This is a genomic window from Mycobacterium sp. SM1 (genome assembly GCF_018361265.1).
Classification (GTDB): Bacteria; Actinomycetota; Actinomycetes; order Mycobacteriales; family Mycobacteriaceae; genus Mycobacterium.
The window spans coordinates 918,448-975,928 of sequence record NZ_JAFLNH010000001.1 but is presented as its reverse complement, the minus strand read 5'-3'; the positions used below and the strand labels follow the sequence as shown (position 1 = coordinate 975,928).

Sequence of the window (57,481 nt, the reverse complement as noted above, 5' to 3'; positions counted from 1 at the left end):
CACATACCGCAGCAGCCGATCTCGCCTCTTAACAGCGGCGTGTCGCCCAATACCGCACTCACCAACTTGTGGTCACCTTGAGTGTTTTCCGGTCAGGAACGCAACAGGATCCGGAGCCGGGCGACGTCGGCGATGGTGCGGGTGCGGCCGCGGAGCGGCCGAGGCGGTCGATGGCGGTGACGACGACGGTGTCGCCGGCACGGGCGTAGTCGAGCATCGCGGCGGGGCGCTCAGTGTTAGCCAATCCAGAAAGTTTGTTGCTGAACACTCGGCCGGTGTCGACGCCGGCGGCGGTCAGCGCCGCAAGCTGCGCATCGAGGTCTTGGCCGGTGGTGGCGATTTGGATCGCCAGGTGGCCCGGTTGACGGCGTGGGTGACCGAGCGGTATCTGGCGGTGGGGCAGGTCGTTACCGAGGTCGGGTCGGGGCTGAACGGCAAACGCCCGAAGCTGCGCCGGATCTTGTCGGACCCGGATGCGAAGGTCATTGTTGTGGAGCATCGCGACCGGTTGGCCCGCTTGGGGGTGGAGAATCTTAAGGCGGCGTTGGCTGCGCAGGGCCGGCGGATCGTGGTGGCCGATCCCGGGGAGACCACCGATGATCTGGTGCGCGACATGATCGAGGTCCTCACGTCGATGTGCGCCCGGCTGTATGGGCGGCGCGGGGCACGGAACCGGGCGATGCGCGCGCTGACGGCCGCTAAACAGGGACCGGGCCAGGCGGCATGATCGTCGGGATGCGCACCCGGGCGCAGGCCGCCAAGGTGGCCGCGGCCACCGGCGGGGCGCGTCTGGCGGGCAAGCCGAAACCCGATGGGACGCCGACGTGGTCCCGGTATGTCGATATCGGCGCCGATTTTCAGGCGCACCGGGCGGCGGTGGAGTCGGTGTCGGTGTTGTTCGAGCTGTATGACGGCGACGCCGAGGGCTGCGCCCAGACGGGTTCGCCCGGTGCGCTGTTGCCCACCGGGTGGACGGTGACAGCGGCCAAGTTTGAGGTCGAATGGCCCATAGAGCCGGATCGGGCGCGGTTGGTGCGCTCGCATTTCGGCGCGCGGCGCAAGGCGTTCAACTGGGGCCTGGCCCAAGTGAAAGCCGACCTGGACGCCAAAGCTGCCGATCCAGGCCACGAGCCGGTGGGCTGGGACCTGGGTTCGTTGCGGCGGGTCGTGGAACCGCGCCAAAGACATGGTCGCGCCGTGGTGGGCCGAGAATTCCAAAGAGGCCTACTCCTCAGGGCTGGCCGATCTGGCGCGGGCGCTGCAGAACTGGTCGGCCAGCCGCAACGGCACACGGCGAGGTCGCCGTGTGGGCTTTCCGCGTTTCAAATCCGCGCGCCGCGATCCCGGTCGGGTGCGTTTCACCACCGAAACCATGCGAGTCGAGGACGATCGGCGCACCATCACCGTGCCGGTGATCGGGCCGCTGCGATCCAAGGAGAACACCCGCCGGGTGCAACGGCATGTCGCTTCCGGGCGGGCCCGCATTCTGAGCGTGACGCTGTCGCAGCGGTGGGGCCGGTTGTTCGTCTCGATCGGCTACGCGCTGCGCACACCGGCCACCGCGCCCACGGTGGCCTCGCCGACCGTGGTCGCCGGCATCGACCTCGGGGTGCGCGCTTTGGCCACCGTCGCCACCCTCGACACCGCCACCGGCGAGCAGACCATTACCGAGTATCCGAATCCGGTCCCGCTGAAAGCCACCCTGGCGGCGCGGCGGCGGCGTGAACTTTCCCGCCGCATCCCCGGATCGCGCGGCCACCGGGCAGCGAAAGCCAAGCTGACCCGGCTGGATCGCCGGTGCGTGCACCTGCGGCGGCAAGCCGCCCATCGGCTCACCACCGAGCTGGCCGGCGGCTATGGCCACATCGTGATCGAAGACCTCGACGTGGCCGCCATGAAACGCAGCATGGGCCGACGCGCCTACCGGCGCGCCGTCTGCGATGCGGCGATGGGTTCGATCAGGCCGATGCTGGCCTACAAAACCGCCCGCCACGGCGCGGTGCTCACGGTGGCGGATCGCTGGTTCCCATCCAGCCAGATCCATCACGGCTGCGCCCAACCCGACGGCACCGCGTGCCGGCTGATCGGCAAAGGGCGCATCGACAAGCTGCTGGTGTGTCCGCGCACCGGCGACGTCGTCGACCGCGATCGCAACGCCGCGCTTAATCTCCGTGACTGGCCGGATCACGCCAGTTGTGGTCCAGTCGGGACCACGGCCCCACCGGTACCCGGGCCAACCGCATCGGTTGGCACAGGCCATGGCGCGGACACCGGAACATCCGGTGCCGGCGGAGCATCCGTAAGACCCCCGCGCGGGGCCGGGCGCGGAGAGGCCAAAACCCAAACCCCGCAAGGGGACGCCGCATGAGCGTGCAACTCAAACACACTCAACGGCAACGGATTCAAGACACGCGGTGGAGTCCCGCCGGGAGTGGCCCGGTGGCAGGACGTGCAGCCACGCGTGAGACCGAACCGTTACAAACGTAGTTGGTCGTTGTTGGCCAACTGTGCCGGGGTAACGGTTGCCCGGCCCGGATCACCGCGTACGTTCCGGCAAGGTGGGCGAGATTCGGTTCCTCGCGTCCTTGGTCGGTGGCGGCTACCGGTGGTCACCTGTCGGCTGTCGGGCCCTGCCTGGTTGGTAGCTCTCACCACATGATCCTCTGGTCGCTGTGGTGTCACACCTTCCCGCCGCCGGGCTGAAAAGCCTTGGGCGCGACGCCCGATCACGGTGGCTGCTGCCTGGTGTCGGGTGACGTTGGGGTAGGGGCGCTGCCAGTGTTGGGCGCCCCAAATGCTGCTGTAAGCCGGGTTGACTGCCAGCAGTTGGATGCCGGCGGCCGCGGCCATACCGGTCAGCCGGGTACGGAAGACCGCGGTCGGGATGCGTGATATCACGGTGCGGCGGAACCGTTTCCCGGCCGCGCCGCGGCCCATAGTTTCCCGCCCGCTCATCCTGGCGTCGGCGAAGTCGAGGTCCTCCACCGCGATCGTCGCAACACCGTGGCGGCGCGTGTACTTGATCAGCGCGGTGATGGCGTGGCGGACCTGGGCGTCACGCCGCGACGCCGACCCGGTGAGGTCGATGTCGATCCGCCTGGGCGCACCCACGGGGTTGCCGTGGGCGTCCAGCCGGCGCACCGCCAGGTGCCCATCGTTGAGATCCACTCCCACCACCGACCCGATGGCGTAGACGCCGTCGCCGACTGCGCAATTGTCGCGGCCTACCCAGTACGGCACAGACGGGATCGCCCACGCCGCGGTTAGATACACCCCAGCCCTGCCGGGTTTGCGGCTGATCGCGTAGGACACCGAGTTAGCGCCGATGATCCGCTGGACCCATTCACCGCCGCGGTGCGCGAACACCGCACCGCCGGAGAGGACGTAACGGCCTCGTGGGGCGTTCGCGAAGTGTTCCAACGGTTTCGGCAACCGAATACTGACCTGCCCGGCCGGGGTCACTGTGATCGTGAGATTCCCGAACGGTTCATCGGGCGAGCCGTTCGCCCTGATTCGCCACCGGGATGCCTGCCAACGCCGGCGCCACTGCGCTTCGGTCAGACCGGCCTTGTCGAGGTGATGGCGCGTAGCAGCCAGGCGTTTACCGCCCTCCACCACATGCGCCACACCGGCGGCCTGATCCCGTTGCACCCGGGCCAGCTCGCCCCGTAGATGCCGCAGCCGACGTTGCTTCTGGAAACGTTCAGCTTGGTTGGCATACCCTCTGGCGGCCTTGGCTTTTCGGCGGGCCTTACGCTCAGCGACGGACAGCATGTCCGCGGTCGGCGCCGCTAGACCTTAAATAAGCGAGTCGCTGCCAGCGGATTGCAGGATTGTGCGGGAGTTCGATTTGGTTTGGCGGTCGGGCGGTGTCTGGGGCGTCGATGACTGTTTTCGGATGGGTGAGCGGTCGTCGATTGGCTGGATTATTGCTTCTGCGTGGGTTGTTCGGGTGTGAGGGCATGCGGGGACGCCGCCAGGTGCGCTGGTTTGGGCAACGGAGACAGGGCTGGCGTGCTGTGGGGTGCGGCAGGGCCGTAGGCGAGTGGCGGGTGTGGGTGTCAGCCGAAGCGAGTGCGCTCAATGGTGTTGTAGGCGCTGAAGAATCGGTCCAGGCTGGGGTGGTAGCCGATGATCCGGACGGTAATGGCACGGGCGCGGCGGATGATCATGGCGGGGATGAGGATCACCTGGGTGCAAAAGCGGCGGAACTCCATGTTGATCCAGTCGCGCCGGTCGGCCTTGTGGTGCAGCATCATCGCAAACCAGGACTTGATGTTCCAGGCCAGGGCGGCGATGACCATGTGGGCCCAGTTGGAGACCAGGTCATAAAGGGGCACCCGCAGCGCGTTGACACCGTTTTTCAGCTGCTCGATGACGTTTTCCTGGTCGCAGCGGTCGTTGGCGCAGGCCACGACCTGCGCGGGGGTCAGATCGGTGCGGGTGGTGATGTAGAAGAAGTAGCGGACCTCGTCGATGAGCGCCTGCTCACCGCGGGTCTTGCTGATGTTCTTGCGCAGCGCGATCACCCGGTAGGGTCGGCCACACTTGCCGGGCTGGTAGGTGAACTCGGCGACATCCTCGCCGTTGAGTTCAAGGTTGACATAGCCGCGTTCGGCGACGATGCGCCGCTTGTGGTTGGGCTCGCGCCGGCGCTGCTGCCCGCTGCGCGGCGGCGCGGCTGCGGGCCGCTGCAGCGGTGTCCAGCAGGCCTCGGCCAGCGCCTCGGCGCGCGAGCGCAGCGCGGCACTGGCGTCCATGGCGAACACGAAGTCGACCTGCTTGGCCCATCGGTCGAAGTGCGCGGTCAACGAGAAGTCGGTGTCCCCGCGCAAACACACCCGTGCGGCGTGCGGGGTGACCAGCTCGATGGCCTTGTCGATCCACTGCGCCGCCCCGGCGTGGCTGGGCGCGTTGCCGGGCCGGTTGACCAGGTAGAGCACTTCCTTGGTGTTGGCCAGCGACACGATCAGCGGCGCGTAGCCCCAGATGCCCTTGTAGGACATGTCCATCCCGGCCTTGTGTTGGCCGTAGGTGGGTGCGATGGTGCCGTCCACGTCAAGGTAGGCGATCGGGCCCAGCAGCTCAGCGCCCCGGCCCGCCCACAGCTGCGGGCGCACCGCGTTGATGGCCTCCATCAACGTGGCCACGTCGGCCTCGCTGAACCGGCGGCAGAAATCGCCGGCCGTGGTCGGATCCGGGATCAGCTGCGCGCCCAAAGCGTTCATGTAGGCGCTGTCGTGGCGCAGCCGCTCGATGTCTTCAAGGCGGGTGCCGCCACAGGCCACGTTGTAGGCCAAGTTCAACACATGGTCGGATTCGTGATAGGGCAGGTGCACCTTCAACAACTGCAGATCCTCGTCGATCCGCTCGACCAGCCCCAGCTTGGTCACCAGCCGGTGCACCGCGGCGATCCCCCCGAAGGCGGTGGCGTCGATGTTGGCGCCAACCTCGTAGCGCACCGGACCCGAGTTCAGCATCGGCTTGGGCCGCGCGCCCCAACGCCCCGCCCGCGCGTGCCGCGCCGCCACCCGACGCCGCCGCCGCGCAATGTTTCGCCGACTCTGCTCATGCGGTATCTTCTTCACCACAAAGGCCTTTCTTGCTGGGCTGCGTTGATGTCGCAAACCCAGTCAGGGTAAGGCCTTTGCCCTATCCACCCCAGCCGACACGCTTACTGAGGGGCTAGACGCGCCTCGATGGTGGCGATCGGCGCCCGTAACCCCGCCACATGGCGGTACTGGGCATCGCGGGCCCGGCGGACCCGATCATCATTAGCGGCGATGATCGCATTAGCCCACCGCGCCGACGACGCCGCAGTCAACCCTTTCTTGCGGGCATTCATCCACTCCAGCAGAACAGTTCGTGCTGCGGTAACCAACCCACGAATATCAGACTTGACACCCGCGTCGACAACCTCGACACGCTCGCCAACCCGGGTCGGATCGGTCAACGGAAGCGGACACCGCGACGACGGTTGTGGTGTCCGCTTCCCCCTGCCTATTGACAAAACGGATTACATATCAAAGCGTGTCGTCTGGGCGTGGACGGTCGTGGTCGATGAGGCGTTGCGGGCGCACGGTCCGCGGTGGTGAGCGCCGTGCGGGCCGGCGCGGTAGCAACGGGATGCGCTCGGCGATGTTGCTCAGGGGGTTGACCACCATGGTCAGCGAGATGACGGCCTCTTGCAGGGTGGCGATCGCCGGCTCCAGCGCTTCCATCCCGGGCGCCAGCCGGCTCAAGGTGTCGGCGACGTCGGCGAGCTGTTCGAGCGGCCCGTTTTTCGCCGTCAGCTTGTCGATCAAGCCGCCGTCGGCGAGCAACCGTTCGGCGAGCCCGTTCTCGCCGACAAGCCGCTCGATCAGCCCCTCCTCGGCCAGCAGCTGATCCGCCAGTCCGCCGGGCTGGAGAGCGCGCTGTAGCGCACCGCCCTCCTCGGTCAGACGGTCGAGCAGACCGCCCGGTGCGGTCAACAGGTCGATCACACCTCCGGGGCGCAGCAACCGGTCCACCGGCCCATCGGGCGCGAGGGCGCGTCCCAGTGGAGCGTCATGGTCCAGCAGCCGCGCCACCTGATGTGCGCGCGCGATCGCGTCGTCGATCCCCAGCATGTGAGCCATCGCGTTCGGGCCATCCGGTGTGCCGGTCGGGCCTAACGCGCGTCGTGCCAGGCCAACCGCCGAAGCCGCAGCGGTCAAGCCTGCGTCCGCGGCGGCGAGACCTATCCGCGCCGGGGTGCTCGCGACCGCCAGCAGGCTTTTGCCCAGGGTCATCACCCGAGTGTATGCGCGGCCGCCCCCATCGGCGCCGGCCGGTGGGAACGCGCCGGGCAAGCGGCAACGTCCGGGTTTACCACGTCCGGGTTTAAGGGTCGGGCTGCGGATCCGGGGTCGCGCCGGACAGCTGCGCGGCGGTGAGCTCGGCGAGCGCCGCCTTGATCTTCGCCTGGGCCTCGTCGAGTGATTGTGGTGACGGGTTGCGGTCGACGTTGGCGAAGCCGAAGTCGGTTAGGTTGCGGGCCGGGAATACGTGGATGTGCAGATGGGGCACCTCCAGCCCGGCGATGATCACCCCGGCCCGAGCGGTGTGAAATGCCCGGCACACCGCCTTCCCGATCAGCTGCGCCACCGCCATGACGCGGCCGAGCGTCGCGCTGTCGACGTCTTGCCAGTGGTCGATCTCGGCGCGCGGCACCACCAGGGTGTGGCCCTGCGTCATCGGCTCGATCGTCAGGAATGCCACGACCTCGTCATCTTCGTAGACGAATCGGGCGGGCAGCTCGCGGTTGATGATCCTGGTGAAGACGGTGGCCATGCGCCTGAGCATGATGGCCCGCCGCGGCGCGCGTCAAGCTCACCGGCCGGGGCGGTGTCCCGACCGGCGATAAGGTGACGGGTGTGCGCGTCCTGGTGATCGGCTCAGGTGCCCGTGAGCATGCGCTGCTGCTGGCTTTGCGCAAGGATCCTCAAGTCGAGGCGCTGGCCGTCGCCCCGGGCAACGCCGGTACTGCTTTGATCGCCGAGCAGCACAACGTCGACATCGCCTCCGGTGAAGCCGTTGCCGCCCTTGCTCGTCGGGTCGCCGCCGACCTGGTGGTCATCGGTCCGGAGATGCCGCTGGTGCTCGGGGTCGCCGACGCCGTACGCGATGCCGGCATCGCCTGCTTCGGGCCGTCGCGGGACGCGGCGCGCATCGAAGGCTCCAAGGCGTTCGCCAAGGAGGTGATGGCCGCGGCCGGGGTGCGCACCGCCGCCAGTGAGATCGTCGACAACCCTGCGCATTTGGACGCGGCGCTGGACCGGTTCGGGGTGGCCGCCGGTGATCCGGCGTGGGTGGTCAAAGACGACCGGCTGGCCTCCGGCAAGGGCGTGGTGGTGACGCCCGAACGCGATGTCGCGCGCGGCCATGCCGTCGCGCTGCTGGAGGCCGGCCACCCCGTGCTGTTGGAGGCCTACCTCGACGGGCCCGAGGTTTCGCTGTTCTGCGTCGTGGACGGCACTACCGTGGTTCCGCTGCTGGCCGCGCAGGACTTCAAGCGGGTCGGCGACGGCGACACCGGACCCAACACCGGCGGAATGGGCGCTTACGCCCCGGTGCCGTGGCTACCGGCCGAACTCCGCCACGAGATTGTCAGCGAGATCGTCGAACCGGTCACCGCTGAGCTTGCTCGGCGCGGCAGCCCGTTCTGCGGTCTGCTGTACGCCGGGCTCGCGATCACCAAAAACGGGCCCGCGGTGCTCGAATTCAACTGCCGCTTCGGCGATCCGGAGACTCAGTCGGTGCTGGCCCTGCTGGACTCACCGCTCGGCCAGCTGCTGTATGCGGCGGCCACCGGCACGCTGGCGGGCTTGGGCGAACTGCGCTGGCGTGATGGCGCCGCCGTGACGGTGGTGCTGGCGGCGGAAAACTATCCCGGACGGCCACGGGTCGGTGATGTGATCGTCGGCTGGGAGACCGCTGGGGTGCTGCACGCCGGCACCGCCCGCCGCGACGATGGCGCGATCGTGTCGTCGGGTGGGCGGGTGTTGTCGGTGGTGGGTACCGGCCCCGACCTGGCCGCTGCCCGCGCTGACGCCTACCAGAAGCTGAGTTCAATCCGGTTGCCGGGCAGCCATTTTCGTAGAGACATCGCTCTAGCCGCCGCGGAAGGCAAGATCCACGTGTAGCCGGCTCTAGCCGGCGGCGGGCTCGCCCTGGCGCTTGGCGGTCGCTGTGCTTGTTGTGGCCGCCATAATGAGTCAACCTGTGGCCGTTGCCGTTGAGTGTGTTTGAGTTGCACGCTCATGCGGCGTCCCCTTGCGGGGTTTGGGTTTTGGCCTCTCCGCATCCGGCCCCGCGTGGGCGGGGTCTTACGGATGCTCCGCCGGCACCGGATGTTCCGGTGTCCGCGCCATGGCCTGTGCCAACCGATGCGGTTGGCCCGGGTACCGGTGGGGCCGTGGTCCCGACTGGACCACAACTGGCGTGATCCGGCCAGTCACGGAGATTAAGCGCGGCGTTGCGATCACGGTCGACGACGTCGCCGGTGCGCGGACACACCAGCAGCTTGTCGATGCGCCCTTTGCCGATCAGCCGGCACGCGGCGCTGTGGGGTTGGGCGCAGCCGTGATGGATCTGGCTGGATGGGAACCAGCGATCCGCCACCGTGAGCACCGCGCCGTGGCGGGCGGTTTTGTAGGCCAGCATTGGCCTGATCGAACCCATCGCCGCATCGCAGACGGCGCGCCGGTAGGCGCGTCGTCCCATGCTGCGTTTCATGGCGGCCACGTCGAGGTCTTCGATCACGATGTGGCCATAGCCGCCGGCCAGCTCGGTGGTGAGCCGATGGGCGGCTTGCCGCCGCAGGTGCACGCACCGGCGATCCAGCCGGGTCAGCTTGGCTTTCGCTGCCCGGTGGCCGCGCGATCCGGCAATGCGGCGGGAAAGTTCACGCCCGGCCCGCCGCCGCGCCGCCAGGGTGGCTTTCAGCGGGACCGGATTTGGGTATTCGATGATCGACTCCTCACCGGTGGCGGTGTCGAGGGTGGCGACGGTGGCCAAAGCGCGCACCCCGAGGTCGATGCCGGCGACCACGGTCGGCGAGGCCACCGTGGTCGCGGTGGCCGGTGTGCGCAGCGCGTAGCCGATCGAGACGAACAACCGGCCCCAACGCTGCGACAGCGTCACGTTCAGAATGCGGGCCCGCCCGGAAGCGACATGCCGTTGCACCCGGCGGGTGTTCTCCTTGGATCGCAGCGGCCCGATCACCGGCACGGTGATGGTGCGCCGATCGTCCTCGACTCGCATGGTTCCGGTGGTGAAACGTACTCTGCCGGCGTCGCGGCGCGCGGATTTGAGACGCGGAAAGCCCACACGGCGACCTCGCCGTGTGCCGTTGCGGCTGGCCGACCAGTTCTGCAGCGCCCGCGCCAGATCGGCCAGCCCTGAGGAGTAGGCCTCTTTGGAATTCTCAGCCCACCACGGCGCGACCATGTCTTTGGCGCGGTTCCACGCCCACCGCAGCGAACCCAGGTCCCAGCCCACCGGCTCATGGCCTGGATCGGCAGCTTTGGCGTCCAGGTCGGCTTTCACTTGGGCCAGGCCCCAGTTGAACGCCTTGCGCCGCGCGCCGAAATGCGAGCGCACCAACCCGCCCGATCCGGCTCGGCGGGCCATTCGACCTCGAACTTGGCCGCTGTCACCGTCCACCCGGTGGGCAACGGCGCACCGGGCGAACCCGTCTGGGCGCAGCCCTCGGCGTCGCCGTCATACAGGTCGAACAACACCGACACCGACTCCACCGCCGCCCGGTGCGCCTGAAAGTCTGCGCCGATATCGACATACCGGGACCACGTCGGCGTCCCATCGGGTTTCGGCTTGCCCGCCAGATGCGCCCCGCCGGTGGCCGCGGCCACCTTCGCGGCCTGCGCCCGGGTGCGCATCCCGACGATCATGCCGCCCGGCCCGGTCCCTGTTTAGCGGCCGTCAGCGCGCGCATCGCCCGGTTCCGTGCCCCGCGCCGCCCATACAGCCGGGCGCACATCGACGTGAGGACCTCGATCATGTCGCGCACCAGATCATCGGTCGTCTCCCCGGGATCGGCCACCACGATCCGCCGCCCCTGCGCAGCCAACGCCGCCTCCAGATGCTCCACCCCGAAGCGGGCCAACCGGTCGCGATGCTCCACAACAATGACCTTCGCATCCGGGTCCGACAAGATCCGGTGCAGCTTCGGGCGTTTGCCGTTCAGCCCCGACCCGACCTCGGTAACGACCTGCCCCACCGTCAGATCCCGCTCGGTCGCCCACGCCGTCAACCGGGCCACCTGGCGATCCAAATCGGCGCGCTGATCATGGCTGGACACCCGGGCATAGATCACCACACTGTCCGCCGCGCCCCCGCCGGCCGGCGTCGCGCGCACCAGAATCAGCCGGCCCACCCGCTCCGCGGGCACCGGCAGCGTTCCCTCCCGAAACCAGCGATAAGCCGTATGCCGGTTCACCCCAACCGATTCGGCCCAATCCGCCAGATTCACAACACCAATTCAAACACACTTACGCACACTTAACTACACTCAACACGCAACAGTTCGCAACCCTTGACCCGGCCCGCCGGCCCGCCGGGTGGGGCACCACCCCGTCACGCCCCGGGGGAGCGCCACACCCCGGGAGAGATCACGAGGATCAGAAGGCCGCGGCCTGCCCGTCGCGGCGGGGGTCGCTCACGGCGAGATAGCCGTCATCGAGCCGCCAGATCGCCTGGCAGCTGCCGAACTGGTAGCCGTCCGCGGTGATCAGCTCGTGCCCGCGCCGACGCAGCTCTTCGCGCGTTGGCTCCGAAAACCCGGGCTCCGAGCTGACCTGCATGCCCTGGGCCCACCGGAACCGGGGGCCATCGCAGGCGGCCTGGGGGTTTTGGCCATGGTCGACGATGCGCACCATCACCTGCACGTGTCCCTGCGGCTGCATCGTTCCGCCCATCACCCCGAAACTCATCACCGGTGTGCCGTCCTTGGTGACAAAACCCGGCATGATCGTGTGGTACGGACGCTTTGCGGGTCCGACTTGGTTCGGATGTCCCGGTGTGGCAAGGAAATTCGCTCCACGGTTGTGCAGCGCGATACCGGTGCCGGGCACCACCACACCGGAGCCGAAGCCCAGGTAGTTGGACTGGATCATCGACACCATCACCCCTGAGGCGTCGGCGGCGGCCAGATACACGGTGCCGCCGCCCGGGGCTTCGGCCGGCCCCGGCCGTGCCCGCGTCGGGTCGATCAGCGCCGCGCGGCCCGTCAGGTACTCCGTGTCGAGGAGGCGCGCCGGGCGTAGCGGCATGTGATCGATGTCGGCGAGGCGGGGCCGCGCTGCGGCGAACGCCAGCTTCACCGCCTCGATCTGCAGGTGCACGCTGTCGGCGGAATCCACCGGCAGCGACACCAGGTCGAAGTGCTCGAGGATGCCCAGGGCGATCAGGGCGACGATCCCCTGGCCATTGGGCGGGATCTCGTGGATGGTGTAGCCGCGGTAGCCGATGCTGATGGTGTCGACCCAGTCGGGGCGATGGGCGGCCAGGTCGCTGGCCCGCATCGCGCCACCGTGGGCACGCGCATGCGCCTCCAATCGGGCCGCCAGTTCCCCGCGGTAGAACGCTTCGCCGTTGGTCGCGGCGATCTTCTCCAGCGTGGCCGCGTGGTCGGCGAGGGTGACGAGCTGGCCGGGTTTCGGCGCGCGGCCGCCGGGCAGGAACGTCTCGGCGAACCCCGGCTGGCACCGCAACAGCGGCGCCTGGGCCGCCCACTGCGCCGCGACCGTCGGTGAAACCGGAAAGCCGTTCCGGGCGTAGGCGATTGCGGGCTCGAAAAGCCGTGGGAACGGGAGCTTGCCGAACTTGGCGTGCAGTTCGGCCCAGGCCGACACCGCGCCGGGCACGGTGACCGAATTCCAGCCCAGCGTGGGAACACCGTTGCCGCGGAAGTACTCGGGGGTCCACGCCGCCGGCGAGCGGCCGGAAGCGTTGAGCCCGTGCAGCCGCGTGCCATCCCAGACGATGGCGAAGGCGTCCGAGCCGATACCGTTGGACACCGGTTCCACCACCGTGAGGGTGATCGCCGCGGCGATGGCCGCGTCGACCGCGCTGCCGCCGTCGGCCAGCATGGCCAAGCCCGCTTGGGCGGCGAGCGGTTGCGACGTGCACACCACGTTTCGACCCAGCACCGGTTTCCGCGGCCAGGCGTAGGGAAAGTCCCAGGCAAAAGGCGCGGTCACCGCCGGAATCCCTCGGCCACCGCGCGCCGGTCGACGGAACCCTTCGCCGTATGCGGCAGCTCGTTGGTCAGCCGAATGGTCGCGGGCACCTCGAAGGCCGCCAGCCGCTCCCGGCAGAACGCGGCCAGCGCGGCGGGGCTCGGCGAGGCGGACGGAGTCGGCACGATCAGCGCCGCGACGATTTCCCCGTAGACCGGATCCGGGACGCCGAACACCGCCGCCTCGGCGACGTCCGGGTGGCCGGCCAGCACGGCCTCGACGCGCTCCGGTGATATTTTCTCGCCGCCGCGGTTGATCAGCTCCTTGATGCGCCCGCGCAGCGTCAGCTCACCGCCCGCCGACAGCGATCCCAGGTCCCCGGTGCGCAGCCATCCGTCGGTGAACGTGCGCGCCGTCGCGGCGGCGTCGCCGAGGTAGCCGCGCACCACCGTAGGGCCGCGCAACCAGACCTCGCCGACGGTGTCGGGCGGGCACGGTGTGCCGTCGTCCCCGACGATCCGGATTTCGGGTCCGGTCGAGCGGCCGACAAGGCCGGCCGCCGGGATCTCCCGGGCGTCTTTCGTGCTTGACACCTGGTGGGTGGCCTCGGTCATGCCGTAGGCGCTGAGCACCGGGGCCCCGAACACGGCGCGCAACGCTCGCGCGGTCTCCGGATTCAGCGCTGCGCTGCAACTGCGGATAAACCGCAGCCGGGTGGCGCGCGGCGCCGGCGCGGCGTGCAGCAAAATGTGGTGGATCGTCGGTACCGCGGTGAACCAGGTGGCGCGCACGGCCTGGAGGTCATCGGCGAACGTGTGCGCGGAAAACCGCCCGTGGGCGGGAAGCAGCACCGTGCCGGCCGAGGCCAGGGTCGCCAGCAGCGCGGCGATCAAGCCGTGGCCGTGAAACAGCGGCATCACCGCGACGGTGGCGTCCCGCGGACCGAGTCGGTAGGTGGCGATAACACTGCGCACCGCGCGGGCGATGTTGTCGTGCGTCCAAGGCACCATCTTCGGCACCCCGGTTGTCCCCCCGGTGAACATGATCAGGGCGTCATCGGGCAGCAGTCCCTCGGGCGCCGCGGTCGAGGGGCGCGGGGCGGCCGCGGCGTTTAGCCGGACACGGGTGGCGCTCGCGGCGGCGGTCACCGAGATCGGCCAGCACGGGAACGGCGGCTGGGCGGTTTCGCCGGCCTGGTCGGCCTCGATCAAGACCACCCGCGCTCCGGCCGCCGTGATCCTGGCGTTTTGATCGGCTACGGGCAGCGCCGGATCCAGCGGGACTACCACCAACCCCGCGCGGGACGCGGCAAGTAATCCGGCGACAAACTCGGGGCCGCCGCGCGTCCGCAACCCCACCCGGTCACCGGGCAGCAAGCCGTCACGGGTGAGCCGAGCGGCCAAGTCGTCGCTCAGCCGCAGCAGGTCGCGGTAGCTGATGGGAACACGCTGGTCGCTGACCACGAGCGCAGGCGCCTGCGGCTGCCGGTGTGCCGCTGCGGCGACCAGCTCGGCGATGGGGGGGCTCGAATCCTCGGCGGTGAATGTCATCGTTGCCAGGCTAGACGGAAAAGCCGGGGGCGCCGGTATGAGACTGGAGGGCATGAGCAGCCTATCGGCGACCCCATCCGGGCCCGGGGAGCTGACCGACGGTTTCCACCTGCTGGTCGACGCCCTCAAGCTCAACGGGGTCAACACCATCTACGGGTTGGTCGGCATCCCGATCACCGACCTGGCCCGGCTGGCGCAGGCGTCGGGAATCCGCTTCATCGGTTTTCGGCATGAGACCTCCGCGGGCAATGCCGCCGCCGCCGCGGGGTTTTTGACCCGGCGGCCCGGCGTGTGCCTGACGGTGTCCGCGCCCGGCTTCCTCAACGGTCTGGTGGCGCTGGCGAACGCCACCGCGAACTGCTTCCCGATGATTCAGATCTCGGGATCCGGCGATCGGGCGCTGGTCGACCTGCAACGCGGCGACTACGAGGAACTCGACCAGCTGGGCGCTGCCCGGCCGTTCGCGAAAGCGGCGTACCGAATCACCCGGGCGGCGGACATCGGGCGTGGTGTCGCGCGCGCCATCCGCACCGCGGTGTCCGGGCGGCCGGGCGGCGTCTACCTCGACGTCCCCGGTGCCGTGCTCGCCGAAGCGATCGACGCCGCCACCGCCGCCGGGACGCTATGGCGGGTGGTCGATCCCGCTCCGCGCCAACTGCCGGCGCCCGAGGCGGTCGAGAGCGCCCTGAAGCTGCTGGCGCAGGCCCGCCGGCCACTGGTCGTGCTCGGTAAGGGCGCGGCATATGCTCAGGCCGACGACGTGATTCGCCAGTTTGTGGAGACCGCCGGGGTTCCCTACCTGCCGATGTCGATGGCCAAGGGGCTACTGCCGGATTCCCATCCGCAGTCCGTCGCGGCCGCGCGCTCGCTGGCCCTAGCCCGCGCGGACGTGGTCATGCTGGTCGGTGCCCGGCTGAATTGGCTGCTGGGCCATGGCGACCCGCCGCGATGGTCCGCCGGCGTCAAATTCATCCAGGTCGACATCGAGGCGTCCGAGTTCGACAGCAATCAACCGATCGCGGCCCCGCTGGCCGGCGATGTCGGCTCGGTGATGGTGGCGCTGCTCGACGGCCTGCGGGACCATCCGATCGTGGTGCCGCAGGCCTGGACTCGCGAGCTCGCCGAGCGGCGGGCCCGCAACGACGCGGCGATGCGCGAGCGGCTGGACGAGGATGCCCACCCGATGCGCTTCTACGGCGCGCTGCGCGCGGTTCGCGACGTGCTGGAGCGGCACCCTCGGGTCTACGTGGTCAATGAGGGCGCCAACGCGTTGGATGTCGCCCGCAACGTCCTCGACATGCAGATGGCGCGGCACCGGCTCGACGCCGGGACCTGGGGCGTGATGGGTATCGGCATGGGCTACGCGATCGCCGCCGCCGTCGAGACCGGCGCTCCGGTGGTGGCGATCGTGGGGGATAGCGCATTCGGCTTTAGCGCCATGGACTTCGAGACCATCTGCCGCTACCGGCTGCCGGTCGCCGTCGTCATCCTCAACAACGGCGGCATTTACCGCGGCGATGAGCCCACCATCTCGGGCACGGACCCGGCACCCACCGTCCTGAGCGCCCACGCGCGACACGAGCTAATCGCAGAAGCCTTCGGCGGCAAGGGTTATCACGTTACCACCCCGGCTGGGCTGCGCTCCGCGCTCACCGACGCGCTGGCCTGCGGCGACCCGGCGATCGTCGACTGCGAACTGGACCCCGCCGCCGGCCAGGAAAGCGGCCACCTGACCACCCTCAACCCGAGGAGCGCGGCCACACCCGCGCCGAAGAATCCAGACCCCGGTTCTGGGTGAGGTCCGGGCGGGTGCTAAGCGGTCAGCAGCGGTGCCATCCACGTCAGCTCGGCCGGCAGTTGTGCGCTCCAATACGCGGGGTTATGCCCGCCGGCGGAAAAACCGCCCGCCGGCGGGTGCGGCAACTGGGTGACGAACTGGCGGGTCGCGGCATAGAAAGGGTCGCTGGTGCCGCAGTCCACCCGGATCGGGATCGACGCCAGGGCGGGCAGCCCGAACACCGAATTCGCCGCCCAGTCGTCGGCACCGTCGAACGCCCCGGGCGCGGCCGCGGCGGGGGAGAGCCACAGCGCCGGACTGACCGCGCAGATCGCCGCGGTCCGGTCCGCTCCCAGCCGACCGCCGAGCAGCAACGCGCCGTAGCCGCCCATCGACCAGCCCAAAAACGCTACCCGGGAGGTGTCCAGGCCCTGCGTGCCCAGCAGCGGGATGAGCTCCTCGAGCACCATGGCGCCGGAGTCCTCGCCGGAAGCCCTTTTGTGCCAGTAACTTCCGCCGCCGTCCACGGCGACCACCGCGAACGGCGGCAGGCCGGCGTCAACGGCTTGTGCCAGGCCGTGCTCGACGCCGCCCGCCATCACCGACGCCGCGTCGGAGCCCTTGCCGTGCAGGGCGATCACCGGCCGCAGGGCCCTCGTTTGACCCGGCGGGCGGGCGATCGCCCAATTCGTCACGACTCCCCCGCGTGCCGCCGACACGAACGAGCCGGTCGCCATCGTCGGCGCAGCCGCCGGCGCCAGCGGCGTGGCCGGTGCCAGGGGAACCTGGGCGGCCGTCATCGACCCCGGCGCGGCCAGCGAGCGCCGGGGGGTCAGCAGCAGGCCGAGCGTCTGGGCGCCGAGCGCACCCGCGGCCATGCCGGCGCCAAGCCGCAGCAGCGCACGGCGGGTCAACTCGGGCATGCCGGTCATCATGCCAGAGGCGTTTAACCCGGAGGGGTTTAACTGAAAGCGCAATGCGGCACCGGGCGGACTGGCAGCATGGGGAGGCGTGACGGCAGCGGTTACTCCCAAGGGAGAACGCCGACGGTACGCGCTGGTGAGTGCCGCCGCCGAGCTGCTGCGCGAGGGCGGGTTGGATGCGGTGCGGCACCGGGCGGTCGCCCGCAGGGCCGGCTTGCCGCTGGCTTCAACCACGTACTATTTCTCGTCGCTGGACGACCTCATCACCAGGGCGGTCGAGCATATCGGGATGTTGGAGGTTGCGCAGCTGCGGGCCCGGGTCGCGGGCCTGTCCCGGCGCCGCCGCAGCGCCGAGAGGACCGTCGATGTCCTAGTTGACCTGCTCGTCGGTGACGGGCCGGCCTCGCAGCTCACCGAGCAGCTGATCTGCCGTTACGAGCGTTACATCGCGTGCGTGCGCCTCCCCGCCTTACGCGACATTCAGCAGCGGACCCTGCGCCAGCGTGCCGATGCCGTCGCCGAGGCTCTTGAGCGATCAGGGCGTTCCGCGCAACTGGGCCTGGTCGCGGCACTGATCTCCGCTGCCGACGGCGCGGTGGTCTCCGCGCTGGTCGACGACCGGCGAGACCCGCGCGCCGCGGTGCGGGCGACGCTGCTGGGCATCGTCGATGTGCTCGCGCCCCCGGCCGGAGACCTGTGAGTCGTTGACTGCCGCGGGTGATCTTGCCCGGGTGCTGTTGGCCGGCGGCCGGGCGCGCGCCCGCTGCGGCGCACCACGGCGAGGTGGCGGTGGAAGCGAGGGGGTGACGACGTAGCCCGTGGTGAGATCGCCGTAGATGGTCACATCCTTCGGGCGGTGCTGGCGGTAGCGCGCGAGGTATGCGCACAGCACGGCGTCGACGGGATCTTCGGCCGCATCCAGCTGCGCCGGGCGGGTCGCCGCGGCGACCTTGTTGCGCAGCTCGACCCAGGCGGTGTTGTGGTGTACGCACAGTCGGGGAGTCGCCTCACCAAGCCCCTCGATCAGCCTCATCAAGCGCAGCATCTCGCGTCGGCGAGTGCGAAAGGCGCCGCGCTTGTATTTCAGCGTGCGATCCAGGCCGAAAAGCACCACGGTCGCCGGATGCGGATACACCTCGATGGCTCGTCGCATCGCCCGGGAATCGGGATCCAGGTCGAGGCCGAGCGCGCCGGCCAGCCTGGCCGCCCGCGGCGTCCCGGCGAACTCGGGCCGCCCGGTGTAGACCGGGCGCGCGGCCGCTTCGAACCGGCGGAAGTCACGGTTGAGCGCCTGGTCGCAGGGCCGGTGCCCGGTGGCGTTGGTCACCACCAACGGCGCATCGAAGGCGGCCAGGCATTCCCCGCCCAGGTATGCCGACAGCGCTTCCTCGATGCTCGCGTCGTCGCGCGCCGCGCCGGCGTGCAGCAGTCGGCCGTCCTCGTCGACCACCGCGACACCGCTCTGATTGATTTCTCCCCACGCGAGGTCGACCCCCAGGAAGTACATTGCCCTAGCTTGCCGCACCGCGACCGTAAGCTGACTCGGTGTGAGCATCCCCGATGTGCTGGCCGAGCGCTACGCCAGCGCCGAGATGACGGCGATCTGGTCGCCACGGGCCAAGGTCGTCGCGGAGCGGCGGCTGTGGCTGGCGGTGCTGCGGGCGCAGGCGGAACTTGGTGTCGACGTCGCGCCGGGCGCGATCGCCGACTACGAGCGGGTGCTCGAAGACGTTGATTTGGCTGCCATCGCGGCGCGTGAACGGGTGCTGCGCCACGACGTCAAGGCCCGCATCGAGGAGTTCAACGCGCTGGCCGGCCACCAGGACATTCACCGGGGGATGACCAGCCGTGATGTGACCGAAAATGTCGAGCAACTGCAGATCCGCCGATCGTTGGAGCTGGTGTTCTCCCACGGCGTCGCGGTGGCGGCCCGGCTGGCCGAGCGGGCGGTCGCCTACCGCGACCTGGTGATGGTCGGGCGCAGTCACAACGTCGCTGCGCAGGCCACCACGTTGGGTAAAAGGTTCGCCTCCGCCGCGCAGGAGACGCTGATCGCGTTGAAGCGGCTGCGGGAGCTGATCGACCACTACCCGCTGCGCGGCATCAAGGGCCCGATGGGCACCGCGCAGGACATGCTGGACCTACTCGGCGGCGACCCGGCAAAGCTGGCGGCCCTCGAGCGACGTGTTGCCGACTTTCTCGGATTCCCAACGGTATTGAGCAGTGTCGGGCAGGTCTACCCGCGTTCGCTGGACCACGAGGTGGTCTCCGCGCTGGTGCAGATGGGCGCGGGGCCATCCTCGCTGGCGCACACCATCCGCTTGATGGCCGGACACGAGCTGGTCACCGAGGGCTTCGCGTCGGGGCAGGTCGGGTCCTCGGCGATGCCGCACAAGATGAACACCCGCAGTTGTGAACGGGTCAACGGCCTGCAGGTGGTGCTGCGCGGGTACGCCTCGATGGTGGCCGAGCTCGCCGGGGCCCAGTGGAACGAGGGGGACGTGTTCTGCTCGGTGGTGCGGCGGGTGGCGCTGCCGGACAGCTTCTTTGCCGTCGACGGGCAGATCGAGACCTTTTTGACCGTGCTCGACGAGTTCGGCGCCTACCCGGCGGTGATCGCCCGCGAACTGGACCGCTATCTACCGTTTTTGGCCACCACCAAGGTGCTGATCGCCGCGGTGCGCGCCGGGATGGGCCGGGAAGCGGCGCACCAGGTGATCCAAGAACACGCGGTGGCGGCCGCGTTGGCGATGCGCGAGCACGCCGGCGAGCCCGACCTGATGAGCCGGCTGGCCGCCGATCCGCGGCTGCCGCTGGACCGGGCGGCGCTGAACGCCGCGCTGGCCGACCAGCAGGCGTTCACCGGCGCCGCCGGCGACCAAGTCGACCAAGTGGTCGCCGCGGTGGACGCCCTGGTCGCCCGCTACCCGGATGCGGCGAAGTACGCGCCGCAAACGATCCTCTAGCTCTGGCGTGATGGCCGGGGCTCGATTTCGGGGACTCGCGCCGACACCCGACGTGTTCGCCGCGGTGATGGCCACCGGTGTCTTGTCGATCGCCGCCCGCGTTCACCACTACACGCGAATCAGCGGCGCACTCGATGCTCTGGCCATCCTCGCCCTCGTAGCCCTCGTCGCGTTGGCGGTCGCTACCGCCGTCGCCGAATGTCGTCTTGCCGTCTGGGATCTCACGGATCCGGATGTCACGCTGCGGCTGTTCACCTTCGTCGCCGCATGGCTTCCGGCTGGTTGTCCGGCCCTATGCGCGCGGCCACCGTGGTGACCTGGACTTTGGCCACCGTGTGGATACCGCCGCTGATCTATTTCGGTCTGCACCGCATCAGCCGGCGGTCCGAGGTGCTGAGGTTCGCCGGGGTGTGGTGGGCGCTGGTGTTTCCGCTCGGCATGTACTCGGCGGCGACCCATGCCATGGCGACCGAACTGGGTTTACGGTCGCTGCGAACGGTTTCGCTGGTGTTCTTCTGGAACGCCCTGGCGGCGTGGCTGATCGTGGTCGTCGCCGGGCTGCTGCGGTTACGGCGAGCGCTAAGGCACTGAATGGGCGTTCAGGCCTTGATGGGCCGTTGTTGGGCCTTGTTGGGCCGGCGGTGTGGCTGCGGGGTGGCCACAGAGCCACCCGATACGCTGACCCGGTGCGCCCGGCGTTGTCCGACTACCAGCATCTGGCCAGCGGCAAGGTCCGCGAGCTGTACCGCATCGACGACGAGCACCTGCTGTTCGTGGCGACCGACCGGATCTCGGCGTTCGACTACGTGCTCGACAGCACCATCCCGGACAAGGGCCGCGTTTTAACCGCGATGAGCGTGTTCTTCTTCAACCTCGTTGAAGTCCCCAACCACCTGGCCGGGCCGCCCGACGACCCGCGGATCCCCGATGAGGTGCTCGGGCGCGCGCTGGTGGTGCGACAGCTTCAGATGCTCCCGGTGGAGTGTGTGGCGCGCGGCTATTTGACCGGATCGGGGCTACTGGATTACCAGCGGACCGGTCAAGTCTGCGGTATCCGCTTGCCGCCGGGCCTGGTCGAGGCCAGCAGGCTTCCCTCGCCGCTGTTCACCCCGGCGACCAAAGCGGCGCCGGGACGACACGACGAGAACATTCCGTTCGCGCGGCTGATCGAGATGGTCGGGGCGGTGCGCGCCAACCAATTGCGGGACCGTACCCTGCAGATCTATGCGCGGGCCGCTGACCACGCATTGACGAAAGGAATCATCATCGCCGACACCAAATTCGAATTCGGTCTCGACTCCCATGGCACTCTGGTGCTGGCCGACGAGATCTTCACCCCCGACTCGTCACGATACTGGTCCGCCCGGCGGTATCGGGCCGGCGTCGTTCAGGACAGCTTCGATAAGCAGTTCGTCCGCAACTGGCTCATGAGCGCCGAGTCGGGCTGGGACCGAACCGGCTCAGCGCCTCCACCCCCGCTTCCGGATCATGTCATCGCGGCCACCCGGAAGCGCTACCTCGAGGCCTACGAGCGGATTTCCGGCCGGAGTTTCGACGACTGGATCGGCCCCGGCGCATGATGGGCGCCCCCCCTGTCGCCAAGCGGGTCGAAAGCCGGCGTGAGTTCCACGGCGATGTTCTCATCGACCCCTACGAATGGCTGCGCGACAAATCCGACCCCGACGTCATCAGCTACCTAAAAGCTGAAAACGACTACGCCGAGCAGATGACCGCCCACTTGGAGCCGTTGCGGCAGCGAATCTTCGATGAAATCAAGACACGCACCAAGGAAACCGACTTGTCGGTGCCGACCCGACGGGGCGGATGGTGGTACTACACACGTACTTTCGAGGGAAAGCAGTACGGTGTGCAATGCCGGTGCCCGGTGGCAGGTCCAGACGATTGGCAACCTCCGCAATTCGATGAGGACACCGAGATACCTGGGGAGCAGGTCATGCTCGACGAGAATGACGAAGCCCAGGGGCATGAGTTTTTCACCTTGGGAGCGGCCAGCGTCAGCCCCGACGGCAACATCCTGGCCTACTCGGTCGATGTCGTCGGCGATGAGAGATATACGCTGCGCTTCAAGGACTTACGTACGGGGGAGCGGTACCCAGACGAGATTGTGGGCATCGGGCCCGGTGTCACCTGGGCAACCGACAACCGCACCGTGTACTACGTCACCTTAGACGCGGCGTGGCGTCCCGACACCGTGTGGCGATATCGGCTCGGCTCCGGTGAGCCGGCCGAGGATGTGTATCACGAGCGCGATGAACGGTTTTGGCTCGCGGTGGGCCGGACCCGCAGCGACTCCTACGTGCTGATCGTCTCGGGATCGGCCGTCACCTCCGAGGTGCGTTACGCGGATGCCTCCGACCCGCACGGCACATTCACCGTCGTGCTGCCACGACGGGAGGGCGTCGAATACTCGGTGGAGCACGCGGTCGTTAGTGGTGAGGATCGGTTTTTACTGCTGCACAACGATAATGCGATTAACTTCACCCTGGCGGAGGCTCCGGTGAGCGATCCGGCTAGGCAGCGCACCCTGATTGCTCACCGTGATGATGTACGGCTGGACGGAGTGGATGCTTTCGCCGATCACCTGGTGGTCAGCTACCGGCGTGAGGCGTTGCCCCGTCTGCAAGTGTGGCCTATCGCTCCCGACGGGAGCTACGGACAGCCCGAGGAGATCGCCTTTGACTCTGAGCTGATGTCGGTCGGCCTGGGGCCCAACCCCATCTGGGATTCACCGAAACTGCGCATTGGCGCAACCTCATTTGTGACCCCAATGCAGGTCTATGACATCGATCTTCGCACCGGTGAGCGCACGTTGCTTCGTGAGCAGCCGGTGCTGGGCGGCTTCCGGCGCGAGGACTACACCGAGCGGCGGGAGTGGGCCCGCGCCAAGGACGGCACTCGGATTCCGGTGTCGATCGTGCACCGTACGGGTATCGCCTTCCCCGCTCCAACCCTGCTGTATGGCTACGGTGCTTACGAGATCTGCGAGGACCCGCGGTTCTCCATCGCGCGGCTTTCACTGCTGGATCGCGGGATGGTGTTCGCCGTCGCCCATGTCCGTGGCGGCGGCGAGATGGGTCGGCTGTGGTACGAGCACGGCAAGTTGCTCGAGAAAAAGAACAGTTTCACCGACTTCATCGCCGTGGCGAAGCACCTGGTGAGCACGGGGCTGACCCGGCCGCAAAACCTGGTGGCCATGGGCGGCAGCGCCGGTGGGCTTTTGGTGGGCGCGGTGGCCAACATGGCACCGGAGCTGTTCGCCGGAATCCTGGCGCAGGTGCCATTCGTCGATCCGCTGACCACCATCTTGGACCCCTCGTTGCCGTTGACGGTCACCGAATGGGAGGAATGGGGAAACCCGTTGAGCGACAGCGATGTCTACTTCTACATGAAGTCGTATTCACCGTATGAGAACATCACCTCCCAAGCCTATCCGCCGATCCTGGCAATGACGTCGCTGCACGACACCAGGGTGCACTATGTGGAGCCCGCGAAGTGGGTCGCGGCGCTGCGGCACGCCAAGACCGACGACAACCCGGTGCTGTTGAAAACCCAGATGAGCGCCGGGCATGGCGGGGTCAGTGGCCGCTACGAGCGCTGGAAGGAAACGGCCTTCCAATACGCCTGGCTGCTAGCCGCCGCCGATCGCGACCACTACGGCAGCGGCCAGGAAGACGACCTCTATAGCCGTGCGCAGGGGTAGCCGCGTCGTCATCCCGCGTCGTCATCGACTTCGGCGGGTTGGGCATGCGGGCCGCGTAGACGTTGACGGGGAACATCGCCAGCATCAGCAGCAGTAGGCAGATGGCCGCCACGACCCGGGTGGCGGGCAGCAGCAGACCTCCATCGTGATTCAATGACCCGTCAATGCCCGCGTGAAGGCCGCCGATCCGAAGCGAACTGTCGAGCGGATCGCGGGGATGCTGTTCGAAGGCTGATGCGGGTCACGGCAGCGGCATCGGCCCCTGACCCGCTGCCGCGGGAATGGGCTTCTTCGGCAGAAAGGCCGCCGGGATGTAGGCCGCCACCGCCAGGATCGCGGCGACCACGAACACCGTGGTGTAGGCATGTGACAGGTCGTGCGACACCGTATTTATGAAGTGGGGGCCAAGGGCTCGCCCCGGTATCATCGACGGGTCGGGCGGCACCCCGCGCCGTACCCTTCCGTGCAGACTCTCGAGTCTGTCTAGGGTGGTAATGCTTTCGCTGCGATTGAATTGGCCGGTCAGTATCACCGACATCAACGCGGCGCCCAGCGAGCTGGCAACGTGCTGGTTGACGCTGAGCAATGTCGAGCCGCGCGCGATGTGCGGCGGGGCCAGGGTGCGCACCGCCGCCGCCGATAGTGGCATTATGGTGCACCCCAGGCCCAGGCCAATGATCACCAGCCCCGTCAGCAGTATCGGCAGGTATCCGGCTTGCGTCGCGACACCGTAGCCGAAGGTGCCCATGCCCGCGGCGATCAGCGTGATCCCGGCCAGCACGATTTTGCCCGGGCCATGCCTGTCGACGACCATCCCGGCGATCGGCATGGTCAGCATCGCGCCCAGCCGTTCCGGCATCAGGTGCACCCCTGACTGCGTCGGCGTCTGGTGCAGCAGCTGCTGAAAACAGCTCGGGAGCAGCAGCCCGACGCCGAAAAGCGCCACCACCGTGAACAACAGCGCCGCATTAGCGGCGGTGACTTCGCGATTCTTGAACAGCCGCAAGTCGATCAGCGGGTGATCGGCGCGGTAGAGGGCATGGAAAACAAATCCGCTGATCAACGCCACGCCGACGATCACCGGCATCCACACGTGGCGATCGGCGACCGTCCCGTGGGCCGGGATGGATGACACCCCATAGAGGAACGTCGCCAGGCCAGGCGACAGCAGCAGCATCCCGACGAAGTCGAATGCTTCCGACGGCACCGGGCGATCGCTGCCGAACACGATCCCCGCCAGTATGACGGTGATCACACCGATCGGCAGGTTGATCCGGAAAATCCATGGCCAGCTGTAAGTGTCGATCAGCCAGCCGCCCAGGACCGGGCCGGCGATCGGGCCGACCAGCATCGGGATGCCCAGTACCGCCATCAGGCGGCCGAGGCGCTTCGGACCCGCCTCCCGCGTCAAAATGATGAAGGCCAGCGGCATCAGCATGCCACCACCGAGGCCTTGCACCACCCGGAATGCGATGAGCAGTACGATATTCGGCGCCATCGAGCACAGCAGCGAGCCCACCGTGAACGCGGTGACCGAACCCATGAACAGCCTTTTGGTGCCGAACCGGTCGGCCGCCCAGCCCGCCAGCGGGATCACGGTGACCAACGCGAGGGTGTAGCCCGTCATCGTCCAGGCGACGACGGCATGGGTGGAGCCGAATTCGGCGATGAATGTGCGCTGGGCCACGGCAACGACGGTGGTGTCCACAATCGCCATCATCATGGCCAGCACGCACACACCGGCGATCCGCAGCAGGCGGGCGTCGAGCTTGTCGGGGTAGATCCGGTCTTGCGTCGCGACGTCCCGAGCCGGGACCGCGCCGCTGGGAGCCCCACCGTGCGCGGGGCCGGAGGAGTGTCCGCTGGGTGTGGGTGCTGGCGGTTTCCGGGCCGGGGGATTGACGCCGCGGTGTGCCACGGGTTCGAGGGTAGCGTCGATTAGCTAGCTGACCAAACCTAATGTGCCGTCGGAGTGTGCCATCGGAATGTGCCATCGGAGCAGCCCCGCGGCACGGCTTTCGTCACCCCTTCTGGTCGCAGACCGCGGCCGATGCCCGGACGTTGCCGTCGCCACGGCGAGCGCGCCGACAGCTTAGCTGACCATGGGATTGGGTTGGACACCTGCCGTCTGCGTGTTTGTCACTATTTGTACACCTGCGATCGCCAGACTGCGGGTGTGCCTGGCAAATTGATTGTCTCGGTCTCGGGGATAGGCCAACACACCCTCGCCGACGTCGAGGAGTTCTGCGCGCAGATGGACGCCCGCTCGGTGCCGATGTCGTTGCTAGTGGCGCCGCGGCTCAAGGGCGGGTACGCGCTCGAGCGTGATCCGGGCACCGTCGCGTGGCTGACCGCGCGGCGCGCCCGCGGCGACGCGATCGTGTTGCACGGCTATGACGAGGCGGCCACCAAGAGACTTCGGGGCGAGTTCGCGCTGCTGCCCGCCCACGAGGCAAACTTGCGCCTGATGGCTGCCGACCGGGTGCTCGAGCACCTCGGACTGCGCACCCGGCTGTTTGCGGCACCGGGCTGGGTGGTGTCTCCTGGTACTGTTAAAGCACTGCCGCGCAACGGCTTTCGTCTGTTAGCCGGTTTGCATGGGATCACCGACTTGGTGCGGCACACCACGGTGCGCGCCCGGGTCCTCGGTATCGGAGAAGGCTTCCTCGCGGAGCCCTGGTGGTGCCGGATGCTGGTGCTGTCCGCAGAGCGCGTCGCCCGCCGCGGCGGGATCGTCCGGCTCGCGGTCGCGGCCCGGCACCTGCGCAAGTCCGGGCCATCGCAGGCGATGCTGGATGCGGTGGACCTGGCCTTGATGCACGGTTGCGCAGCCACGGTCTACCGGTGGGAGCCCGACGGGGCGATTCTCGACGCCGCCTGATCCCCGGGTTTACTACCCTGTAGCGCCATGAGCGATTCCGGGGCCGGGTCAGCCGCTGACGTCATCATCGTCGGAGCCGGGCTGGCCGGCTTGGTGGCCGCCTGCGAACTGGTGGACCGCGGCATGCAAGTGCTGATCGTCGACCAGGAGAGCCGCGCCAACCTCGGTGGCCAGGCCTTCTGGTCTTTTGGTGGTCTGTTTTTCGTTGACAGTCCCGAGCAGCGGCGTCTGGGCATCCGCGACACTCACGAACTGGCGCTGCAGGACTGGCTAGGCGCGGCAGGATTCGATCGTCCCGAAGACTACTGGCCCCGCCAATGGGCGCATGCTTACGTCGATTTCGCGGCGGGGGAGAAACGCAGCTGGCTGCGGGCCCGCGGGCTGCAGATTTTCCCGCTGGTGGCCTGGGCCGAGCGTGGCGGCTACGACGCACGCGGGCACGGCAATTCGGTGCCACGCTTCCACATCACCTGGGGCACCGGGCCGGCGCTGGTCGAGATCTTCGCCCGCCGGCTGCGAGGCCGGTCCACGGTGCGCTTCCTGCACCGTCACCAGGTTGACGAGCTCATCGTTGAGAACGGCACGGTGACGGGGGTCCGAGGGACAGTGCTCGAGCCATCGACCGCACCGCGGGGGGTAGAGTCGTCACGAAAAGCAGTGGGGAAATTTGAATTCCGCGCGTCCGCCGTGATCGTTGCCAGCGGCGGGATCGGTGGTAACCACGAGTTGGTGCGGCAGAACTGGCCGCGGCGGATGGGCCGGGTTCCCGAGCAACTGCTGAGCGGGGTACCGGCCCACGTCGACGGCAGGATGATCGGCATCGCCGAGAAGGCCGGTGCCCGGGTGATCAACCGTGACCGGATGTGGCACTACACCGAGGGCATCACCAACTACGACCCGGTTTGGCCGCGCCACGGGATCCGCATTATTCCCGGTCCGTCCTCGCTGTGGCTGGATGCCGAAGGCAGGCGGTTGCCGGCCCCGCTCTACCCCGGTTTCGACACCCTCGGCACGCTGCAGTACATCACCCAATCCGGCTATGACTACACCTGGTTCGTGTTAAACGCCAGGATCGCCGAGAAGGAGTTCGCCCTGTCCGGGCAAGAGCAGAACCCCGATCTGACCGGGCGCAGCGTGCGCGAGTTGCTGCGCTCCCGGGCCGGGCGCGGCGCCCCGGGCCCGGTGCGGGCCTTCCTTGACCGCGGAGCTGACTTCGTTACGGCAAACTCCTTGCGCGAGCTGGTTTCCGCCATGAACAAGCTGCCCGATGTGGCGCCCGTGGACTACGCGACGGTGGAGGCCGAGGTGACCGCGCGCGACCGCGAGGTCGCCAACCGGTTCAGCAAAGACAGTCAGATCATCGCGATCCGGGCCGCTCGCAGCTACCTGGGTGACCGGCTGGGACGGGTGGCGGCGCCCCACCGGTTGACCGACCCGAAGGCGGGGCCGTTGATCGCGGTCAAGCTGCACATTTTGACCCGAAAGACGCTGGGTGGGCTGGAAACCGACCTGGACTCACGGGTGCTCAAGGCCGACGGCACCCCATTGGATGGGCTGTACGCGGCCGGTGAGGTCGCCGGGTTCGGCGGCGGTGGGGTGCACGGCTACCGGTCGCTGGAGGGAACGTTTCTGGGGGGCTGCATTTTTTCCGGCCGCGCCGCGGGGCGCGGCGCCGCCCACGACATCGCCTAAAACGACGGTGCTGCGACCAAACTGGGCGTATCTGGAGTTGGCCTGATGGTTTGTCGGTTCCGGCCGGGGTGGTTCTGGCGATGCGACGATGGTGAGCGAGACGGGGCGTTGAGCAGCTCGCAGGCACCTCGGTTGGGGACGCGCTCACATAACCTCGGTGTAAGCTCGGTGGATGAAATCGTCCCTAGACGCCGACCTGCAGGTTAGCGCCGACAGCCTTCGCGCAGAGGCTGACTATGGCAGATCCCCAGTTCGTCGCCATCGACCTTACCGACGACGAGCGCATGCTGATGGTTCTTGCCCTCAACGAGTACTTCGGGGCCGCGCAACAGGGATGGCCGCTGCTTATCCCACTGCTGGGACTATCTAGCACAGACCTGGATTTTTCATCGAATGTGGAGCTCAGGGGTGTCGCTAACGTGAAAGGTGCACTACCGCAAGGATAATCGGAGTATTCGAGGCACGGTTATCCAGGATGGGAGTGCACCTGTCAGATGCAGGATACTACGGGTTGGTCGAAGAATGTCCGAGTTGAGGTCCGTGGCGACGACGTGGTCGGGCACGCCGGTAACGTGATACCCCGGTTGCTGGCCGACAATCTGGGTTTGACCAGCGGTTTGTCGTCGGTGCTGTCGCGCCCAGAAGTCACCCACGACCGAGGCGCGGTGTTGCGCGATGTGGCGGTATCGATCGCGGGCGGAGCACAGAACCTGGCCGGCACCGCGGTGCTGCGCGATCAGCACCGGTTGTTTGAGGCGGTGGCGTCGGTTCCGACGATGTGGCGGTCCCTGGGCGAGATCGACAAGCAGAGCATCACCGAGGTCACGGCCGTGCGCAACAAGGTCCGCTCTCGGGTGTGGGAGGCGATCGAGGCCCGCCACGGTGCGATCCCGGCTTCGCAGACCTGCTATGGGGACCTCGGGGACACGATCGTGATCCGCATCGACGCCTCGCTGATTCAGTCGCACAGCGATAAGCAGCACGCCGCAGGCAATTTCAAAGGCGGGTTTGGCTTCCACCCGCTGTTGGCGTGGTGTGACAACACCGGCGAACTGCTGGCGGTGATCGCCCGTCCCGGCAACGCCGGCTCGAACACCGCGGCCGATCATATCGCGATCATCGACGCCGCGATCGCGGCGATCCCGGCCACGTGGCGCCGCAAGTTGCTGGTCACCATCGACGGCGCGGGTTCAAGCCACGCCGTCGTCGAACACCTGGAGAAACTCAATGCCCGGCCGGGGATGTCGGTGGGCTACTCGGTCGGATTCGACCTCGATGAGCGGGTCCGGGTCGCGATCGGCCAGATGCCCGATGCGGGATGGCAAGCCGCGCTGGATGCCACCGGGGCGGCCCGCGACGACGCCCAGGTCGCCGAGTTGACCGGGCTGCTGCGCCACAGCACCGGAGGGGATCAGCTGGTCGGCTGGCCGGCCGGCATGCGCGTCCTGGTGCGGCGCGAAGAAATCGAACACGGCACCCAGTTGTCGTTGTTCGAGCAGCTGGCCGGCTACCGCTACCAGGTCCTCGCCACCTCGACTGCCGGTGGACAACCCCAGCGACTAGAAGCCCGCCACCGCGTCCACGCCCGGGTGGAGGGCTTCATCCGCACCGGCAAAGACACCGGCCTGGCCCGCTGGCCCTCACACTCGTTCGCCATCAACACCGCTTGGGTCACCGCCGTCGCGATCGCCATCGACCTGCTGTGCTGGATGCGACTGCTACTGCTGGACGGCCCACTGGCCAAAGCCGAACCCGCCACCCTGCGCTACCGGCTGCTGCACGCCGCGGCCCGGCTGATCAAACGATCCCGCTACCTGATCCTGCGGATCCCCCAAACCTGGCCCTGGGCAAAAGAATTCGCCGACGCCCTCAACAGGGTCCGCGCCATACCCTGACCCACAGGCCCCTGTGCCCGCTCGACCCCAAGAAAGGAGTAACCACCCCCGGGATAAAGGACCCGGCGTCACCGCACGACACGCGGCGCCGCCGCCTACCCCCAACCTCAAAACCTCGACAAAGCTGCCACCTCGCAGACCGCCACAGCAGAACCCGGGCCACCGTGAAATTCTGAGGCAGACGACTTTCGCACGCTTCTCCATCAGCTCATGGACGCGATAGAGGGCCACAAGCCGCTGTCTGAGCTTGACTGGGCGCGTGCATTACTTCTCACCGAGATCTGTTGGGCAAGCCAGGTGCTAGGCGCGGGAATCGATTTCGCGACCAACGTCCGCGACGAGAAGGCGGCACCGCTGCTGCGCTCGATTCAACGCAAGGTCAGCAGTTGCGTGCATGTCCGCCTTCTTCGGGACAATGCACGAGTGACGGTTATCGATTAGCGAGTGCGTCTGCTCGCGCTAAAGGGTGACCGCTTTTTCTTCGGGCAGCACCTGAAAGTCGGTGGTGGTCATCTCGGCAAGCCGGCCATAGTAGATACCCCGGGCCTCGGTCGCGATGATCCCCTGGTGGATGGGCACAGCGTGCGCCGGCGCCACCGTCCGCAGATAGTCGACCGCCTCGGCGATCTTCATCCAGGGGGCCGCGGCCGGAGTGGCCAGCACCTCCACCGGCTCGCCGGGGACGAACAGCGCGTCGCCGGGATGCATCAACCGCGCGGGATGCTCGCCGTCGCCCACCAGATACGAGATATTATCTATCACCGGGATTTCCGGGTGGATGACGGCGTGGCGACCACCGGCCGCGCGGATGGTCAGCTCTCCGACCGCGAGCACGTCGCCGACGTGCACCGCCCGACACGGCTCACCGAGCTGCGCAGCGGTTTGCGGGTCGGCGTACAGCGCGGCGGCGGGGTTGGCCGTCAGCAGCGCGGGCAGTCGGGAGCGGTCGAGGTGGTCGGGGTGTTGGTGAGTGACCAGGATCGCCGACAAGCCGCTGATTCCCTCGAAACCATGTGAAAAGGTCCCGGGGTCAAACAGCACGCGAGTGCGCTCGAATTCGGCAAGCAAACAGGAGTGACCGAAATGCGTCAATTGCATGTCTACGATTGTGCGCCGACCGCGCTCCCCATGGATCGAAAGCCTGTCGTGGCCGGTGGTCACCGGTGCCTACGCCGCGGGCGCGCCGGCGCCGCCGCACCCGGCCGGTATCCGCTGCCGCCTTGGCGCCCGCACGGCGGGGCACCGGTAGAGTCGGCGCTGAGAGCTTAGGAGGACTGCTGTGGCCCGGGTGGTTGTCAACGTGATGCCCAAGGCCGAGATCCTCGACCCCCAGGGCCAGGCGATCATGGGCGCACTCGGAAGGCTCGGGCACACCGGTATCACAAATGTCCGGCAGGGCAAGAGGTTTGAGTTAGAGGTTGATGACACCGTTGACGACTCCACGCTCGCCGAAATCGCGGAGTCGCTGCTGGCTAACACCGTCATCGAGGACTGGACCATCAGCCGGGAGACGCGGTGACGGCCCGGATCGGTGTCATCACCTTTCCGGGGACGCTCGATGACGTGGACGCCGCGCGCGCGGCGCGTTTTGTCGGCGCCGAAGCGGTCGGCCTGTGGCACGCCGACGCCGATCTGAAGGGTGTCGACGCGGTGGTGGTGCCCGGCGGGTTTTCCTACGGCGACTACCTGCGGGCCGGCGCGATCGCCAGATTCGCCCCGGTGATGGGCGAAGTGCTCGATGCCGCCCGTCGCGGCATGCCGGTACTGGGAATTTGCAACGGTTTTCAGGTGCTCTGCGAGGCCGGCTTGCTGCCCGGGGCACTTACCCGAAACGTTGGGCTGCACTTCATCTGCCGAGACGTGTGGCTGAAAGTGGTGTCGACGGCGACGGCGTGGACCTCGCGCCTGCGGGCGGAGACCGATTTGCTGGTGCCGCTGAAGTCGGGCGAGGGCCGGTACGTGGCTCCCGAGAAGGTGCTCGACGAGCTGGAAGGCGAAGGCCGCGTGGTGTTTCGCTACCTCGACAACCCCAACGGCTCGCTGCGCGATATCGCCGGCATCAGCTCGGCCAACGGACGCGTCGTGGGGCTGATGCCCCATCCCGAGCACGCTATCCACACCCTCACCGGTCCGTCCGACGACGGACTCGGCGTGTTTTATTCGGTGCTGGATTCCGTTCTGGCTGCATGAATTGGATCGCACGAGCTGCAACCGGGCGAACTCGATCAGGAAACGATCCCCTCCTAGCCGGGCAAACGGACAGGCGCACTATGGCCGCCCCGGTGCATTCCTGGCGGGCCGTGTAATCGGTGGTGGCCACGATCGCCGCAAGGCCGGCAGCCGCGGCAGCTCGCAATCGCAGCTGCGAATCTCGCTGCACTAGCGCATTTTCCGCCCACACATCACCTCGCCCCCGGTGGTAGCCACCGCGATCCGGATTTCATGGTCGATGACCCGGCTCGCTCGGTGTCGACGAGGGTGCCTGCCACCTCGACGATGACAGCCGACGGCCTTGGGCTCGTGACTCAGGCCGCCCGGCGGTTCAAGGAGCATGACGGCATCGGTGGGTCTGCGGCGTTACGGCGGCTATCGGGCGCCATACAGCAAATGGTGCAGCAGGATCATCTGGGTAATCGCCAACGGCGTGCTGCGCCGGCCCGGGCTGACCATTCCGAGACATTCGGGTGCCGCCCGACGGGGCTCTCCCAGCGCCTCCCAGGCCATTTTCTCCGCGGCCGCGTTTTCCTCCGCCGTGGAGTAGCCGTGAATGTGCAGCGTGTCAACGGGCCGGCCGTCGGTGTCGCGAGCCAGCCGTAGGTGAATGGTCCGGGCAACGTCAGGCTGGAGGACCTCGGTGAGGTCGGGCTGGCGGATCGTCGGGCGCAGCACCAACTCGGCGGATAGGGGAGTGTCGGGTGGGTCGTCGCGTGTGACGATCGGGGCGAACCGGACGACGATGTCGGCATGGGCTCGTTGAGGGCGGATGAACCTCGTGGATTCGGCTTCGGCAGACGCGATTTCCGCCGCTACCTGTTCTCTGGTGTAGCCGCGGGTCAGGGTGTCGCGTTGTATTTTCCAAGCGCGCCTGATGTATTCGGGCGGATCAAGGAACACGGTCACGTCAAAGCAGGCCCGGGTAAGCTTGCTGTACAGCGGCAGCAGGCCGTGGACAATGATGACGTCTTTCGGCTCAACGAGTTCTGGGGGTACGCGCCGGCCGGTGGAGTGATCGTAGACAGGCTTGAGGATCGGTTGACCGGTGGCCAGCAGCTGCAGGTGTTGTTCGAGGATCTCGATGTAGTTGCAGTCCGGGTGCAGCGGCGTGAACGGCTTGTTGCGCCGCTCCGCCCGGTCGAACCGGTGGTAGTCGTCGGCTGATACCGAGACGCAGCGCTCCGGTCCGAGTGCCTCGACCAATCCCGCAGTGGTGGTGGTTTTGCCTGCGGCGCTGTCGCCGGCGACCGCGAGCATCACGGGCCGACGGCCAGTGCCGGCACGGCGAATCCGGAAAGTCTTGTCCGGCAATGGGATAAATCACCCCCAGCTAGCGGGGAGACCGAGCACGGCGCAGGCTGCGTTGGCGATCGCGATCGGTTTTAACCCCAGATGCGCGGCCACCTGCGAACCCACGCCGCTTTCGCCGAACCGGTTCACGCCGATGACCGTGTCGCGATCGCTGCCGATCGCGCGCCATCCGGTCGGCACCCCGGCTTCTGCCCACACCACCGGGGCATCCCCCCACACGTGGCGTTCACGGGAGAACACCTCCTGCAGTTTTTCTCGCCACATGACCGAGACGACCTTGCTGTGCACGCCCCGAGTGGCCAGCAGGTCCGCCGCCTCCAGCGCCAGCGACACCTCCGATCCGCTGGCCGCCAGCACAACGTCTGCCTCCTGCGTGTCTTCGCCCACGACACGAAAACCGTGGTGGCGTATCTGATCGATCCCGGCACCTCCTAGCGCCGGAACATTCTGCCTAGTCAATATCAGCGCGGTCGGACCGGATGTGTTGGTGACGGCGATCTCCCAGGCCAATGCGGTCTCGGCAGCGTCCGCCGGGCGCAACACGGTCAATCCCGGTATGAGACGCAGTGCTTCGATGTGTTCGATCGGCTGGTGCGTGGGGCCGTCCTCCCCGACGTAGACGGAGTCGTGGGTGAAGACGTAAATGACCGGTTGGCGCATCAGCGCCGAGAGCCGCAGCGCCGGGCGCAGATAGTCGGCAAAGACCAGAAAAGTGCCGCCGAACGGGCGCAGGCCGCCGTGCAACGCTATGCCGTTCATGATCGCGGCCATCGCGTGTTCGCGGACGCCGAAATGGATGATGCGCCCGGAATAGTCATCGGCGCTCACATCGCCGCCTGGGATCGCGGTGCTAGTCGACGATGCCAGGTCGGCCGACCCACCGATCAGGGCAGGGTATATCGGTGCCAGTGCCCGCAATGCCGCGCCCGATGCCTGCCGCGTCGCGACCCGACCACCCGCGGGCGCATCGATGAGCGGGGCCAATCCCGTGGTGTGTGGTGGCGCGGGCGCGCGATCAAGCGGGAAGTCGGCGGCAAGCCGGGAATGCGTTGCGCTCCACCGCTCATAGCGCAGCTGCCATCGGTTCCGCGCCGCCGCGCCTTCGGCCGCCAGCGCGGCCGTCGCCGATCGCACCGCCTCGGGCACCTGGAACGGCTCGTGCGGCCAGCCGAAACGGTCGCGCATCGCCGCGATGGTCTCGGTCCCCAGCGGGGCGCCATGCGCCTTCGGCGTACCTTCGACACCGGCGGCGCCGTAGCCGATGGTGGTGCGCAGCCGGATGAATGTGGGAGCCGATTCGACCTCGCGGGCCGCGGCCAGTGCCTCGTCGATGGCCGCGATGTCGTTACCGTCATCGACTGACAGGGTGTGCCACCCGTAGGCGGCGAATCGCCTGATCGCGTCGTCGCGGCAGGAGCGCTCCGCCGGACCGTCGATGGTGACGTTGTTGTCGTCGAAGATGACGGTCAGTCGGCCCAGCCCGAGACGCCCGGCCAGCGAGGCTGCTTCATGGCTGATCCCCTCCATCAGGTCGCCGTCGCTGGCGAGCACCCAGGTGCGGTGATCGATGATCGGGGGGTCTTCGGTGTTCTCGGTGTTGCAGCGCGCCGCCAACATGCGTTCGGCCAGCGCCATCCCGACCGCGTTCGCCAGGCCCTGACCCAGGGGTCCGGTCGTCGTCTCCACGCCCGGTGTGCGGCCGTATTCGGGATGGCCCGGGGTGCGCGAGCCAAGCTGGCGGAATTGACGCAAGTCATCCAGGGAGAGGTCGTAGCCGAACACGTGCAACAGCGCGTAGAGCAGCGCCGAGCCGTGTCCCGCCGACAGCACGAACCGGTCGCGGTCGGGCCAGCGCGGGTCGGCGGGGTCGTGGCGCAGGTGCCGCGACCACAGCACCCACGCGGCGGGCGCGGTGCCCAACGGCAGCCCGGGATGCCCACTGTTGGCCGCCTGGACCATGTCGGCGGCAAGGAACCGCAGCGTGGCGATGGCCAACCGGTCGACCGTGTCGGTCAAGACCCCGACCCCGCGGCGGGTGGCCGTGCCGGCGGGGATGCTCATCGCCGCCCCATCTCCACGGCGGCCGCGTCACGCAACGCCGCCACCCGCTGACTCATTGTGCCCGGGCCGCTAAACAGCGCCGACCCCGCACAGAACACGTCCGCACCGCAGCGTGCGGCGGCGCCAATCGTGGCGCCGGCAATGCCGCCGTCGACTTCGAGTTCGATTTCCAAACCGCGACGGTCGATTTCGGCTCGAGCTGCGGCGATCTTGGGTTCCATTCCGGAAAGATATTGTTGGCCGCCAAAGCCTGGATTGACGGTCATCACCAGCAGCAGGTCGACCAAGTCGAGGACGTGTGCGACGGCTTCCAGGGGTGTGGCCGGGTTCAGCGCGACCCCGGGTCGCGCGCCGAGATCGCGGATGGCGGAAAGCGTGCGATGCAGGTGCCGTGTGGCCTCGGCATGCACGATGACGATTTCACAACCGGATTCGACCCACCGCGGCAGCATGGGATCGGGATCCTCGACCATCAAGTGCGCCTCGAAACCCAGCGTGACGTGTCCGCGATTGGCAGCGATGACGTCGGGCCCGAACGTCAGGTTCGGCACGAAGCGGCCGTCCATCACGTCCCACTGAATCCGGTCCACACCGGACTTCTCCAGCAGCGTGACTTGCTGGCCGAGTTCCGAAAAGTCCGCCGGCAGCACTGAGGCGACCAGCGTCGGCGCGCGGTTATGCACTCAAACCCTCCTCGTGGTTACTGCGATCCTAGGGAGCAGATCCGTGCGTACGTTCCCCCGTTGCGGGGGATTGACCGGGGTAGATGCTGCGCTGACCGCGAAAGGCGGATGACATCGCAGTTTGCCGCCTTTATCGTGTGGCCATGGCGGCGGATATCACGAGACCTATCCGGCTGGTGTTAGTCGATGACCACGAGATGGTCGTCGAGGGCCTCAAGGCGATGCTGGCCGGCTTTCAGGACCGGGTACGCGTCGTCGGGCATGCGGTGGATTTTGACCGTGCTCTCAAGGTCATCGAAAGCCTCGACCCCGACGTGGTGCTGTGCGATGTGCGGATGCGGGACGCCAGCGGCCTGGACCTCTGCTTTGCGCTGCACCAACGTGACCCGCAGCGCAAGGTTGTGATGCTCTCGGTATACGATGACGAGCAGTATTTGTTCCAGGCTTTGCGCGTCGGCGCGTCGGGCTATCTGCTCAAAAGCATCGGCAGCGAGGATCTGGTCCGGCAACTGGAATTGGTCCGCGCCGGGCAGACGGCGATCGACCCTGGGATGGCGGCACGATCGGTTGACACCGCGGCGCGGCTGCGGCGCGGCGAGTTCTGGCCCGGCGCCCGCCAAGGTTTGACGCAGCGGGAAAGCGAGATCCTGTCGTACGTGGTGACCGGCCTATCCAATCGCGGTATCGCCAAAAAGCTGGTCATCGGCGACGAAACGGTCAAAAGCCACCTGCGGTCGATCTACCGCAAGCTTGGGGTGACCGACCGTACCAGCGCGGTGGCCGTTGCACTGCGAGAGGGCATCTATCAATGACCGGGTGCCAATGACCGAGCCGGCACCGGTGACGCCGACTGCCGCCGCGCCGGCGCCTAAGCCACCCAGCTATAGCCGCAATGCGGTGCGTGATCTTGTCGGCACCGAACGTGAGCTGGCGTTGCTGCGCGAGCTGATCCATGCGGCTTCCAGCGGGCCGGGAGTCGAGTCGCTGGCCGCGGCCACGGCGCGGATCATCACCGAAGCCACCGGAGCCGATGTGTGCTTCGTGCATGTGCTCGACGACACCGACCGCTCACTTACGCTGGCCGGCGCCCAGCCACCGATTGCCGGTCAGGTGGGAAAGATCCAGCTACCGTTGGGATGTGGCGTTTCGGGCTGGGTGGCCAGCCGACGCGAGCCGATCGTGATCAACGATGACCCGCGCTCTGACCCACGCTTTTTGCCGATCGAATCCCCGCCGGGACCGGGTTACCTATCGATGATATCGGTGCCGATGGAAACCGACCCGGGCGGATTGGTCGGCGTGCTCAGTGTGTACACGATTCGCCGACGCGAGTTCACGCCGGGAGACGTCGAGTTGCTGCTGGTGATCGGCCGGCTGATCGCCGGGGCATTGCACCAGGCGCGGCTGCATCGTCGGTTGGTGGCCCGCGAACGCGCCCATGAGAACTTCGTCGAGCGGGTGATCGAGGCTCAAGAGTTCGAGCGCCGCCGGCTGGCGGCCGATATTCACGACGGCATCTCGCAACGGCTGGTCACGTTGTCATACCGGCTCGACGCCGCGGCACGAGCCATGCGTGACGATCTGGCCGGGGCATCCGAGCAACTCGACGCGGCACGTGAACTCGTCAACCTGACGTTGCAGGAAGCCCGGGCGGCGATCGGCGGCCTGCGACCGCCGGTTCTCGACGATCTTGGCCTGGCCGGTGGATTGGCCAGCCTGGCACGCTCGATTCCACTGAGCGACCTGCAGGTGGACCTGGTCGATACCCGCCTGCCCGAGCACATCGAGATCGCGCTGTACCGCATCGCCCAGGAATGCCTGCAGAATGTGGTCAAACACGCCAACGCGACGACGGCACGGCTGCGCTTCAGCGTGACCAATGACACCGCGCGACTCGAAGTCACCGACGACGGAATCGGCTTCAACGCCCTAGAGCATCCGTTGGGCAATGACGACAGGGGTGGCTATGGTTTGCTGTCGATGGCTGAGCGCGCTGAGCTCGCTGGGGGCCGCCTTTATATCCGGTCGCGTGTCGGTTCCGGCACGACCGTCACCGCGACCATCCCGCTGATAACACGCTTCCGCTAGCCACCGGCCGCCCAGTGCGCCCGCGAAGCCTCAACCGGTGCGCAGGAGCGCCGCTTGTGTTCCATTTCCGCAAGTGCGCGCCGCAGGGCGCACGCTTCGTCGGTTCCGACACGCTCGACGAAGTGGACGATGGCCGCTGCCCGGTTTTCGGAATCATCGACGGCTTGCAGCGCATCCAGCATCAGCTCGGCGACCAGATCCCCACGGCTACGCGCAGCTGCGTAGCGGTAGGCCCGTGCGCTGCGATACTGCACGACAAGGTGTTTGGCCGTCAAACGCCGCAACACCGTCGTGATGGTGGTGTAGGCCAAAGAGCGGCCCGGCAGCCCTGCTTGCACCTGGCGGACCGTTTGGGGTTCGGAAGCCGACCACAGCCGCTCCATTACCGCGCGCTCCAGGTTCCCCTGCAACGCCCATTTGGCCATGCCTGGCTCACCTCCTGACCCGCTGCCCGGCACGGCTCGCCGATCGCCCATTGCCCCGCGCCGGTGTTGTGTGACGCTATCGTCGGCCTGGGCTTGCGGCTTCACTCAGGTGGGGGAGACCAAGGGTTATTATCAACCGTTTAGTTTAGAAAATCCAGGTAAGTGTTAATAGACATCTTGATAATTACATGGCAGCATTCCTGGTATGAGCACAGGATGCAACGGGGCTTTGATTCCCCCTGCCGAGAGCGGACACCGCATGCCCGATGACCTCTGTGGGGATGCAAAAGACTTGTGCACCTTGACAATGCGCCCGCTCGTGCGCGAGGGGCACCACCGATGACGGCGATGTATTCAACCACCGAGGCGCCCCGCCGGTCATTTCGTCTCGGTGGTGCGTCGGCGTCGGGGCCCCAGTTGGGACCGGAGACGGACGCGCCGGAGATCGCGACCCTGCCGGCGGAGGCCGTGGTGGATCTCGCGGAGGCGCGCAGGGAGTCCGGCGTCGATGAGGTGTTGGCCAAGCTTGACAGTGAGCTCGTCGGACTGGTCCCGGTGAAAACCCGGATCGCCGAGATCGCAGCGCTGCTGCTCGTCGACCGGATGCGTGCCCGCTACGGCATCACCGCGCCGCAGCCCACGCTGCACATGTGCTTTACCGGCAACCCGGGCACCGGCAAGACGACGGTCGGCGTGCGGATGGGCGAACTGCTGCACCGGCTGGGGTATCTGCGACGGGGCCATTTGGTCAGCGTCACCCGCGACGACTTGGTCGGCGAGTACATCGGCCACACTGCGCCTAAGACCAAAGAGGTGATCAAGCGCGCAATGGGTGGGGTGCTGTTCATCGATGAGGCGTATTACCTCTACAAAGTCGAGAACGAACGCGATTACGGGTCGGAAGCGATCGAGATCCTGCTGCAGGTCATGGAGAACAACCGCGACGACCTGGTTGTCATCCTGGCCGGATACGCCGACAAAATGGACAAGTTTTTTTCAGCGAACCCCGGCATGCAAAGCCGCATTGCGCACCACATCACGTTCCCGGATTACACCGTCGATGAGCTCGAGCAGATCGCGAAGCTGATGACCAGCCAAATCGGTTACTCGTTGTCGGCCGATGCGCAGGAAGTGCTGCGTCGCTACCTGCGCCGGCGAATCCAGCAGCCCTGGTTCGCCAACGCGCGCAGCGTGCGCAACGCCATCGAGCGGGCCCGGCTGCGTCACGCGCGGCGGCTGTTGACCGGGCCGAGCACCCGGGTGGACTTGGCGGCGCTGACCACAATCGAAGCGCCGGACTTGCTGGCCAGCAGGGTGTTCGACGACAACCAGGCCACGGTGGCCGCGAGGTGAGCACCAACGCCCGGCTGCGTGCGCTGGTGGAATTGGCCGAGACGGGATCGGTGCGCGGGGCCGCGCAGCGCCTCGTGGTCACGGAGTCGGCGATCTCCTCGGCGGTCGGTGCGCTCAGCGCCGAGGTCGGGGTGCCGCTGGTGGACCGCAACGGCCGCGGTGTGCGGCTCACCCCCGCCGGGCAGCGCTACGTGGAGTACGCGCGTCAAATTCTCGGCCTGCACCACGAGGCGGTTCTGGCGGCCCGGGGCGAAGCCGATCCCGAGCACGGATCCATCCGGTTGGCCGCGGTCACCACCGCCGGAGAGCTGTTGATCCCGGCGTTGCTGGCCTCGTTTGCCACCGAACACCCCGACGTGGCCTACAAACTGGAAGTCGGATCGCGCACCGCGCTGTGGCCGATGCTCGCCCGCCACGAGGTCGACGTCGTCGTGGCCGGGCGCCCCCCGGCCGACCTGCGCCAGATCAAGGTCCAAGCGGTCAGCCCCAACACCCTCGTGGTGGTCGGACCGCGCAAGATGGCCCGGGACTTCACGCCAGCCACGTCGACATGGCTGCTGCGTGAACAAGGCTCCGGAACCCGGGCCACAACCGAGATGTTGCTGCAGGAACTGGAAATCTCGCCGCCGCAAATGGTGCTCGGGTCACACGGGGCGGTGGTGGCCGCGGCGGTAGCAGGGCTGGGTGTGACATTGGTCCACCGGCAAGCGGTACGAAAGGAGTTGGACGCCGGGGTTCTGGTCGAGTTGCCCGTCGCCGGCACCCCGTTGGATCGACCGTGGCACATCGTCACCCAGTCACCATGTACCGGGCCAACCGAATTACTGGTCCAGCACTTGCTTGCGCATCGCGAGCTCGGCTGGCTCCCCGTGCGCTGAGTCACCCCGAAGACCACCCAGGATGGGGATGGCGCCGGATAGCCTCTGCGGCTAGGTCTGCAGATATCTCGGACATCTCGACCGGGGAGGGGCCGTGGGAGACACCCATCACGATCCGATAGATCATTTCCGGACCACCGGCCAGCACGCCGGCGAGTTTTTCGTCGACATCTATTGCTGGCCGGGCCTGATTTCGATTGCACTCGGGGCGTTTTCGCTCGTTGGCTGCCTGGCTGCGGCGGCATATGGCCATCAGGAGTGGATCCCGACCACAGCGGTGGTCGGCGTTCTCGCAATCGGCGGAGGCATCTCCTGGCTCATTCTGGAGCACCGCCGGGTGCTGCGCATCGAAACCCGGTGGCTTACTGCGCAGCAGGCAAGCAAGCCAACCGTGCCGCCCCTGGCGCCGTCGCGGCCCTTCCCACCCGAGGACACCGCTTCGCAACGGCGGCCCGGGGGTCTCGCTTCACGCAATAGGTTTGAGTCTTGGTGAGACGGCCGCGTGCGCCCGTGACCACCTGACAGCCATCCCCTGATATTTCCCCCATGCCGGGGTGCCGCGCTTCGCGGCTGACTCCGCACCGTGGACGTGGCGATGTTGTAGACGAGAGGTCACCCGATGAGCGCCTACACACCCATCTTGGTGTTGGGGGGATTGTCGCTGTGTTCAGGGCGTTTTCGGTGATTGCGGCTACCGGTGTGGGCGCATCCCGGGGTAACCGGTCGAAGCTGCAGGCCTATGGGCGCGGGATCGTGGTTTTGTGTCCGTGGGCCGCAGCATCTCGGGGCGCGGCCACCATCGCCACCGCGCTGACCGCGGGGTTGGCGTTGCGTGAGCTTGTTGATCTGCTGCGCGCGGGCACCCCGCCTAGGCCCACCCGGGGCGCGCCGCTGTGCCCCTTCCGCCAGGCCCAGCGCATCTTGGCCGGTTTTCCCGATGACCGTCCCGATGACGGCCAGGGTGGGCCGGGGCACGCCACGCTGGCGGGCCTGCGGGTCGCGCGGCAATACCGCATGCCGGCGCCGCCACCGGCCGGCGGGTCCCCCGCGCGGGAGGAGCGGTGATGGCCACCCTAGGCGGCGGGGCGACACCGTTGACCCCGGTGTTAAGCCGCTTCTGGGACGATCCGCAGTCCTGGACGCTGCCGGCCTACCGCCGCCACGACGGGTATGTGGCCCTGCAGAAGGCCCTTGAGATGGATCCCGACGCGGTGATCGGGCTCGTCCGGGATTCCGGGTTGCGCGGGCGCGGGGGCGCGGGCTTTTCCACCGGCACCAAATGGTCGTTTATTCCCCAAGACGCGAAAGCCGGCGCCAAACCCCACTACCTGGTGGTCAACGCCGATGAGTCCGAGCCCGGCACGTGCAAGGACATGCCGTTGCTGCTGGCCACCCCGCATGTGCTCCTCGAAGGCATCGTCATCTGCTGCTACGCGATCCGGGCCAACCACGCCTTCATCTATATCCGCGGCGAGGTCATCCCGGTGTTGCGCCGGCTGCACAACGCGGTGGCCGAGGCCTACGCGGCGGGCTATTTGGGGCGCAACATTTGCGGCTCCGGCTTTGACCTAGACGTTGTGGTGCACGCCGGCGCCGGGGCATACATCTGCGGTGAGGAGAGCGCGCTGCTGGACTCGCTGGAAGGCTTCCGCGGCCAGCCGCGGCTGCGGCCCCCGTTCCCGGCCGAGGCAGGTTTATACGGGTGCCCCACGGTGGTCAACAACGTCGAATCGATTGCCAGCGTGCCGCCGATCATTTTGGGCGGGGTGGACTGGTTCCGCTCGATGGGCAGCGAGAAGTCACCGGGGTTTACGCTGTATTCGCTGTCGGGGCACGTCACTCGGCCCGGCCAGTACGAGGCCCCGCTGGGCATCACGTTGCGGGAGCTTCTTGACTACGCCGGCGGGGTGCGCGGCGGGCACCGGTTGAAGTTTTGGACACCGGGGGGCTCATCGACCCCGATCCTGACCGACGAGCACCTTGATGTGCCGCTGGATTACGAAAACGTCGCGGCCGCCGGCTCGATGCTTGGCACTAAAGCCCTGCAGATTTTCGATGAGACCACCTGTGTGGTGCGCGCGGCGCGCCGCTGGTCGCAGTTTTACCGCCACGAGTCCTGCGGCAAGTGCACCCCATGCCGCGAGGGCACCTACTGGCTGGCCCCGATCTATGAGCGGCTGGAAACCGGCAGGGGCACCCGTGAGGACCTTGACACCCTGCTTGACATCGCCGATGTGTTGTTCGGGAAATCGTTTTGCGCGTTAGGTGATGGCGCGGCCATGCCGGTGATGTCCTCGATCAAATATTTCCGCGACGAATACCTCGCGCACATCGAGCAGGGCCGCTGCCCGTTTGATCCGAACGCCAGCATCGTCGCCCCGACAGGAGGCACGCCATGACGCAGCGCTGGCCCGGCCGCGGGCCGCAGAAAAGTGCGGGCACGCTGCCGCCACGGCACCCGGCGAGGAGGGGCCGGACGGCCTCAGCGTTAAGCCGTGCGTTGTCAAATTCGTTGCGGCCTGCAGGCGCACCGCCGGTTTTGGCGCATCTTCTCCACCGCAGCCGGTCGCGTTCCCGACCGTTATGATGATCACCGCCAGGAAGTCGAGACCCCACCGCATCCCAGCGCCGGTCAACGCCAACGGCCAGTGCGGTCGTGGCAGCGGCGGATCACGTTGTCAGCACCGGTGGCCACGATGAATCGATATTGGCGTCAAAGACGAGGAATGATGATTGCAGATGGCGATGGACCACAGGGTGGACTCGGTGGCCGGTTGAGTACGGCGGTCACCCGCCGTTTCGAGACAATGGTCAACGGCGTCGCGTTTACGTTTCTGATCGCGGCAGCCATTCTGGCGGCGATCGGCGCTGCGCAGGCGGTAATCGAGGCCGCGTCATTGCGGACCACCGCAATGCAAGGCGGTACCTTGGTCCTTGACCGGATTTTGCTGGTGCTCATCATTGCCGAACTCGCCTACACGATACGGACCGTGATCGTCAGCCACGAAATCGCGGCCGAACCGTTCCTGTTCGTTGGACTGATCGCCACCGTGCGGCGGATCTTAATCGTGACCGCGAGATTTGAGGAGCCGCAGTCGAATGCGCAGCTGGACCGCCTGCTGCTCGAGCTTGGTGTGTTGGCGCTGTTGGTGGTGGCGATCGCCGCTGCGATTATGATGATTCGGTACTGCGATGCCAGATTTGCCCGCAGCCGGAGGGAACCGATATAGCCCTAAGGCGCAAGCGCGGTCCTCGGTGGGCGACGTTACAGCCGTTGCAAGTGAGTGATCTTTAGCTAGTTAGCTTAGGCGTCCTCGCCGTGAATATTGAGTCAAGTATGGCGAACGAGTCGCGAATGCTCAGGCGGCGTGTAGGGCCTGTCGGGTGAGTTCGTCGATGGCGGCTTGATATGCGCGGGAGGCGTTGTGCAGCTTGGATTTTCGCGGTGGGCTGGGGTCGCTGGCCTGGGCGAGTCCGGCGCGCAGCAGGTGGTCGTGGACGCGGGTGAATAAGAATGCGTGTTGCAGTCCGGTTGCGGTGACGGTGTAGCGGCGGGTGTGGGGGACGCGTTGGATGAGGCCGTGGGCGCGCAGGCGTCGCAGGTCGTAGGTCATCTGGCCGGCGGTGATGTGTTCGGCGGTCTTGCCGAGCAGGGGCGCGATCAGGGTGCGCAGGTCACGGCTGGTGAAGCCGTGGACCAGGAGCCGGTGGACGAGCAAAACCTGCAGCAGGGCGTGTACTTGGATGTCACCGAAACGCAGCCCGGGTATGCGGGTACCGGAGTCGGTGAAGACTGGTGTGGTCAGGTCGGTGAATGTTTTGGCGCCGCGGATCGGGTCGTGGCTGATGGTTTGGACGCCGAGCAGGCGCCGGTTGGCCGAAAAGCCGAGCTGCCGCAGGTCGGGCAGGCTGGTCAGCCGTTTGCAGATACCGAAGTCGCGGGGATTGTTGATGGTGGTTTCGGTGCGCAGCGCTTTCCCTTCTTTCTGGTATTGCTTGACTTTGCTGGTCTTGTAGTCCACGTGCAGTGACGGGACGACACCGTCGGTGATCACCCGGGTGCGAAACTGGCCCGGGGTCTTGCGTTTGCCGCTGCCCACGATGCGGCGGTTGAAGATCAACGAGACATGGTCGGGTCGGCCGATGTCGAGATTGTCGCGGATGACCTGCTCGAAGAAGATCCGGCCCGACACCGGGCGGTCCAGCATTTGGGTCAGCGAGAATTCGGCCTGCAGAATCGACAATTCGTGGCCAAGTCCGGAGTGGTGGTGTATGAGTTCGCTCGATGCGTGACCCTTCGGGTGGGAGTTTAGGCCATCAATGCCGGCGTGGTGGTGCCGGACTGGTCATCGACCGGTTGGTCGGTGGTGGCCAGCACTGCGCGGGATCGGGTGAGCACGTCGAGGCCAAGGTAGCGGCGGCCTTCGATCCATTCGTCGTGCTGTTCAGCTAACACCGCGCCGACGAGGCGGATGATCGCACTGCGATCGGGGAAGATGCCCACCACGTCGGTTCGGCGCCGGATCTCTTTGTTGAGCCGCTCCTGGGGATTATTCGACCAAATCTGGCGCCAGATCTGTTTGGGGAAGGCGGTGAACGCCAGCAGCTCGGCGCGGGCGGCATCAAGGTGCTCAGCCACTTTCGGCAGCTTGCCACTCAGCGCGTCGAGTACTCGATCATACTGAGCTGCAACAGATTCCGCGTCAGGCTGGTCGAAGATCGAGTGCAGCAGGGTGCGCACCCACGGCCAGGACGATTTCGGGGTGACGGTCATCAGGTTGACCGCGTAATGGGTGCGGCAGCGCTGCCAGGCCGCTCCGGGCAAGGTGGCGCCAATGGCCTCGACCAGCCCGGGATGGGCGTCACTGGTGACCAGGGCCACCCCGGACAGCCCGCGAGCCACCAGGTCGCGGAAGAACGCCAACCAGCCCGCTGCATCCTCGGCGGAGGTGACCTGCACGCCCAGGATTTCGCGGTAGCCCTCGGCGTTGACGCCGGTGGCGATCAGGGTGTGCACCCCGACCACCCGCCCGCCCTCGCGCACCTTGAGCACCAGGGCGTCCGCGGCCACAAACGTGTAGGGGCCGGCATCCAGTGGGCGGGTGCGAAACGCCTCCACCGCCTCATCGAGCTCGGCAGCCATGACCGAGACCTGCGATTTAGAAAGGCTTGTCACGCCGAGGGATTCGACGAGGCGCTCCATGCGCCGGGTGGACACACCGAGCAGATAGCAGGTCGCCACCACACTGGTCAGCGCCCGCTCGGCCCGCTTGCGCCGCTCCAGCAGCCAGTCCGGGAAATAGCTCCCCCGGCGCAACTTGGGAATTGCCAGCTTGATCGTGCCGACGCGGGTATCGAAATCCCGAGGCCGATACCCGTTGCGCCGATTGGTGCGACCCGGACTACGTTGCCCATAGCCAGCGCTGCACACCGCGTCGGCCTCCGCGCCCATCAGGGCCTGAATAAACGTCGACGACAGCGCCCGCAGCAAATCCGGGCTCGCCGCGGCGAGTTGCTCCTCCAACAGCTTCTCAACATCGATAGGGTGGTGGTTGGTCATCGCGTTGTTCTCCTTCGGGTGACTTGATCCGTCGTTTCGAAGGATCACGCGATGACCGCCCTCTACTGGGCTGCGACACACCCGCTAATCAGCGGGTCGTACACCACCTCCCTGGACGCAACTCAATTCGTAGCGGTAGCCCGGCGGTGATGTCCTCATCGGTGAATGGGTTGGGCAGGATCCGCAGCCATTTACGTAGCAGCGCCTCGATCTGGTCGGGGCCAAGACTGTCGCAGATCGCCTGCAGCCGGTCGACGTCGGCGACCGAGGCGAACCCGTTGTCGAGGGCTTCGAATGCGATCCCCGCCTTGGCGGCCTGGCGTTTAGCCCATTCGTTTCCGTTGATGCACAACTTGGCGGTGTAGGGGAAGTAGGTGCAGAACTTGATGAAGAACGGGCCGAAGTCCTCATCGACGCAGTAGAAATAGAAGTGGTTGACGAACGCGGTGGATCGCACGAGCCATGCGTAGGAAGAACCGTCGCGGCTGTAGCGGCGCTGAGTACGCCAGACCAGTGCCTTCTCCTGGGCCCGGCCCACGAACAGGACCCCTTCCGGATCGGTGAACCGGGCCAGGAACCGCTGGGCCAAATCGTCTTTGCGTTCCTTGCCGAACGACACCACCTCCAGGCCCCGCGCAGCAACGAAACCGTGGATATCGGCGACGAACGCCTTCGTCATCGGATCCATCAACGCAGTGGAGGCGTAGTGGTGGCCCCGGTGGCCGACGAAGAAGCCCTGAACCCCGCCGCCATAGGACAACCGTGGCATCCACACGTTCAGATACACCCGGTCGATGGACTCGACCTCGAACAGCGTGTGTTCGGACAAGACATCACCGGCACTGCGCGCTACGGTCATGATGGGCTCCGGTTCGGACGGGCGGCCAGCATTGGCCTACCAACCGCGTTATGCGGTTCATACACCCGATCGACACCAATCGACCAGGGTCTTCATCCCGCCCGGGTCGGAGCCCCCAAAGCGCCACCAGACAACATGCCCGCCGGGATGGGGCGAAGCCCGGCTAGTGGTCACGCGACTTGCACCCCGTCTCGGGGTTGTTCGGCGGCCTTGCGGCCGCGTCCCTTCCGCGCTTCACGGCCACCTGCCCGGCCAGGCCGGGTCTTACGGTCGGCTCCACGCTTGACGGCGGCCCCAACTGGGCCGACGACGCTAATGGTTTCCCCGTAGCGCGCGAGGTTGATCGCGGCGTTGTCATCGCGCTGATGGACCGCCAAACACGTGGCACATTGCCACTTTTCGTCCCATCCGATGTCCTGCACATGCCCACAAAGGCGGCAGGTTTTGCTCGACGGGAACCAGCGGTCAGCGACCACCAGCCGTGACCCGTACCAGCCAGCCTTGTAGGACAGATGCCGCCGCAGGGTGCCCAGGGCAGCATCGGAGAGTCCCCGCCGCCGGGCGCGAGCCCCCGGCAGGCCCTTTTGCCGCAGCATCCCGGCGGCGTCTAATGCTTCCACCACGACCCGGCCGTGGGTTTTGGCCAATCGTGTTGTCAGAACGTGCAGGTGATGGGTGCGGACATCGTTGACCCGGCGATACAGCCGAGACATCTGCGTGGCGCGCTCACGATATTGGCGGGAGCCTTTCACACAGCGTGAACGGGCCCGCGACACCCGCCGTAATTCGCGCAGCGCCGCGCCAAGCGGGCGCGGGTTAGCCACCTGTTCGATCACGCCGCCGCCGGCGCTGGCCACGCTCGCCAGCCGGCGCACCCCGACGTCGACACCGACCCGCGACTCGGGCAGCGCCACGCCGGGCTGAATCGGCCGCTGCACCAGCACCCGAACGCTCGCGTCGAGTCGGGCGCCGTCGCGCCGCACGCTGATCGCCAGCACCCGCGCGCGGCCCTTGGCGATGAGTCGCTCGATGCGGCGGGTGCTCTCATGAGTGCGGACAGTGCCGATCACCGGCAAGGCGACATGCCGGCGGTCGGGTTCGACGCGCATCGCCTCGGTGGTGAACCTCACCCGGTCGGCGTCGCGTCTTTTCTTCTTCAACCGGGGGAAGCCCATCGGCTTGCCGTCGCGTTTGCCCGATCGGGAGCTCTGCCAGTTCCAGTAGGCGTCCACCGCGGCGGCGATCCCGTCCGCGTAGGCCTCTTTGGAGCACTCACCCCACCACGGCTGGCCCGTCTCGGCGTTGACACACACCTCGTCTTTGACCTGATTCCAGCGTTTCCGCAACACCCCCAGCGAGGGCCTCGCGGTCTTAACACCGGCGGCGTGCCACGCCCGGATATCGGCTTTCAGCGTGGCGACGCCCCAGTTGTAGGCCTTGCGGCGGGCCCCGAAATGCCGCGCCAGCGCGCGGGCCTGGCCCCCGTTCGGGTCCAGGGTGAAACAGAACGCCTGCACACACCAGCCGTCGGGCACCTCAAAACGCGGCATCTCAGGCCACCCCCACCTCGTCGGACGCCGCGGCCGCCAGCGCGCGCTTGGCCCCGTTCTGCGCAGCGCGTTTGCCATACAACCAAGCGCACATACTGGTGAGGATCTCGCTCATATCCCGCGCCGGGTCGTCATCGACCTCAGCCGAATCGACCACCACCAGCTCACGGCCCTGGGCGGCCAGCGCCGCCTGCACGTACTTCGAGCCGAACCGGCAGAACCGGTCCCGGCGCTCGACCACGATCCGACTCACCGTCGGGTCACCCAGTACGGCGAGAAACTTCCGGCGGTGCCCGTTGAGCGCGAAACCAACCCCGGTCACCACCGTGTCGACCGGGATCTGTTGGGCGGTGGCCCACGCGGTCACCCGCGCCACCTGCCGATCCCAATCAGCCTTCTGATCAGCCCAGGAGCCGCGCGCGTACACGGTCGTGCGTGATCTTCGGCCAGCCGCGCCGATCGGCTCATCCACCACAATCAGCCGACCCACTCGCCGCGCCGGCACCGGCAACAGCCCGGCGTGGAACCAGCGATACGCGGCCACCCGCGCAACACCGTTGCGCTCAGCCCACACCGCCAGATTCACACCCCTGTTCCTACAGCACACCACCGACAACTACCGACCACTCAACCCGCAACAGTTGACAGCCCTCTGGCCACCAGGGCCACCAGATCGACTAGGCGGTGGGAGTAGCCCCACTCGTTGTCGTACCACGACACCACTTTGGCCTGGCCGTCGATCACCCTGGTCAGGCCGGCGTCGAAGATCGAGCTGTGGGGGTCGGTGACGATGTCGCTTGACACGATCGGGGCATCGTAGTACTTCAGGATGCCTTTGAGCGGGCCCTCGGCGGCGGCCTTGAACGCTGCGTTGATCTCCTCCACGCCGGCCGATTTCCCGAGCTGGGCGGTCAAGTCGGTGACCGAGCCGGTCGGGATCGGCACCCGCAGCGCGTAACCGTCCAATTTGCCCTGCAGTTCCGGCAACACCAGTCCGATCGCTTTGGCCGCGCCGGTCGAGGTCGGGACGATGTTCAGCGCGGCAGCGCGGGCCCGGCGCAGATCCTTATGCGGGCCATCCTGCAGGTTCTGGTCTTGGGTGTAGGCGTGGATCGTGGTCATCAGCCCGTTGACGATGGTGAACTCATCGTGCAGCACTTTGGCTAGCGGGGCAAGACAGTTCGTGGTGCACGACGCGTTGGAGATGATGCTTTGGCTGCCGTCGTACTGGCTGTGGTTGACGCCCATGCAGATCGTGATGTCCGGGTCGCTGGCCGGCGCGGAGATGATGACCTTGCTGGCACCAGCCTGCAGGTGGCCCTTGGCCGTGGCGGCGTCATTGAAGCGGCCGGTGGACTCGACCACGATGTCCACACCGAGTTCGCCCCACGGCATAGCCGCTGGGCCCTCGGACACGGCCAGCGCCTTGATTTTGGAGGTGCCGACAACGATGGTGTCCGCGCCTTCGAGGCCGACGTCGTGCGGCAGCCGGCCCAGGATCGAGTCGAACTTGAGCAGATGGGCCAACGTCGCGTTGTCGGTGATGTCATTGACGGCCACCACCTCGACATCGGTGCTGATGCCCTGGTCCTGCTGCGCCCGTAGCGCCCTGAAGAAGCTGCGTCCGATGCGGCCGAAGCCGTTGATGCCTACTCGGATCGTCACCGTGATACCCCTAATCGCTGCCCGCGCGCTCAGGCAACGTGCCGCTCGCGCATCCGCGCCACGGCCGCGTTGGCGGTGACGCGGTCCATGAGGGCGGCCTGACCCGCGGCTACCCGGGCAGGGTCGCCGCGCCACGCCGTCAGCGCCGGCGACACCAGAGCGCGGCCGAACGAAAACGTCAGCGGCCACGGGGTCTTGTGCCGCTGCATCGCCTCGAAGTTGGCGGTAGCTTGCTGCGGGGATTGGCCACCCGACAGGAACGCCACCCCGGCCAGATCATCGGGCCATCCCCGCAGCACATCCACGGTGGCCTCGGCCACCTCCTGCGGCGTGGAGCGCCGGCCGCGGTAATCCTCGCCCTCGAGGACCATGTTCGGCTTGAGCACGACGCCGGCCAAATCGACGTTAAGCAAGGCAAGTTCGGCCCGCACGGCCGCGTGCACTTTCTCGGTGACGTCTCGGCAGACGTCGCGGGTGTGGTCACCGTCCATCAGCACCTCCGGCTCGACGATCGGGACGAGACCCGCCTCCTGGCAGGCGGCCGCATAGCGCGCCAGAGCGTTGGCGTTGGAGCGGATCGCCCCGGCGGACGGCGTGCCGGCGGTGATCGCAAAGACCGCGCGCCATTTGGCGAATGCCGCGCCCATCGCGGCATATTCGGCCAGTCGGCCAGGTAACCCGTCCAAGCCCTCGGTGACGGTCTCGCCGGGCAAACCGGGGCAGGGCTTGGCGCCGGTGTCGACCTTGATGCCGGGCAGGATGCCCAACGCATGCACCGCATGTGCGAAAGGTGTTCCATCGCTCACGGTTTGGCGCAGTGTCTCATCGCAGAAGATGATGCCCGAGATGCCGTCAGAGAGCCCCGGCGCCGTCGCCAGCAGCTCCCGATAGCTGCGGCGGTTTTCGGCTGTCGGCTCGACGCCGGCCTCCTGCAGTCGCTTCGACATGGTGCCGATGCTTTCATCGGCAGCCAGAATCCCTTTGCCGAGCGCCATCATTCGTGCCGCGGTTTGCCGGCAAGTCGTCATTGTCGTCGTCCTCCGATCGGTGGTCCTCAGATCCTTGCACGGACGGTAACCGGCTTAGCGGCGACGGGCCTCACCTAGGAGGTGGATGCGTCGGGTGAATCCGACGCTTAAGTCGACGCTTAAGTAAAAGCTTTAGTATCGATGCAGAATACCCGATAGACATCTACATAATCGGCTGGCAGCATTCCCAATATGACAGATCGATGGAACGCCGGCGTCATTCCGTACGCCGAAATGGGCTACTGGCAACCCGACTACCAACCCAAGGACACCGATGTGCTGTGTGCTTTCCGGGTTACTCCGCAGCCGGGTGTGCCCCCGGAAGAGGCCGGCGCCGCGGTCGCCGGCGAATCCAGCACCGCCACCTGGACGGTGGTGTGGACCGACCGGTTGACCACCTATGAGCACTACCAGGCCAAGTGCTACCGGGTAGAGGCTGTGCCGAACGCTCCCGGACAGTTCATCGCGTGGATCGCCTACGATCTTGACCTGTTCGAGGAGGGCTCGATCGCCAACTTGACCAGCTCGATCATCGGCAATGTGTTCGGGTTCAAGGCGCTCAAGGCGCTGCGCTTGGAGGACATGCGCATTCCCGCGCACTACGTCAAGACATTTCAGGGCCCGCCGCACGGGATCGTGATGGAACGCGAGTACCTCAACAAGTTCGGCCGGCCGCTGCTGGGTGCGACCACCAAACCCAAACTGGGTTTGTCCGCACGTAACTACGGCCGGGTGGTGTACGAGGCGCTGCGCGGCGGTCTGGACTTCACCAAGGACGACGAGAACATCAACTCGCAGCCGTTTATGCGCTGGCGGGACCGCTTTCTGTTCTGCATGGAGGCGGTGAACCGCGCGCAGGCCGCCACCGGCGAGATCAAGGGCCACTACCTCAACGTCACCGCGGCCACCATGGAGGACATGTACGAGCGGGCCAATTTTGCCAAGGAGCTCGGCTCGGTGATCATCATGATCGACCTGACGATCGGTTACACCGCGATCCAGTCGATGGCGAAATGGTCCCGCGCCAACGGTGTGATCTTGCATCTGCACCGCGCCGGGCACAGCACCTACACCCGACAGAAGTCCCACGGTGTGAGCTTCCGGGTGATCGCCAAGTGGATGCGGCTGGCCGGCGTCGACCACATCCACGCCGGCACCGTTGTTGGCAAACTCGAGGGCGACCCCAACACCACCGCGGGCTTCTACGACACCTTGCGGCTCGGCAGCGTCAAGGCAGACCCGGTCAAGGGCCTTTATTTCGACCAGGATTGGGCGTCGATGCCCGGTGTCATGCCGGTCGCCTCGGGGGGTATCCACGCCGGGCAGATGCATCAGCTGCTGCACTATCTCGGTGAGGACGTGGTGCTCCAGTTCGGCGGCGGCACCATCGGTCACCCGATGGGGATCGCGGCCGGGGCCGAGGCCAACCGGGTCGCGGTCGAGGCGATGATCAAGGCCCGCAACGAGGGACGCGACTACTACAAGGAAGGTCTGGACATCCTCAAAAAGGCCGCGTCGCGCAACCGCGCGCTGGACACCGCGTTGGCCACCTGGGGCGACATCAGCTTCAACTACGAATCCACCGATACCCCCGACGTCGTGGCGACCCCGACGGTCGTCTGACAGCACAGGAGAACCAATTATGCGCATCACCCAGGGCACCTTTTCCTATCTACCGGATTTCACCGACGAGGAGATCACCGCACAGATCGGCTATGCCCTGTCCAACGGGTGGCCGTTGTCGGTGGAATTCACCGACGACCCTCATCCACGCAACACCTACTGGGAGATGTGGGGGTTGCCGATGTTCGATCTTAAAGACCCCGCAGGGGTGCTGGCGGAGGTCAACGCCTGCCGCAACGCCTATCCCAACGCCTATGTGCGGCTCAACGCCTACGACGCCAGCCTGGGGCGACAGACCACCGCGTTGTCATTCATCGTGCAACGGCCGGCCGCGGAACCAGGTTTCCGGCTCGACCGCGCCGAAGCCAACGACCGCCACATCCAATACACCACGTTCGCTTACGCGACACGACAACCCGCCGGTGAGCGCTACGCCTCATCATGACCGCTATGACCGCTGCGGTTATGCCGACATCGCCAAGACCGGTGACACACCTCGACACGGTCGACGGCGCCCGGATTCCGGTCAGTTTACAAGGGCCTGAGCATGGCCGTCACGTTGTCATTTTCGATGATCCTGAGCAAACGACGTCATGGCATGAAGCGGTGTGCCGGCGGCTACACGTGGCAAGGCTACGAACCGTGCTGATCACAGCGGACCGGCGCCTGACGGCCAAGTCGGCGGCCGGCATCCTCGACGCACTGCAGGTGAGGGCAGCCGTGCTCGTCGGCGACCAGGGCGGTGGCGCGTTGGCGTGGGAGCTGGCCGCGACCTACCACGATCGCTTCACCGGACTGGTAGTGATCGACGCCGGACATCCGCGGGTAGCCGACGTGAACGGTGTGATCCGCGATGAGCGTTGTCCCGACGTCCACGCTGACACTACGGCGTTGGTTAGCAGCTGCGCGGCCGATGCGGTTGCCCGGGCAAGCAGACGTTGTGTACATGGCGAATTCCGGCTGAGGGAACTGGCCGGATGGCGTGGCTCCCGGCATTTCGCGACTCAACTCGTCACCGAGATCCTGCTACGCAGGCACACCTGGCCTGGCTGAGTCAGCAGTTGAGAATGAGATGGTCCGGTCGCCTAGGTTTAGTGGACAGCGAGGTCGCTTAGCGGACAGCGAGTTCGGCGTTGCGCCGTTCGACAAGCCGCAGGATCATGGGGGTGAAGATGAGCTGCATCGCAAGATCCATCTTGCCGCCGGGACAGACGATTGTGTTCGCCCTCGACATGAACGAATCGTGCAGCATGGACAATAGATAGGGGAAATCGATGCCATGCGGGTTGCGAAACCTGATGATCAGCATCGACTCGTCGGCGGTGGGAATCGTCCTGGCAATGAATGGGTTTGATGTGTCAACCATCGGAACTCGTTGAAAGTTGATGTCAGTCATGGAGAACTGCGGGCATATGTATCTGACGTAGTCCGGCATTCGGCGCAGGATGGTGTCGGTCACCGCTTCTTCGGTGTATCCACGAACGGTTTTGTCGCGGTGTAATTTCTGAATCCATTCCAGGTTGATCACCGGAACGACGCCGATACGCAGATCGGCGTGGCGAGCAACGTCGACGGTGTCGGTCACGACGGCGCCGTGCAAGCCCTCGTAAAACAACATATCGGTACCGGCGGGCAGCTGCTCCCACGCCGTAAAAGTGCCTGGCGGTTGCCCGTAGGGCTCGGCTTCCTCCTCATCGTGCAGGTATTTGCGGACCTTCCCCGAACCCGTCTCACCGTAAACGCGAAATAACTCTTCCAGCTCTTCGAAAAGGTTCGCCTCGGGGCCGAAATGGCTAAAAGAATGATCGCCCCGGGCATGCGCCTCGGCCATGGCCGCTTTCATCCCGGCACGGTCGTAGCGATGGAAGCTGTCTCCTTCAACGTACGCGACCGTGACACCCTCACGGCGAAAGATCTGCTGGAAGGTGCGCATCACCGACGTGGTGCCGGCGCCGGAGGATCCGGTTACCGAGATGATGGGGTGCTTGCGTGACATCGCTGCTAATCGGCGGGAGAACGAAACAGGCCGCGAGTTCCATACAGCGGCCAGGAATTCGGCGCTTCGTAAGCCTCCCCGTGATAGCTTTCGATGCGCTGGACTTCCTCGCGGGCGCCGAAGATGAAAGCGATGCGTTGGTGCACATCCATGGGAACGACCTCGAGCATACGGCCGCGTCCGGTGCTCGCGGCACCGCCGGCCTGCTCGATCAGAAAGGCGATCGGGTTGGCCTCATACAACAGCCGCAACCTGCCGGGTTTGGCCGGATCCCGGGAGTCGCGCGGGTAGAGAAACACCCCGCCGCGGGTCAAGATCCGATGGGTCTCCGCCACCAGCGACGCTACCCAGCGCATGTTGAAGTCCTTGCGACGCGGCCCGGACCGGCCAGCCTGGCACTCGCGCACGTAGCGTTGCACAGCCGGCTCCCAGAACCGCTGATTAGAGGCGTTAATCGCGAATTCCTTTGTTGTGGGTGGAATCTGAATAGACTCCCGGGTAAGGATGAACTCACCAAGCGTCGGGTGCAGGGTGAACCCGTGAACCCCGGTGCCTACCGAAAGCACCAGCATGGTCGACGGGCCGTAGATCGCATACCCGGCGCACACCTGCCGAGTACCCGGTTGCAGGAAATCCTGCGGTCGCGCATCCGTGCCGGGGTTGGGCGCCAGCAGGATCGAAAAGATGCTGCCGACAGACACGTTCACGTCGATGTTTGACGAGCCGTCCAGTGGGTCGAACACCAGCAGATACTTACCCCTGGGGTATTGGGCCGGCAGTAGGTAAGGCTCCTCCAACTCCTCGGAGACCATCCCGGCGACTTGCCCGCCCCATTCGGTGGCGCGCAAGAAGTCGTCGTTGGCCAGCACGTCGAGCTTGTGCTGCACCTCGCCCTGCACGTTGGTGTGATCTGCCGAGCCCAGCACACCGGCCAGGGCCCCTGCGGCGACCCGGTTCGCGATCGCCTTGCACGCCAACGCCACGTTGAGGATCAAGCCATTGAGGTCACCGGATGCCTCGGGATGACGCCGGCGCTCCTCGATCAGAAACTGCACCAGCGTGGTGTGCTCGGCAAACATAGCTAACAGGATGCCCAAGCGGACGCTCCCGGCCATCCCCCTTTTGGGTGGGAACGTGGGTGTTTTGCCGACTGTCAGCGCATCAGGTTGCCGTCGCCTTCGGCATGCCCCGGGCCGCACGCATGGCCAGCAGCCAGTCGCACCACGCATCGAGACCGAGTCCGGTTCGTGCGCTCGTTTCGATCACTGTGGCGCGGGGATTCACGGCCCGCAGATTCGCATAGAAGAGTTGCGTGTCAAAGTCCAGGTGCGGGATCAAGTCCACCTTGTTCACCAGCACCACGTCGGCCGAGCGGAACATGACCGGATACTTCAGCGGCTTTTCCTCACCCTCGGTCACCGAGTACACCATCGCGCGGGCGTGCTCACCGACCTCGAATTCAGCGGGGCATACGAGGTTGCCGACGTTTTCGATGATCACGAGGTCCAGTTCCGACAGCGGCAGCCGTGGAACCGCAGACCGCACCATCGGGGCATCGAGGTGGCATTCGCCGCCGAATCCGTTGGCGGTGTTGATCAGCGCGACAGCCGCGCCGAAACCGTCGAGCCGGTCGGCATCGAGGCTGGTCTCGATGTCGCCTTCAATGACACCGATGCGCACCTGACCCTGCAGTCGACGCAGGGTCGCCTGCAGCACCGCTGTTTTCCCGGCTCCCGGGGAGGACATCAGGTTGACCGCAGCGACGCCGGCATTGTCGAAGTCGCGGCGGTTGGCGGCGGCGGTCTGGTCATTTTCCGCGAAGATCCGCTCGAGGACCACGATCCGCTCAGCTCCGGTTTGATAGCCGGAGTGATCACCGAGGGCGGCCGATCCTATGGCGTCACCGTGATCATGCTGAGGGCTGTGCGCGTGGCCGTGCTCGTGGCCATGATCATGATCATGGCCGTGTGGGAGGCCGTGCTCATGCTCGTGGTCGTGGTCATGGCCGTGCTCGTGGTCGTGGTCATGGTCATGCCTGTGGAATCGGCCCATGTCGTCAC

The 57,481-nt window shown here is 66.8% G+C and carries 48 protein-coding genes and 8 pseudogenes (1 of these 56 cut by a window edge); 26 read left to right on the top strand and 30 right to left on the bottom strand.

Features of this window, described 5'->3' with window-relative positions; genetic code table 11:
- Positions 1–95: 95 nt before the first annotated feature.
- Positions 96–352 (bottom strand): annotated as a pseudogene (locus MSM1_RS04525) (recombinase family protein); the annotation flags it as partial.
- Here MSM1_RS04525 and MSM1_RS04520 point away from each other — a divergent pair.
- A pseudogene (locus MSM1_RS04520) lies at positions 338–727 on the top strand (IS607 family transposase); the annotation flags it as partial. The pseudogenes MSM1_RS04525 and MSM1_RS04520 sit on opposite strands and share 15 nt — an antisense overlap.
- A pseudogene (tnpB, locus tag MSM1_RS04515) lies at positions 724–2,368 on the top strand (IS607 family element RNA-guided endonuclease TnpB). The pseudogenes MSM1_RS04520 and tnpB (MSM1_RS04515), both read left to right, overlap by 4 nt.
- A gap of 107 nt (positions 2,369–2,475) precedes the next feature.
- Here the strand turns inward: tnpB (MSM1_RS04515) and MSM1_RS04510 are convergent.
- The 5 genes from MSM1_RS04510 to MSM1_RS04490 all read right to left on the bottom strand — a co-directional run bounded on the left by MSM1_RS04510 (position 2,476) and on the right by MSM1_RS04490 (position 7,314).
- Positions 2,476–3,774 (bottom strand): hypothetical protein, encoded by a 1,299-nt coding sequence (locus tag MSM1_RS04510; RefSeq protein WP_213440396.1) that lies wholly within the window; start codon positions 3,772–3,774, stop codon positions 2,476–2,478.
- Between the two features lie 287 nt (positions 3,775–4,061).
- Positions 4,062–5,588: an IS1380 family transposase gene (locus MSM1_RS04505; RefSeq protein WP_374101691.1), complete on the bottom strand. Its 1,527-nt coding sequence runs from the start codon at positions 5,586–5,588 to the stop codon at positions 4,062–4,064.
- Between the two features lie 86 nt (positions 5,589–5,674).
- Positions 5,675–5,953 carry a hypothetical protein gene (locus MSM1_RS04500; RefSeq protein ID WP_213440395.1) on the bottom strand — a complete coding sequence of 93 codons (279 nt, stop codon included), beginning with the start codon at positions 5,951–5,953 and terminating at the stop codon, positions 5,675–5,677.
- A 70-nt stretch (positions 5,954–6,023) separates the two neighbouring features.
- On the bottom strand, positions 6,024–6,773 hold the full coding sequence (locus MSM1_RS04495; RefSeq protein WP_213440394.1) for a hypothetical protein: 750 nt from the start codon (positions 6,771–6,773) through the stop codon (positions 6,024–6,026).
- Between the two features lie 91 nt (positions 6,774–6,864).
- Entirely contained in the window at positions 6,865–7,314 is a 450-nt protein-coding gene (locus tag MSM1_RS04490) for an HIT family protein (protein WP_213440392.1), read from the bottom strand.
- A gap of 83 nt (positions 7,315–7,397) precedes the next feature.
- On the opposite strand from MSM1_RS04490, the gene purD reads away from it, so the two are divergent.
- The gene (purD, locus tag MSM1_RS04485; protein WP_213440390.1) at positions 7,398–8,666 is read left to right on the top strand and encodes a phosphoribosylamine--glycine ligase; all 1,269 of its coding nucleotides are present in this window, start codon (positions 7,398–7,400) and stop codon (positions 8,664–8,666) included.
- Positions 8,667–8,781: 115 nt separating this feature from the next.
- On the opposite strand, the pseudogene tnpB (MSM1_RS04480) reads toward purD, so the two are convergent.
- From tnpB (MSM1_RS04480) to MSM1_RS04465, 4 genes and pseudogenes are all read right to left on the bottom strand, one after another.
- Positions 8,782–10,433, bottom strand: a pseudogene (tnpB, locus tag MSM1_RS04480) (IS607 family element RNA-guided endonuclease TnpB).
- A complete protein-coding gene (locus tag MSM1_RS04475) occupies positions 10,430–11,014 on the bottom strand; it encodes an IS607 family transposase (RefSeq protein ID WP_213440388.1) in 585 nt (194 codons plus the stop codon). Before MSM1_RS04475 ends, tnpB (MSM1_RS04480) begins: the two are co-directional and overlap by 4 nt.
- Before the next feature lie 148 nt (positions 11,015–11,162).
- Entirely contained in the window at positions 11,163–12,743 is a 1,581-nt protein-coding gene (locus MSM1_RS04470) for a gamma-glutamyltransferase family protein (protein WP_213440386.1), read from the bottom strand.
- Positions 12,740–14,272 carry a FadD7 family fatty acid--CoA ligase gene (locus MSM1_RS04465; RefSeq protein WP_213440384.1) on the bottom strand — a complete coding sequence of 511 codons (1,533 nt, stop codon included), beginning with the start codon at positions 14,270–14,272 and terminating at the stop codon, positions 12,740–12,742. The genes MSM1_RS04470 and MSM1_RS04465 overlap by 4 nt, the downstream gene beginning before the upstream one ends.
- 52 nt (positions 14,273–14,324) lie before the next feature.
- Here MSM1_RS04465 and oxc point away from each other — a divergent pair, with 52 nt between their 5' ends.
- Positions 14,325–16,070, top strand: a complete 1,746-nt coding sequence (oxc, locus tag MSM1_RS04460) for an oxalyl-CoA decarboxylase (protein ID WP_213440382.1) — start codon at positions 14,325–14,327, stop codon at positions 16,068–16,070.
- Positions 16,071–16,084: 14 nt separating this feature from the next.
- On the opposite strand, the gene MSM1_RS04455 is transcribed toward oxc, so the two are convergent.
- On the bottom strand, positions 16,085–16,984 hold the full coding sequence (locus tag MSM1_RS04455; RefSeq protein ID WP_213440380.1) for an alpha/beta hydrolase-fold protein: 900 nt from the start codon (positions 16,982–16,984) through the stop codon (positions 16,085–16,087).
- A gap of 58 nt (positions 16,985–17,042) precedes the next feature.
- Between MSM1_RS04455 and MSM1_RS04450 the strand changes: the two genes are divergently transcribed.
- A complete protein-coding gene (locus MSM1_RS04450) occupies positions 17,043–17,672 on the top strand; it encodes a TetR/AcrR family transcriptional regulator (protein WP_236055354.1) in 630 nt (209 codons plus the stop codon).
- 222 nt (positions 17,673–17,894) lie between these two features.
- On the opposite strand, the pseudogene MSM1_RS04445 reads toward MSM1_RS04450, so the two are convergent.
- Positions 17,895–18,479, bottom strand: a pseudogene (locus tag MSM1_RS04445) (DUF429 domain-containing protein); the annotation flags it as partial.
- Positions 18,480–18,519: 40 nt separating this feature from the next.
- Between MSM1_RS04445 and purB the strand changes: the two are divergent.
- The 4 genes and pseudogenes from purB to MSM1_RS04425 all read left to right on the top strand — a co-directional run bounded on the left by purB (position 18,520) and on the right by MSM1_RS04425 (position 23,659).
- The gene (gene purB / locus MSM1_RS04440; RefSeq protein ID WP_213440376.1) at positions 18,520–19,938 is read left to right on the top strand and encodes an adenylosuccinate lyase; all 1,419 of its coding nucleotides are present in this window, start codon (positions 18,520–18,522) and stop codon (positions 19,936–19,938) included.
- Between the two features lie 10 nt (positions 19,939–19,948).
- Positions 19,949–20,529: pseudogene (locus tag MSM1_RS04435) on the top strand (hypothetical protein).
- Between the two features lie 95 nt (positions 20,530–20,624).
- Positions 20,625–21,518 carry a phosphoribosylaminoimidazolesuccinocarboxamide synthase gene (locus tag MSM1_RS04430; protein ID WP_213440374.1) on the top strand — a complete coding sequence of 298 codons (894 nt, stop codon included), beginning with the start codon at positions 20,625–20,627 and terminating at the stop codon, positions 21,516–21,518.
- The gene (locus MSM1_RS04425) at positions 21,515–23,659 is read left to right on the top strand and encodes a S9 family peptidase (protein WP_213440372.1); all 2,145 of its coding nucleotides are present in this window, start codon (positions 21,515–21,517) and stop codon (positions 23,657–23,659) included. The genes MSM1_RS04430 and MSM1_RS04425 overlap by 4 nt, the downstream gene beginning before the upstream one ends.
- Here MSM1_RS04425 and MSM1_RS21515 read toward each other — a convergent pair.
- Positions 23,588–23,801 (bottom strand): annotated as a pseudogene (locus tag MSM1_RS21515) (hypothetical protein); the annotation flags it as partial. The gene MSM1_RS04425 and the pseudogene MSM1_RS21515 overlap by 72 nt on opposite strands.
- Before the next feature lie 99 nt (positions 23,802–23,900).
- Positions 23,901–25,442 (bottom strand): DHA2 family efflux MFS transporter permease subunit, encoded by a 1,542-nt coding sequence (locus MSM1_RS04420; RefSeq protein ID WP_374101690.1) that lies wholly within the window; start codon positions 25,440–25,442, stop codon positions 23,901–23,903.
- A 393-nt stretch (positions 25,443–25,835) separates the two neighbouring features.
- Between MSM1_RS04420 and MSM1_RS04415 the strand changes: the two genes are divergently transcribed.
- The 4 genes from MSM1_RS04415 to MSM1_RS04400 all read left to right on the top strand — a co-directional run bounded on the left by MSM1_RS04415 (position 25,836) and on the right by MSM1_RS04400 (position 30,568).
- The gene (locus MSM1_RS04415; RefSeq protein WP_213440369.1) at positions 25,836–26,540 is read left to right on the top strand and encodes a DUF2334 domain-containing protein; all 705 of its coding nucleotides are present in this window, start codon (positions 25,836–25,838) and stop codon (positions 26,538–26,540) included.
- A gap of 27 nt (positions 26,541–26,567) precedes the next feature.
- Entirely contained in the window at positions 26,568–28,232 is a 1,665-nt protein-coding gene (locus MSM1_RS04410; RefSeq protein WP_213440367.1) for an FAD-binding dehydrogenase, read from the top strand.
- A 494-nt stretch (positions 28,233–28,726) separates the two neighbouring features.
- Positions 28,727–30,127, top strand: coding sequence for an IS1380 family transposase (locus tag MSM1_RS04405; RefSeq protein WP_213439993.1), 1,401 nt, complete (start codon positions 28,727–28,729; stop codon positions 30,125–30,127).
- Between the two features lie 210 nt (positions 30,128–30,337).
- Positions 30,338–30,568: a hypothetical protein gene (locus MSM1_RS04400; protein WP_213440365.1), complete on the top strand. Its 231-nt coding sequence runs from the start codon at positions 30,338–30,340 to the stop codon at positions 30,566–30,568.
- An 18-nt stretch (positions 30,569–30,586) separates the two neighbouring features.
- On the opposite strand, the gene MSM1_RS04395 is transcribed toward MSM1_RS04400, so the two are convergent.
- Positions 30,587–31,225, bottom strand: a complete 639-nt coding sequence (locus MSM1_RS04395) for an MBL fold metallo-hydrolase (protein WP_213440363.1) — start codon at positions 31,223–31,225, stop codon at positions 30,587–30,589.
- A 181-nt stretch (positions 31,226–31,406) separates the two neighbouring features.
- On the opposite strand from MSM1_RS04395, the gene purS reads away from it, so the two are divergent.
- Both purS and purQ read left to right on the top strand, forming a co-directional pair.
- Entirely contained in the window at positions 31,407–31,646 is a 240-nt protein-coding gene (purS, locus tag MSM1_RS04390; RefSeq protein ID WP_213440362.1) for a phosphoribosylformylglycinamidine synthase subunit PurS, read from the top strand.
- On the top strand, positions 31,643–32,317 hold the full coding sequence (purQ, locus tag MSM1_RS04385) for a phosphoribosylformylglycinamidine synthase subunit PurQ (protein WP_213440361.1): 675 nt from the start codon (positions 31,643–31,645) through the stop codon (positions 32,315–32,317). The genes purS and purQ overlap by 4 nt, the downstream gene beginning before the upstream one ends.
- A 396-nt stretch (positions 32,318–32,713) precedes the next feature.
- Here purQ and MSM1_RS04380 read toward each other — a convergent pair whose 3' ends face one another.
- From MSM1_RS04380 to rpe, 3 genes are read right to left on the bottom strand one after another with little or no spacing between them, the layout of a single operon-like run.
- Positions 32,714–33,601 (bottom strand): phosphoribulokinase, encoded by an 888-nt coding sequence (locus MSM1_RS04380; RefSeq protein ID WP_213440359.1) that lies wholly within the window; start codon positions 33,599–33,601, stop codon positions 32,714–32,716.
- A gap of 60 nt (positions 33,602–33,661) precedes the next feature.
- The gene (gene tkt / locus MSM1_RS04375) at positions 33,662–35,713 is read right to left on the bottom strand and encodes a transketolase (RefSeq protein ID WP_213440358.1); all 2,052 of its coding nucleotides are present in this window, start codon (positions 35,711–35,713) and stop codon (positions 33,662–33,664) included.
- Entirely contained in the window at positions 35,710–36,396 is a 687-nt protein-coding gene (rpe, locus tag MSM1_RS04370; protein WP_213440356.1) for a ribulose-phosphate 3-epimerase, read from the bottom strand. The genes tkt and rpe overlap by 4 nt, the downstream gene beginning before the upstream one ends.
- Positions 36,397–36,539: 143 nt before the next feature.
- On the opposite strand from rpe, the gene MSM1_RS04365 reads away from it, so the two are divergent.
- Positions 36,540–37,208, top strand: a complete 669-nt coding sequence (locus MSM1_RS04365; RefSeq protein WP_213440355.1) for a response regulator transcription factor — start codon at positions 36,540–36,542, stop codon at positions 37,206–37,208.
- Between the two features lie 10 nt (positions 37,209–37,218).
- Positions 37,219–38,484, top strand: a complete 1,266-nt coding sequence (locus MSM1_RS04360; protein WP_213441409.1) for a GAF domain-containing sensor histidine kinase — start codon at positions 37,219–37,221, stop codon at positions 38,482–38,484.
- Here MSM1_RS04360 and MSM1_RS04355 read toward each other — a convergent pair.
- The gene (locus MSM1_RS04355) at positions 38,481–38,909 is read right to left on the bottom strand and encodes a BlaI/MecI/CopY family transcriptional regulator (RefSeq protein ID WP_213440353.1); all 429 of its coding nucleotides are present in this window, start codon (positions 38,907–38,909) and stop codon (positions 38,481–38,483) included. The two genes, MSM1_RS04360 and MSM1_RS04355, sit on opposite strands and share 4 nt — an antisense overlap.
- A gap of 348 nt (positions 38,910–39,257) precedes the next feature.
- Here MSM1_RS04355 and cbbX point away from each other — a divergent pair, with 348 nt between their 5' ends.
- The 6 genes and pseudogenes from cbbX to MSM1_RS04325 all read left to right on the top strand — a co-directional run bounded on the left by cbbX (position 39,258) and on the right by MSM1_RS04325 (position 44,370).
- Positions 39,258–40,262 carry a CbbX protein gene (gene cbbX / locus MSM1_RS04350; protein ID WP_213440351.1) on the top strand — a complete coding sequence of 335 codons (1,005 nt, stop codon included), beginning with the start codon at positions 39,258–39,260 and terminating at the stop codon, positions 40,260–40,262.
- A complete protein-coding gene (locus MSM1_RS04345; protein WP_213440350.1) occupies positions 40,259–41,140 on the top strand; it encodes a LysR family transcriptional regulator in 882 nt (293 codons plus the stop codon). Before cbbX ends, MSM1_RS04345 begins: the two co-directional genes overlap by 4 nt.
- 94 nt (positions 41,141–41,234) lie before the next feature.
- Entirely contained in the window at positions 41,235–41,633 is a 399-nt protein-coding gene (gene usfY / locus MSM1_RS04340; protein ID WP_213440349.1) for a protein UsfY, read from the top strand.
- A 338-nt stretch (positions 41,634–41,971) separates the two neighbouring features.
- Positions 41,972–42,205 (top strand): annotated as a pseudogene (locus MSM1_RS04335) (NADH-quinone oxidoreductase subunit E); the annotation flags it as partial.
- Positions 42,205–43,539 carry an NADH-quinone oxidoreductase subunit NuoF gene (nuoF, locus tag MSM1_RS04330; protein ID WP_213440347.1) on the top strand — a complete coding sequence of 445 codons (1,335 nt, stop codon included), beginning with the start codon at positions 42,205–42,207 and terminating at the stop codon, positions 43,537–43,539. The pseudogene MSM1_RS04335 and the gene nuoF, both read left to right, overlap by 1 nt.
- 297 nt (positions 43,540–43,836) lie before the next feature.
- The gene (locus MSM1_RS04325; protein ID WP_236055324.1) at positions 43,837–44,370 is read left to right on the top strand and encodes a phosphate-starvation-inducible PsiE family protein; all 534 of its coding nucleotides are present in this window, start codon (positions 43,837–43,839) and stop codon (positions 44,368–44,370) included.
- Between the two features lie 129 nt (positions 44,371–44,499).
- Here the strand turns inward: MSM1_RS04325 and MSM1_RS04320 are convergent, their stop codons facing one another.
- The 7 genes from MSM1_RS04320 to MSM1_RS04290 all read right to left on the bottom strand — a co-directional run bounded on the left by MSM1_RS04320 (position 44,500) and on the right by MSM1_RS04290 (position 51,802).
- Positions 44,500–45,384: a hypothetical protein gene (locus tag MSM1_RS04320; protein WP_213440344.1), complete on the bottom strand. Its 885-nt coding sequence runs from the start codon at positions 45,382–45,384 to the stop codon at positions 44,500–44,502.
- Between the two features lie 65 nt (positions 45,385–45,449).
- Positions 45,450–46,700: an IS256 family transposase gene (locus tag MSM1_RS04315; RefSeq protein ID WP_213441407.1), complete on the bottom strand. Its 1,251-nt coding sequence runs from the start codon at positions 46,698–46,700 to the stop codon at positions 45,450–45,452.
- A gap of 88 nt (positions 46,701–46,788) precedes the next feature.
- Positions 46,789–47,559 (bottom strand): hypothetical protein, encoded by a 771-nt coding sequence (locus MSM1_RS04310; protein WP_213440342.1) that lies wholly within the window; start codon positions 47,557–47,559, stop codon positions 46,789–46,791.
- Between the two features lie 170 nt (positions 47,560–47,729).
- The gene (gene tnpB / locus MSM1_RS04305) at positions 47,730–49,109 is read right to left on the bottom strand and encodes an IS607 family element RNA-guided endonuclease TnpB (RefSeq protein ID WP_213440340.1); all 1,380 of its coding nucleotides are present in this window, start codon (positions 49,107–49,109) and stop codon (positions 47,730–47,732) included.
- A 1-nt stretch (position 49,110) separates the two neighbouring features.
- A complete protein-coding gene (locus MSM1_RS04300; protein ID WP_213440338.1) occupies positions 49,111–49,695 on the bottom strand; it encodes an IS607 family transposase in 585 nt (194 codons plus the stop codon).
- A 41-nt stretch (positions 49,696–49,736) separates the two neighbouring features.
- Positions 49,737–50,774: a type I glyceraldehyde-3-phosphate dehydrogenase gene (gap, locus tag MSM1_RS04295; RefSeq protein ID WP_213440337.1), complete on the bottom strand. Its 1,038-nt coding sequence runs from the start codon at positions 50,772–50,774 to the stop codon at positions 49,737–49,739.
- Positions 50,775–50,803: 29 nt separating this feature from the next.
- Positions 50,804–51,802 carry a class I fructose-bisphosphate aldolase gene (locus tag MSM1_RS04290; RefSeq protein ID WP_213440335.1) on the bottom strand — a complete coding sequence of 333 codons (999 nt, stop codon included), beginning with the start codon at positions 51,800–51,802 and terminating at the stop codon, positions 50,804–50,806.
- Between the two features lie 192 nt (positions 51,803–51,994).
- Between MSM1_RS04290 and MSM1_RS04285 the strand changes: the two genes are divergently transcribed.
- The 3 genes from MSM1_RS04285 to MSM1_RS04275 are packed head-to-tail and all read left to right on the top strand — an operon-like array spanning position 51,995 to position 54,478.
- Positions 51,995–53,425 carry a form I ribulose bisphosphate carboxylase large subunit gene (locus MSM1_RS04285; RefSeq protein WP_213440333.1) on the top strand — a complete coding sequence of 477 codons (1,431 nt, stop codon included), beginning with the start codon at positions 51,995–51,997 and terminating at the stop codon, positions 53,423–53,425.
- Positions 53,426–53,444: 19 nt separating this feature from the next.
- A complete protein-coding gene (locus tag MSM1_RS04280) occupies positions 53,445–53,870 on the top strand; it encodes a ribulose bisphosphate carboxylase small subunit (protein ID WP_213440332.1) in 426 nt (141 codons plus the stop codon).
- Positions 53,871–53,875: 5 nt separating this feature from the next.
- On the top strand, positions 53,876–54,478 hold the full coding sequence (locus MSM1_RS04275) for an alpha/beta fold hydrolase (protein WP_236054739.1): 603 nt from the start codon (positions 53,876–53,878) through the stop codon (positions 54,476–54,478).
- A 58-nt stretch (positions 54,479–54,536) separates the two neighbouring features.
- Here the strand turns inward: MSM1_RS04275 and MSM1_RS04270 are convergent, their stop codons facing one another.
- The 4 genes from MSM1_RS04270 to MSM1_RS04255 all read right to left on the bottom strand — a co-directional run.
- Complete coding sequence (locus tag MSM1_RS04270) at positions 54,537–55,421, bottom strand: phosphoribulokinase (RefSeq protein WP_213440331.1); 885 nt, start codon at positions 55,419–55,421, stop codon at positions 54,537–54,539.
- 5 nt (positions 55,422–55,426) lie between these two features.
- Positions 55,427–56,500, bottom strand: coding sequence for a class 1 fructose-bisphosphatase (locus MSM1_RS04265; protein ID WP_213440329.1), 1,074 nt, complete (start codon positions 56,498–56,500; stop codon positions 55,427–55,429).
- Positions 56,501–56,582: 82 nt separating this feature from the next.
- Positions 56,583–57,473: a hydrogenase nickel incorporation protein HypB gene (gene hypB / locus MSM1_RS04260; RefSeq protein WP_213440327.1), complete on the bottom strand. Its 891-nt coding sequence runs from the start codon at positions 57,471–57,473 to the stop codon at positions 56,583–56,585.
- Between the two features lie 4 nt (positions 57,474–57,477).
- On the bottom strand, positions 57,478–57,481 hold the end of the coding sequence (locus tag MSM1_RS04255; RefSeq protein WP_213440325.1) for a hydrogenase maturation nickel metallochaperone HypA. 335 nt of this gene lie beyond the right edge of the window; 4 of the gene's 339 nt are visible here — the last part of the coding sequence; the start codon falls outside the window, past its right edge; the stop codon is at positions 57,478–57,480.

Excerpts from the sequence above, each read along its gene's own strand:
- MSM1_RS04510 (WP_213440396.1), bottom strand. The coding sequence starts at position 3,774 with ATGCTGTCCGTCGCTGAGCGTAAGGCCCGCCGAAAAGCCAAGGCCGCC.
- MSM1_RS04495 (WP_213440394.1), bottom strand. The coding sequence starts at position 6,773 with ATGACCCTGGGCAAAAGCCTGCTGGCGGTCGCGAGCACCCCGGCGCGG.
- MSM1_RS04490 (WP_213440392.1), bottom strand. The coding sequence starts at position 7,314 with ATGGCCACCGTCTTCACCAGGATCATCAACCGCGAGCTGCCCGCCCGA.
- MSM1_RS04465 (WP_213440384.1), bottom strand. The coding sequence starts at position 14,272 with ATGACATTCACCGCCGAGGATTCGAGCCCCCCCATCGCCGAGCTGGTC.
- oxc (WP_213440382.1), top strand. The coding sequence starts at position 14,325 with ATGAGCAGCCTATCGGCGACCCCATCCGGGCCCGGGGAGCTGACCGAC.
- MSM1_RS04455 (WP_213440380.1), bottom strand. The coding sequence starts at position 16,984 with ATGATGACCGGCATGCCCGAGTTGACCCGCCGTGCGCTGCTGCGGCTT.
- MSM1_RS04425 (WP_213440372.1), top strand. The coding sequence starts at position 21,515 with ATGATGGGCGCCCCCCCTGTCGCCAAGCGGGTCGAAAGCCGGCGTGAG.
- MSM1_RS04410 (WP_213440367.1), top strand. The coding sequence starts at position 26,568 with ATGAGCGATTCCGGGGCCGGGTCAGCCGCTGACGTCATCATCGTCGGA.
- MSM1_RS04405 (WP_213439993.1), top strand. The coding sequence starts at position 28,727 with ATGCAGGATACTACGGGTTGGTCGAAGAATGTCCGAGTTGAGGTCCGT.
- MSM1_RS04400 (WP_213440365.1), top strand. The coding sequence starts at position 30,338 with ATGGACGCGATAGAGGGCCACAAGCCGCTGTCTGAGCTTGACTGGGCG.
- MSM1_RS04395 (WP_213440363.1), bottom strand. The coding sequence starts at position 31,225 with ATGCAATTGACGCATTTCGGTCACTCCTGTTTGCTTGCCGAATTCGAG.
- tkt (WP_213440358.1), bottom strand. The coding sequence starts at position 35,713 with ATGAGCATCCCCGCCGGCACGGCCACCCGCCGCGGGGTCGGGGTCTTG.
- MSM1_RS04365 (WP_213440355.1), top strand. The coding sequence starts at position 36,540 with ATGGCGGCGGATATCACGAGACCTATCCGGCTGGTGTTAGTCGATGAC.
- MSM1_RS04360 (WP_213441409.1), top strand. The coding sequence starts at position 37,219 with ATGACCGAGCCGGCACCGGTGACGCCGACTGCCGCCGCGCCGGCGCCT.
- MSM1_RS04355 (WP_213440353.1), bottom strand. The coding sequence starts at position 38,909 with ATGGCCAAATGGGCGTTGCAGGGGAACCTGGAGCGCGCGGTAATGGAG.
- cbbX (WP_213440351.1), top strand. The coding sequence starts at position 39,258 with ATGTATTCAACCACCGAGGCGCCCCGCCGGTCATTTCGTCTCGGTGGT.
- nuoF (WP_213440347.1), top strand. The coding sequence starts at position 42,205 with ATGGCCACCCTAGGCGGCGGGGCGACACCGTTGACCCCGGTGTTAAGC.
- MSM1_RS04325 (WP_236055324.1), top strand. The coding sequence starts at position 43,837 with ATGAATCGATATTGGCGTCAAAGACGAGGAATGATGATTGCAGATGGC.
- MSM1_RS04315 (WP_213441407.1), bottom strand. The coding sequence starts at position 46,700 with ATGACCAACCACCACCCTATCGATGTTGAGAAGCTGTTGGAGGAGCAA.
- MSM1_RS04310 (WP_213440342.1), bottom strand. The coding sequence starts at position 47,559 with ATGACCGTAGCGCGCAGTGCCGGTGATGTCTTGTCCGAACACACGCTG.
- tnpB (WP_213440340.1), bottom strand. The coding sequence starts at position 49,109 with ATGCCGCGTTTTGAGGTGCCCGACGGCTGGTGTGTGCAGGCGTTCTGT.
- MSM1_RS04290 (WP_213440335.1), bottom strand. The coding sequence starts at position 51,802 with ATGACGACTTGCCGGCAAACCGCGGCACGAATGATGGCGCTCGGCAAA.
- MSM1_RS04285 (WP_213440333.1), top strand. The coding sequence starts at position 51,995 with ATGACAGATCGATGGAACGCCGGCGTCATTCCGTACGCCGAAATGGGC.
- MSM1_RS04280 (WP_213440332.1), top strand. The coding sequence starts at position 53,445 with ATGCGCATCACCCAGGGCACCTTTTCCTATCTACCGGATTTCACCGAC.
- MSM1_RS04275 (WP_236054739.1), top strand. The coding sequence starts at position 53,876 with ATGACCGCTGCGGTTATGCCGACATCGCCAAGACCGGTGACACACCTC.
- MSM1_RS04270 (WP_213440331.1), bottom strand. The coding sequence starts at position 55,421 with ATGTCACGCAAGCACCCCATCATCTCGGTAACCGGATCCTCCGGCGCC.
- MSM1_RS04265 (WP_213440329.1), bottom strand. The coding sequence starts at position 56,500 with ATGTTTGCCGAGCACACCACGCTGGTGCAGTTTCTGATCGAGGAGCGC.
- hypB (WP_213440327.1), bottom strand. The coding sequence starts at position 57,473 with ATGGGCCGATTCCACAGGCATGACCATGACCACGACCACGAGCACGGC.